This is a genomic window from Streptomyces sp. DI166 (assembly GCF_900091315.1).
GTDB classification, from domain to species: Bacteria; Actinomycetota; Actinomycetes; order Streptomycetales; family Streptomycetaceae; genus Streptomyces; species Streptomyces fuscus.
The window spans coordinates 1-57,293 of record NZ_FLSP01000035.1; the positions used below are offsets into that span (position 1 = coordinate 1).

Below are 57,293 nucleotides of genomic sequence, written 5' to 3' on the forward strand. Positions count from 1 at the left end.
GGTCCCGGCCGTGACCGGCGTCCCCGCGGCCCCACTTGCCCCTTGTCCCGAGGGCGAGCCCGTCGTGCGCCCCTGCTGTGCCGGGGATGCTCCGTCCGGGCTCCCTGTGCGCGGGGAGAGGGCACGGAAGGTCATGGTGCCCTCGTCGGTGGCGGCGTCCTGCGCGGCGGGGCCGGGGGTCGGGCGGCGGAAGACGAAGGTGTTGCCCGCGGCGGCCGGGGCGTCGGAGTCGTTGTCGGCCGGCGGGATGGTGGCGGTGCCGTCGGTGCTGCGGGTGCCGTCGTCGGCGCTCGCGGCGGCGGCGCGGGGATCGGGGGCCGGGGTACGGGGGTCCGGGGCGCCCCAGGAGACCCGGCGGTCCTGGTCGCCGCCGAAGCCGGTCTGGCGGGACCGGTCGGCGCCCCACGCGGACGCGGGCTCGGGACGGCTGCCGTGCTGGGCCTGTGCGGGGGCGGCGGGTTCGGCCGGGTCCTCGTCGAAGAAGTGCGGGCCGGTCTCCTCGACCGGCGGGACGGACGCGGCCTGCGCCGGGGCCGCGCCGGACGGCGGGGCGAGCGGCTCGCCGTCCGACGGCGCCGGGCGGCTGGTGCCCGGCACCCAGGCGGTGCCGTTCCAGTACCGGACATATCCAGGAATGGACGGGTCCGGGTAATACCCTTCGCGGGGCCTGTCGTCACCGGGGGCCGGGGTTGGGGCGCTCATGTCCGTCGTCCCGTATCTGCTCGGGGGTCATCTGAGGGCCTCCACATCTATCAGACGCGGGCAACCCCCACCGCCAGTCCCGCCGTACCCACCCCTTTCCGGGCAACCTCGCGCAAGGCCGCCACAGCCCCGGAAACCGCGTGCGGGGACACGTGCGGAAAAAAGTTTCCCGAACCCGCGTAATGCTCCGAGCCAAACCCGCTCTCCACTCGTACGGGCCCACAGCCGGACCCGTACGAACGTCGTCAGAGAGGACACCTCACACCATGTACCCCACCGTTGTGGAGCGGGAGCTGGAGCTCAAGCTGGTTCTGTCGCCCGAGCGCAGCATCGCCGTCCCGGCCCGGCTGAGCTACACCAGCGACGACCCCTTCGCCGTGCACATCACCTTCCACATCAACTCCGAACACCCCGTCAACTGGACCTTCGCCCGCGAGCTGCTGGTGGAGGGGGTGTTCCGGCCGTGCGGGCACGGGGACGTGCGGGTGTGGCCGACGAAGGTGGAGGGGCGCAGCGTGGTGCTGATGGCGCTCAGCTCGCCGGACGGGGACGCGCTGCTGGAAGCCCCGGCCGCGCAGGTGTCGGCCTGGCTGGAGCGCACGCTGCGGGTGGTCCCGCCGGGCACCGAGGCGGACCAGCTCGGAATCGACGACGGGCTGGCCGAGTTGCTGGCCCCGACCCCGGCCGACGACCTGTGGCTGCGCGATCCGTGGCCGTCGGACGAGTCGAAGGACGGCGAGTGAGCGGGGGCGGTTCGGTCGCGGGCGGTTCCATCGGGGGCGGCTCAGAAGAGCTTGCCCGGGTTGAGGATGCCGAGCGGGTCGAAGACCTGCTTGATGCCGCGCTGGAGTTCCACGCCCACGGGGCCGATCTCGCGGGCCAGCCACTCCTTCTTCAGGACGCCGACGCCGTGCTCGCCGGTGATGGTGCCGCCGAGTTCCAGACCGAGCGCCATGATCGCGTCGAAGGACTCGCGGGCGCGCCGGGACTCGTCCTCGTCGTTCGCGTCGAAGCAGACGGTGGGGTGGGTGTTGCCGTCACCCGCGTGGGCGACGACGCCGATGGTCAGCCGGTGCTTCTCGGCGATCCGCTCGACCCCGTCGAGCATGTCGCCGAGCCGGGAGCGCGGCACGCACACGTCGTCGATCATGGTCACGCCGCGCACGGCCTCCAGCGCCGTGAGCGACAGCCGCCGTGCCTGGAGCAGCAGTTCGGACTCGGCGGTGTCCTCGGCGGGCACCACCTGGGTGGCCCCGGCTGCCTCGCACAGCGCGCCGACCGCGGCCAGGTCCGGCGCCGGGTCCGGGGTGTCGAAGGCGGCCAGCAGCAGCGCCTCGGTGGTCTCCGGCAGGCCCATGTGCGCCATGTCGTTGACCGCCTTGACGGTCGTACGGTCCATCAGTTCCAGCAGGGACGGGACGTGACCGCCCTCCATGATCCGGCACACCGCGTCGCAGGCCGCGGCGGCGGAGGCGAACTCGGCGGCCAGCACCAGCTGGCGGGGCGGCTGCGGCTTGAGCGCGAGGACCGCCCGGACGACGATGCCGAGGGAGCCCTCGGAGCCGACGAACAGCCGGGTCAGGTCGTACCCGGCGACGCCCTTGGCGGTGCGGCGGCCGGTGGACATCAGGCGGCCGTCGGCGAGGACGACGTCCAGGCCGAGCACGTACTCGGCCGTCACCCCGTACTTCACGCAGCACAGGCCGCCCGAGGCGGTGCCGATGTTGCCGCCGATCGTGCACTGCTCCCAGCTGGAGGGGTCCGGCGGGTAGTACAGTCCGTGCTCGCCGACCGCGCGGGAGAGCGCGGCGTTGACGACGCCGGGCTCGACGACGGCGATGCGGTCGACCGGGTTGATCTCCAGGATGCGGTCCATCCTCACCAGCGACAGCACGATGCAGCCGTCGGTGGCGTTGGCGCCGCCGGACAGGCCCGTGCGGGCGCCCTGCGGGACGACCGGGACGCGCAGCTCGGTGGCGGTGCGCATGACGTGCTGGACCTGTTCGACCGTGCGCGGCATCACCACCGCGGCCGGGGCGCCGGCCGGGCAGAAGCTGGCCATGTCGTTGGCGTAGGAGGCCGTGACGTCGGGGTCGGTGAGGACCGCCTCGGCGGGCAGGCCGGTGAGCAGACGGTTCACGAGGTCGTGGCTCATGATCACAGCCTGACACCGGGGGCCATCGGTGTGAACCCCGCTACCGGGGGGCTTTGGGTGCGGGAATGCGGTCGTCGTACTGACGCACAGTGAGCGCCATGGACAACCAACAGGAAGGGCGCGAGGAGCGGCGCCCACGGATCGGCCGGCGGGCGCTGATCGGCGCGGTCGCGGGGTGTGCGGTGCTCGGCGGGTTGCTGGTGCTGGTGCCGTGGGGGCCGTCGGGGGGCGGGCCGCCCGCTCCGGCGCCGGGGGCGCAGGCGCTGGCCGCGGTGACCACGGGTGTGCCGGCCGCGCTGCCCGATCTGGCGGTGCTGATCGAGGAGCGGGAGAGCCATCTGCGCCGCAACCCGAAGGACGCGGAGTCCTGGGCGGTGCTGGGGGCGGCCTATGTGGAGCAGGGGCGGCGGACCGCGGACCCGGCGTACTTCCCGAAGGCGGAGCGGGTGCTGAGGACCTCGCTGAAGGTGCGCCCCAAGGGGAACGTGGAGGCCCTCGGCGGGCTCGCCACGCTGGCGAACGCACGGCGCGACTTCCCCGCCGCGCGCAAGTGGGCGGAGGCGGCGCGGGAACTGGCGCCGCGGCGCTGGACGACGTACCCGCCGCTCATCGACGCGTACACCGGCATGGGCCAGTACAAGGCGGCCAAGAAGAGCCTGGACCGGCTGCTGGAGCTGGGCTCGGGTCCGGCGGTGCTGGCGCGGGCCGGTGCCGTGTACCGGGACCACGGCTGGCGCGAGGACGCGGCGGCCTCCTTCTCCGACGCGGCGGCCTCGGCCCAGGCACCGGCGGAGCGGGCCGCGTATCTGGAGCGGGGCGGGCAGCTGGCCTGGGAGCGGGGCGACCGGGAGGCGGCGCTGCGCCACTTCCGGCAGGCGGTGCGCCTGGACCCCGACCAGCGGGCGGCGCTCGCCGGGCAGGGCCGGGCGCTGGCGGCACTGGGCCGGACCACGGAGGCGCTGAGCGCGTACCGCAGGGCGCTGGCCCGGCAGCCGCTGCCCCAGTACGCGCTGGAGCTGGGCGAGTTGTACGAGGCGCTGGGGCTGGGGCAGGCGGCGCGGGTCCAGTACGACCTGCTGCGCGAGCGGGTGCGCACGGCGGAGGCCGGCGGGGCCGACGAGGCGCTGGTGCTGGGCCTGTTCGAGGCGGACCACGGCGACCCTGACTCGGCGGTACGGCGGCTGCGGGCGGAGTGGGAACGCCAGCCGGGTATCGCGGTGGCGGACGCCCTGGGCTGGGCCCTGCACCAGGCCGGCCAGGACGAGGAGGCGCTGCGCTACGCCCGCATCGCCACGGACCGCACGAAGGGCGGCGCCGTGCGCAGCGCCCTGTACTCCTACCACCGCGGGATGATCGAGCGGGACCTGGAACGGAGCGGCCCCGCCCGCCGTCACCTGCAGGAGGCGCTGCGGATCAACCCGTACTTCTCCCCCCTGCACGCCCCGCGGGCCCACCGCGCGCTGAAGGAACTGGGCGAGCCCGCGGCGGAACCGCTGCCGGAGTTCGAGTAGCCGCGGACGCTACGCGCGGCGGGGCCACTCCGCCCGCGCGGGCCCCCGCTCGGGCACCCCGCACCGCCGGGACGGGTGCGCGGCCCGGCTCACCCCGGCGGGGGCGTGACTCGCCCGGAGATACCCGAGCCCGCCTGCTCCTGAGCGGCCCCCCGGGGCGTACGCGCCCCCGTCGCCCGACCACCGCCGAGCCGCCCCGGCCGCCCCGCCCCGCCGCGGCCCTTGCACACTCGGCTTCCCCGCCCGGCCGGACCGGCCCCCCCGGCGCGGGATCGCCCCTCGGCTAGAGGTTCCCGCGCCTCGCCTGCTCCCGCTCGATCGCCTCGAACAGGGCCTTGAAGTTGCCCTTGCCGAAGCCCATGGAGCCGTGGCGTTCGATGAGCTCGAAGAAGACCGTCGGGCGGTCCTGGACCGGCTTGGTGAAGATCTGGAGGAGGTAGCCGTCCTCGTCGCGGTCGGCGAGGATCTTCAGTTCGCGCAGGGTCTCCACGGGGACGCGGGTGTCGCCGACCCAGTCGCCGAGGGTGTCGTAGTAGGAGTCCGGGGTGTCGAGGAACCGCACCCCGGCCGCGCGCATGGTGCGTACGGTCTCCACGATGTCGTCGGTGTTCAGCGCGATGTGCTGGACACCGGCGCCGCCGTAGAACTCCAGGTACTCGTCGATCTGGGACTTCTTCTTGGCGACGGCGGGCTCGTTGATCGGGAACTTGACCTTGAGCGTGCCGTCGGCGACCACCTTGGACATCAGGGCGCTGTACTCGGTGGCGATGTCGTCGCCCACGAACTCCTTCATGTTCGTGAAGCCCATGACCTTGTTGTAGAAGCCCACCCACTCGTTCATGCGGCCCAGCTCGACGTTGCCGACGCAGTGGTCGATCGCCTGGAAGGTGCGCCGGGCGGGCGGTTCGACGATCGGGTCGGCGGCGACGTATCCGGGCAGGTAGGGGCCGTCGTAGCCGGAGCGGTCGACCAGGGTGTGCCGGGTCTCGCCGTAGGTGGCGATCGCGGCGAGGACGACCGTGCCGTGCTCGTCCTTCAGTTCGTACGGCTCGGCCACGGAGGTGGCGCCGTGCTCGACGGCGTAGGCGTACGCCCGGCGCGCGTCCGGGACCTCGATGGCGAGGTCGACGACGCCGTCGCCGTGCTCGGCCACGTGCCGGGCCAGGAAGCGGCCCCAGTCGGTGGCGGGCTTGATCACGGAGGTGAGCACGAAACGGGCGGAGCCGTTCTCCAGCACGTAGGAGGCGGTCTCGCGGCTGCCGTTCTCCGGTCCGGAGTAGGCGACCAGCCGCATGCCGAAGGCCGTGGAGTAGTAGTGCGCCGCCTGCTGGGCGTTGCCGACGGCGAAGACGACCGCGTCCATTCCCTTGACCGGGAAGGGGTCGGCCTGCCGGGCGGTGTCGGGAGTGTGGTCTGTGGTCTGTGTCATATCTGCAGGCTGGCTCTGCCCCACATAGTGCGCAATAGTGTGCCTTCCCATTGGGCAGGTTGCCCAGCACCATGCCCGTATGTACGGGCTTTCTGTACAGGTTGACCAGTGCCGGGAGGGCTCATGGCGATCGATCAACTGGACGGGCGCATCCTCGTGCTGCTGGCGCAGGAGCCGAGGATCGGGGTGCTGGAGATGTCGCGGCGGCTGGGCGTGGCGCGCGGTACCGCGCAGGCCCGCCTGGACCGTCTTCAGTCGAACGGAGTCATCCGCGGATTCGGTCCGCAGGTGGACCCGGCGGCCCTGGGCTACCCGGTCACCGCCTTCGCCACGCTCCAGATCCGGCAGGGCCAAGGGGCCGACGTACGGGCCCACTTGGCGACCGTTCCCGAGGTGCTGGAGCTGCACACGACCACCGGCAGCGGGGACATGCTGTGCCGCCTCGTGGCCCGCTCGAACGCCGATCTCCAACGGGTCATCGACCGGGTTGTCGGTTTTGATGGGATCGTCCGGGCCTCCACCGCCATCGTCATGGAGAACCCCGTTCCGCTGCGGATCATCCCGCTGGTGGAACAGGCGGCGGAGGACCAGCGCGACCAGTAGAAGACCGGCGGGGTGAGCGGATGAGCTTCTGGGAGTACCTGAGCACGCGCCACCAGCAGCTGCTCGCGGACGCCTGGCAGCACGCGAGCGCCGTCTTCCAGTGCACCCTCGTGGCCACCGTGCTCGGCGTACTGATCGGGGTGGCCACCTACCGCAGCGAATGGGCCGGGAACCTGGCCACGGCGACCACCGCGACCATCCTGACCATCCCCTCGCTCGCCATGATCGGCCTGCTGATCCCGCTGGTCGGCCTGGGCGTGCCGCCCACCGTGATCGCGCTGACCCTGTACGGGCTGCTGCCGGTCGTGCGCAACGCGATCGTCGGGCTGCGCGGGGTCGACCCGGCCCTGGTGGACGCGGCCACCGGCATCGGGATGTCCCGCCCGATGCGGCTGCTGCGGATCGAGCTGCCGCTGGCCTGGCCGCCGATCCTGACCGGCATCCGGATCGCCACCCAGATGCTGATGGGCATCGCGGCCATCGCCGCCTTCGCCTCCGGACCGGGCCTGGGCAACGAGATCTTCCGCGGGATCGCCTCCCTGGGCAGCGCCAACGCGCTCAACCAGGTCCTCGCGGGCACGCTCGGGATCATCGTCCTGGCCCTGCTCTTCGACGCCGCGTACGTCCTGCTGGGACGGCTGACCATTCCCAGGGGAATCCGTGTCTGAGTCTCCAGGGGGATCCGTGTCCGAGTCCGCCGCGCCCAGCACCTCCGGCACCTCCAGCACCTCCGGCGCCTCCATCGAGCTGGAGCACCTCACCAAGCGGTATCCGGGCAGCTCCGCCCCGGCCGTCGACAGCGTCTCCATGGAGATCCAGGCCGGCGAGACCGTCATCTTCGTCGGCCCGTCCGGCTGCGGGAAGTCCACCACCCTGAAGATGATCAACCGGCTGATCGAGCCGACCGGCGGCCGGATCCGCATCGGCGGCGAGGACGTCACCGACATCGACCCGGTCAAGCTGCGCCGCAAGGTCGGCTACGCCATCCAGTCGGCCGGTCTCTTCCCGCACATGACGGTCGCGCAGAACATCGCCCTGGTACCGAAGATGGTCGGCTGGTCCAAGTCCCGGATCGGCGACCGGGTGGAGGAGCTGCTGGACCTGGTCGGCCTGGACCCCGGCGAGTTCCACGGCCGCTATCCCCGCCAGCTCTCCGGCGGCCAGCAGCAACGCGTGGGCGTGGCGCGGGCGCTGGCCGCCGATCCCCCGGTGCTGCTGATGGACGAGCCGTTCGGCGCGGTCGACCCGATCACCCGCGACCACCTCCAGGACGAGCTGATCCGGCTCCAGCACGAACTGCACAAGACGATCGTCTTCGTCACCCACGACTTCGACGAGGCGATCAAGCTGGGCGACCGGATCGCCGTGCTGCGCGAACGCTCGCACATCGCCCAGTTCGACACCCCGGAGGCGATCCTCACCAACCCCGCCGACGACTTCGTCTCCGGCTTCGTCGGCGCGGGCGCGGCCCTGAAGCGGCTGAACCTGACCCGGGTGCGGGACGTGGGGATCACCGGCTGTCCGACGGTCACCGTCGACGACCCGCTCCAGGAGATCTTCAACAAGCTCCGCTCCAGCGGCACCAACGAGATCCTGCTGCTCGACAAGCGCCGCCGCCCCTACAAGTGGCTGCGCCGCGGCGACCTGATGCGCGCCAAGGGCTCGCTCGCCCGCGCGGGCACCCTGGTGCACGACACGGTGACCCGGGACGCCACCCTGCGCGACGCCCTGGAGGCGGTGCTGACCGACAACGCTGGCCGGGTCGCGGTCACCGGGCGGCGCGGCGAGTACGAGGGCGTCGTGGACATGGAGACATTGATGAACTCCGTGCACGAGTTGCTGGAGGCGGACCGGCTGGAAGCGCTGGAGGCCCAGCACGAGCTGGAGTCGGTACGGGCCGGGCAGACCCGCGCCGAACAGGAGGGCTTCGTCGGGGAGGCGAAGGCGTGACCGCCTCTCCCGAGCGGCAGCGCCCCGAGGGCGAGCACGAGGTCAAGGGGCTCGCCTTCCGTGACGAGGGCGAGGGCGAGCAGGAGGCGCCGCCTCCCCCGGCGGTGCACCGGCGCCGGCTGACCTGGCAGAAGCTGACCTTCCTGCCGTCGGTGCTGGTGGCCCTGCTGCTGGGGACCTGGCTGTGGTTCCAGCAGGCCGACCTGGACCCGATCACCGAGAACGCGCTCTCCGACGGCCAGGTCTCCAAGGCGCTGTGGCAGCACGTGGAGCTGACGGTGATCTCCACGTTCTTCGTGCTGATCATCGCCATCCCGCTGGGTGTCCTGCTGACCCGCAAGGCCTTCCGCAAGTTCACCCCGATCGCCATGACCGTCGCCAACATGGGCCAGGCCACCCCGGCGATCGGCCTGCTCGCCCTGCTGGTGATCTGGCTCGGCACCGGGATGAAGTCCGCCCTGATCGGCATCACCCTCTACGCCATTCTGCCGGTGCTGTCGAACACGATCACCGGTCTGAAGGCCAATGACCCCGCCCTGCTGGAGGCGGCCCGCGGGATCGGCATGTCCCCGCTCGGGGTGCTGGCCCGGGTCGAGATGCCGCTGGCGGTCCCGCTGATCCTGGCCGGTGTGCGCACCGCGCTCGTCCTGAACGTCGGTACGGCGACCCTGGCCACTTTCGGCGGCGGCGGGGGCCTCGGCGTCCTGATCACCACCGGGATCACCAACCAGCGGATGCCGGTGCTGATGCTCGGCTCGATCCTCACCGTGGCGCTCGCCCTGCTGGTGGACTGGCTGGCCTCGCTGGCGGAACTGCTGCTCAGGCCGCGCGGTCTGGAGGCGGCGACATGAGACGGGCCGCCTGCGTACTGCTGGCCGGGGCGCTGCTCACCGCCTGCGGACTGACCAGCGGCTCCCCCATGGTCGACGACGTCCGGCCGGGCTCGATCGGCAAGGGCGAGCCGCTCAAGGGCGCCGATCTCACCGTCACCTCCAAGGAGTTCAGCGAGCAGCTGATCCTCGGCGCGATCATGGGGATCGCCTTCCAGGCGGCCGGGGCCGAGGTGCTGGACCGCACCGGCATCCAGGGCTCGATCGGCTCGCGGGAGGCGGTGAAGCAGGGCACGGCGGACGCGGACTACGAGTACACGGGCACCGGGTGGATCAACTACCTCGGCAACACCGAGCCGCTGCCCGATCCGCGCGAGCAGTGGGAGGCGGTGCGGGACGCGGACCGGGAGAACGGGGTGACCTGGCTGGAGCCGTCCCCGCTGAACAACACCTACGCGCTGGCGATGAGCCGGGAGAACTACGAGAAGTACGGCACGAAGACGCTCTCGGACGTGGCGGAGCTGTCCCGCAAGGACCCCGGCGCGGTGACGCTGTGCGTGGAGAGCCAGTTCGCCAACCGCCTGGACGGGCTGCGGGGCATGGCCGAGGAGTACGGGATGGACATCCCGGCGAAGAACGTCACGCAGATGGACACCGGGATCATCTACACCCAGGCGGCGAAGGGCACCTGCACCTTCGGCGAGGTGTTCACCACCGACGGGCGCATCAAGTCGATGGACCTGGTGGTGATGGAGGACGACCGGAAGTTCTTCCCGAACTACAACGCCGCCCCGATGGTCAACACCGAGACGCTGAAGAAGTACCCCGAGATCGCGGAGATCCTGGCGCCCATCACCAAGCGGCTGAACAACAAGGTGGCGCAGGAGCTGAACGCACGGGTGGACGTGGACGGGGAGGACCCGCACGAGGTGGCGCTGGACTGGCTGAAGCAGGAGGGGTTCGTGAAGGAGGGCTGAGCCGGACCGGGACGGTCAGCAGCTCGGCACCTTGCCGGTGCCCTTCTCCAGCGCGATCAGGGAGTCCACGGCGCCCTTGAGGGTGGTGACCGGGATCAGGCGCAGCCCCTCGGGCAGCTCGGACTTGGCGTCGGAGCACTCCGCCTCCGGGACCAGGAACACGGTGGCGCCGTCCCGGCGGGCGGCCTGCGTCTTCAGGCCGACGCCGCCGACGGGCCCGACCTTGCCGTCGGCCTCGATGGTGCCCGTACCGGCGATGACCCGGCCGCCGGTGAGGTCGCCGCCGGAGCCGTCGCCGTCCAGTTTGTCGACGATGCCGAGGGAGAAGAGCAGACCGGCGCTGGGCCCGCCGACGTTGGCCAGCTCCAGGTCGACCTTGACCTTCGCGGGGTCCAGGTCGAGGTAGTTCAGTGCGGCCTCGGTGGCGGTGTCCTGGGACTGCTCCATCTGTTCGGTGTTGTGCTGCTCGATCTCCTTGGTGTCCTTGCCGCTGGGGTAGACGGCGTCCCGGGGCAGCACGGCGCGGTCGGTGCGGAACCAGGAGTCGATCACATCGCCGAGTCCCACACTGGCGTCCGGGCCGGTCGCCTCGATGGTGGTCATCCGCAGTTGCCCCTTGGTCTTACGGGTCTCGGCGCCGGTGATGGTGATCACCGGCTCGCCCTTGTTCTCCCCCAGGACGTTCGCCGTCATCCCGGGCTGCGTCAGCGAGAACGGCAGCGGCGCCAGTGCGGCCGTGGCGATCAGGGCCACGACCGGCACGGCGCAGACGGCTAGGGCCTTGGGGCGCGAGAGACGAGAGAGCACGGGGTCAATCTAACGTGGCGGCGATCCGGCCCGGCCCCGCGCGGTCAGCGCAGCGCCTCGGCGACCTCGCGGGCCGCGTCCACCACCCGCGGACCGACCCGCTCCGGTACGGCGTCGGCGAGCATCACCACGCCGACGCTGCCCTCGACACCGGTCACCCCGAGCAGGGGTGCGGCGGCGCCGCTGGCACCGGCTTCGAGTTCGCCGTGGGTCAGGGTGTAGCCGGGCTCCTCCAGGGGCTGGCGGCGGGCGGCGAGGATGGCCTTGCCGGCGGCGCCGCGCTCCAGCGGGTGCCGGAAACCGGCCCGGTAGGCCACGTGGTAGTCGGTCCAGGTCGGCTCCACCACGGCGACCGCGAGGGCCTCGGCGCCGTCGACCAGGGTCAGATGCGCGGTCGCGCCTATGTCCTCGGCCAGCGAGCGCAGCGCGGGCAGCGCGGCCTCGCGTACCAGGGGATGCACCTGGCGGCCCAGGCGCAGGACGCCGAGTCCCACCCGGGCCCGGCCGCCCAGGTCTCGCCGTACGAGTGCGTGCTGTTCCAGCGTGGCCAGCAACCGGTACACCACGGTCCGGTTCACGCCCAGTTTGTTGGATAGCTCGGTGACGGTCAGCCCGTGGTCCGTGTCGGCCAGCAGCTTGAGGACGCGCAGTCCCCGATCGAGCGTCTGAGAGGTCTCCGCGGTCACGACGCCCACTCCTTAGTGGTGAGGTCGGCAGCCCCCTCAGCGACAACTGCGTCACCGAGTCCCGTCGGTCGACGCGCTTCAGAGGCCGCCGATCGGCCGGCGGCCCGGCCTGTCCGGGCCGCGTCGCTTCACGGCTGCGCTCCGCGGCGGCGCTGCCACGGGGCGTGTGCGTAGCGGGACATTAGCGAAGGGGGTTCGCTCAGCGGAAGGCTCCGTCCAGAATCCGGGCACCGACGGGTAAGGCATGCCGGTGTTTGTCCACTGTTTGTCCATATCCGGCCATCGCCCCGTCACCGCATGCGCGTGGCCCACTCCTGGACTTTGGCGATGCGCTGGCGGAGCTGGCCCGCGGTGGCCTCGGCGCTCGGCGGGCCGCCGCACACCCGGCGCAGTTCGGTGTGGATCACGCCGTGCGGCTTGCCGCTCTGGTGGACGTAGGCGCTCACCATCGTGTTGAGCTTCTTGCGCAGCTCCATCATCTCCTTGTGGGAGACGACCGGGCGGCGCTCGGCGGGCAGCTCCAGCAGATCGGCCTCGGCATCCGGCTTCTTGCGGCTGTGCGCGATCTGCCGGGCCTGCCGCTTCTGCAGCAGCAGCTGCACCTGGTCGGGCTCCAGCAGTCCGGGGATGCCGAGGTAGTCCTGCTCCTCCTCGCTGCCGGGGTGGGCCTGCATACCGAACTCGGCGCCGTCGTAGAGGACACGGTCGAAGACGGCGTCGGACTCCAGCGCCTCGAAGGGCAGCATGTCCTGCTCGCCGGTGTCCTCGTCCTGCTCCTTGTTCGCCTCCTCCATCTCCTTCTCGGACTCGGCGTACGGGTCCTCCTCGCCCTCCTTCTTCGGCTTGTCGAGGGCGTGGTCGCGCTCGACCTCCATCTCGTTGGCGAAGGTGAGCAGGTCGGGGATGGTCGGCAGGAAGACGGAGGCGGTCTCGCCGCGGCGCCGGGAACGCACGAAGCGGCCGACGGCCTGGGCGAAGAAGAGCGGGGTGGAGATGGTGGTGGCGTAGACGCCGACCGCGAGGCGGGGCACGTCGACGCCCTCGGAGACCATGCGGACGGCGACCATCCAGCGGTCGTTGTTCTGGCTGAACTCGTCGATCCGCTTGGACGCGCCCGCGTCGTCGGACAGCACGAGGGTCGCCTTGGTGCCGGTGATCTCGCGGATCAGCTTGGCGTAGGCGCGGGCGGAGTCCTGGTCGGAGGCGATGACGAGGGCGCCCGCGTCGGGGATCGCCTTGCGGACCTCGGTCAGCCGCTGGTCGGCGGCGCGCAGCACGCTCGGCATCCACTCGCCGCGCGGGTCGAGGGCGGTGCGCCAGGCCTGGCTGACGGCGTCCTTGGTCATCGGTTCGCCGAGGCGGGCGGCGATCTCGTCACCGGCCTTGGTGCGCCAGCGCATGTTGCCGCTGTAGGAGAGGAAGATGACCGGCCGCACGACGTGGTCGGCGAGCGCGTGCCCGTAGCCGTAGGTGTAGTCGGCGGCCGAGCGGCGGATGCCGTGACTGTCCTCCTCGTACGTGACGAAGGGGATGGGGTTGGTGTCCGAGCGGAACGGCGTACCGGTCAGCGCGAGCCGCCGGGTGGCGGGCTCGAAGGCCTCCAGGCACGCCTCGCCCCAGGACTTGCTGTCACCGGCGTGGTGGATCTCGTCGAGGATGACGAGGGTCTTGCGCTGCTCGACGCGGTTGCGGTGCAGCATGGGGCGCACGCCGACGCCCGCGTAGGTGACGGCGACGCCGTGGTAGTCCTTGCCGAGCGGGCCCGCGCTGTACTCGGGGTCCAGCTTGATCCCTATCCGCGCGGCGGCCTCGGCCCACTGCTTCTTCAGGTGCTCGGTCGGCGCGACCACGGTCACCTGCTGCACGACATGGTGGTGCAGCAGCCATGAGGCGAGCGTCAGGGCGAAGGTCGTCTTGCCCGCGCCCGGGGTGGCCACGGCGAGGAAGTCACGCGGCTGCTCCTGGATGTACTTGTCCATCGCCCCCTGCTGCCAGGCGCGCAGCTTGCTGGCGGTACCCCACGGGGCACGGCCGGGGAAGGCGGGGGAAAGGTGGTGGGAGGAGGAGGCGGCGGTGGTAGTCACGGTCTCCGGTTCTCGACTGCGTACGACGACCGAGTCACCCTACCGGCGCCCGCCCGCGTCAACACGCGGACGGGGCCGCGTCACTCGGGGGTGGGACCGACGTCACATCAGCGCGCGAAGCGCGGCAACTGCGCTGCGATCTTGGTGACGTCGAGATCACCCTGGCAGACGTCCAGTACGAATTGCTCGGCCTCGTCCACGTCGAACTCCGCGTCCAGAGGATGCCCGTTGAGGTGCAGGAAAACCCAGGTGGCGTACCAGGCGATGCGCTTGTTCCCGTCCACGAGGGAGCGGTTGCGGGCCAAGGATTCCATCAGCGCGGCGGCCTTCTGCCATACGTCCGGGTACGCGTCCTGTCCGAACACGCTCGACTGCGGTCGGGCAAGCGCCGAGTCGAGCAACCCGTAATCGCGCACCTCGTCCGCTCCGAGCCGCTTCGCCAGATGCAGCAGCTCGGGCAGGGTGAGGTAGTGCATCAGGCGAGCCTCCGGTTCAGCTCAGCACTGGCCTTCAGCACATGCTCGGCGGCTTCGTTGAACAGGCGCGAGCGTTCGTTTATGGCCGCGATCACCGCGTCGTGGGCGAAGGCCTGCATGCTGCGGCCTTCCGCGGCGGCCCGCTCGCGCAGGGCGTTGAGCTCTTCTTCCGTGAAGCGCAGGTTCAGTCCAGCCATGCTTCGACGGTACTACGCGGTACCACTTGGTGTCACCGCGTTTCGGGAGTGAGCCGCCGCGTCACCCACACCCCCGCCAGCGCCACCGCCGCCATCGGCAGGAAGACCGCCGCGAAGGCCTCCGGGGTGGAGGCGGTGGCACTGGCGGTGTGGCTGAGGGTGCCGCCGCCCAGGGCGGCGAAGGCGGCGCCGACCAGGCTGAGGAGGACGACGTTGGAGAGGGCGTCGGAGATCTGGAGGGAGGCGGAGTTGGTGCCGGCCTCCTCCGGGGCGGACAGCTTCAGCAGGAGCACGCTGGCGGAGGAGATCACCAGGCCCATTCCGAAGCAGCCGACGGCCCAGGTCGCCGCCAGTGTCCACACCGGCACGGAGTCGATCAGCACGCTCGGCGCCGCCGCGATGGCCGCGGCCACCAGCACCATGCCCAGCGTGGTCAGCCGCTCCCGGTACGGCTCAAGGCGCGGCCGGGACTGCACCCAGGAGCCCACCGCCCAGGTCACGCCCCCGGCCGCGAGGGAGAACCCGGCGAGCGTCGGCGACAGCCCGCGCTGGGTGACCAGCATCAGCGGCACGAAGGACTCGGCGCCGATGAAGGTGCCCGAGGCGATCCCGCGCAGCAGCACCACGGAGGGCAGGCCGCGGGCGGCGCGGTAGGTGCCGCGCGGCAGGAGGCCGAGGACGGCCGGGACGAGCAGCGCGGCGCCCAGCACACCGGGCACCAGGGCCAGCGGGCGCAGGTCCTGGGCGGCGTACTGGAGGAGGCCCGCGCCGAGGGAGATACCGAGGGCGAGGCGGATGCGGCGCCGGTCGAAGGAGGTGTCCGCGCCGTCCACGGGTCCGGCCGCCCGGCGCCGTATCTGGGGCAGGGCGAGGGCGAGCGGGAGCAGCACCAGCACCGGGATGCCCAGGAACACCCACCGCCAGCCGAGGTGTTCGGTGACCGCCCCGGAGGCGAGCGGCCCGACCACGAACGGCACCACCCAGCTCGCGGCGAAGGCGGCCACGATGGCGGGCCGCAGCCGCTCCGGGTAGGCGCGCCCGATCACCACGTACAGCGCGACGATCACCAGCCCGCCGCCGAGGCCCTGCACCGCCCGGCCGAGCACGAACGCCCACATCGCGGTGGCCGTCCCCGCCAGCAGCAGCCCGGCGGCGAAGGCGCCGATCCCCGCGGTCACCGGACCGATCGGGCCGCGCCGGTCCGCCCACTGGCCCGCGAGCACCATCCCGAACAGGGAGGTGGTGAAGAAACCCGAGAACGCGAACGCGTACAACTCCACCCCGTCCAGCTCCCGCGCCGCGACCGGCATGGCCGTGCCCACGGCGGTCGCCTCGAAAGCGATCAGCAGCACGACGGAGACGATCCCGATGCTGAGCGCCCGGTAGGACCGGCCGAGCACGGTCTCGGCGGAGCCGGCGCCGACGGCGGGCTCGGTGTCGTGCGCGACGGCGGCGTCGCGAGAATCGGAGCGGGTCATGCGAGCCAGAGTAAGGTGCGCATCCGCTGACCACCCCTGTCAGGAGTCGGTCCCGGGAGCAGACCTTGGTCCTACGACCAGGGGTCCGTCACGCGTGCGCGGCGGTGTCCCGGTGCAGCAGCCACAGGGCGAAGGCGAGGACGGAGACGTCCGCGGTCAGGGCGTGCGGTATCGGGGCGGCCGGGGTCCAGGTGTGGAGGGTGCCCGTTTCGCCGTGCAGGAGCAGGACGTTGGGGGCGTCCAGGTGGCCGAGGACGATCAAACGGTCGGCGTCTGCGGGGAGTTCGGCCGTCGGGTCGCAGGCGTGGGACTCCGTCAGCGTCGGCAGGACCGTGTCCAAGTCCAGCCGGAACAGGGCGTGTTCCTCCGGCAGGCCCGTCTCGCGCAGGAAGCGGCGGGTGGGTTCGTGGGTGAGGGCTGCGGGGAAGTCGACGTCCTCGAAGCGCATCACGCTCCCCCGGCCGAACTCCTCGGCGAGCAGCCGGGGCGGCACGGACACGGCGAGCCCGGACGCCTCGCGCCGGTCCGGGTCGGGGCCCGCGACCAGTTCGAGCGTGGTGACCAGGCGCCCGCAGCACCGCGGTTCCGGCTCGGCGATCGTCCCGATCATGGTGTCCCCCCGTTCATGTCCCGACACCGCAGAACATTACGCCGCACCACTGACAACGCCCGCCGAGCGGCTCACGTGCCGTTCGTCACCACCGCGGCCTGCGGCCGGATCGGCAGCCGGTTCACCGGACGGCCCGTCGCGGCCCGCACAGCTGAGGCGACGGCCGCGGGCGAGGCCACCACCGGCACCGCGCTCACCGCCTTCGCGCCGAACGGCGCCACCACGTCCCGTTCCTCCACCAGCTTCACGATCCTGATGTCGGGGGCGTCCAGGGCCGTCGGGAGGGCGTACCCGGTCAGGTCGGGATGCCGTATCGAGCCGCGCGCCGTGCGCAGGTTCTCCGTCAGCGCGATACCGACGCCCTGCGTGACACCGGCCTCGATGCGCGCCGCGAGCTGGGCGGGGTTGAGCACCCGGCCCACGTCCTGGGCGACGGCCAGCTCCACCACGCGGATCGAGCCCAGCTCGATGTCGACGTCCACCACCGCGCGGATCGCGCAGAACGCCAGGCCCACGAAGGCGTCGCCCTGGCCGGACTCGTTCAGCGGCTCGGTGGGGTGCGGGCGGCACTGCGCGGTCGCCCACAGCTCCTTGCCGTCCATCGCCTCGGTGACCGTGGTCGACAGCACACCGTCGTACGAGGTGATCTTGCCGTCGGTGATCTGGAGCAGCTCGGTGGACATGCCGAACTTGTGCGCGAGCGGCTGGAGGAGCTGGGTGCGGACCATCTTCGCCGCGCGCTCCACCGCGCCGCCCGACACCCAGGTGTGCCGGCCCCGGCAGCTCGCGCCCGCCGGGGGCTGGTCGGTGTCGACGGGGGCCACATGGACCTCGTCGATGCCGAGGGTCTCCTGGACGATCTGGCGGGCCAGCGTGGTGAAGCCCTGACCGGTCTCCACCGCCGCGCACAGCACGGTCGCGACGCCGCCCTGCACCTTGACCGTCGCCGTGGACACCTCGTCGGCGCCCTCGGCGCCCAGCATGTGCACCATGCCGAGCCCGTAGCCCACGCCCCGGCGCACCGCGCCCGGTTCGCCCGCGCCCTCGGGGCCGCCGGGCAGCAGCCACTCGTCCTCCGGGGTGTCCTTGGGCAGCGGCGGCAGCGGGAAGTCCCGGACCGCCTGGAGGAGTTCGGCGACCGGCGCCGGGCAGGTCACGGTCTGCCCGGTGGGCAGCACGTCGCCGGTGGCCAGCACATTGCGCAGGCGCAGTTCGGCCGGGTCGACGCCGAGCTTCTTGGCCAGCTTGTCCATCTGCGCCTCGTAGGCGGCGGCGACCTGCATGGCGCCCTCGCCGCGTACGTGGCCGGAGGGCGGGTTGTTGGTGCGTACCGCCCAGCCCTCGATGAAGGCGTTCGGGACGACGTAGGGGCCGCAGGCGAAGGAGACGGCGGCGGCCAGGGCCTCGGCGGAGGTGTCCGCGTAGGCGCCCGCGTCCAGCAGGATCTGCGCCTCGACCTTCACCAGCTTGCCCTCGGCGTCCGCGTGGTGGCGGTAGCGCAGCAGGGTCGGGTGCCGGTGGGCGTGGCCGAGGAAGGACTCCTCGCGGGTGGCCGTCAGCTTCACCGGGCAGCCGGTGCGCAGGGCCAGCAGGCCGAGCGGGAGCTGGAAGCCGGGGTCCTCGCGGTCGGCGGTGGCACCGGGGACACCGGTGACGACGATCTTGACGCGGTCGGGGGCGAGGCCGAAGCAGGCGGCGGCCCGGTCGCGGTCGGCGTGCGGGTCGGTGGAGGCCAGGTACAGCTCGACTCCGCCGTCGGGGCGGGGCACGGCGAGTCCGGCCTCGGCACCGATGGGCGCCGGGTCCTGGCGGCCGATGCGGTACAGGCCCTCGACCACGATGTCGCCGGCCGCGTCGGGGTCGCCGTGGCGCAGCGGGATGTGCCGGATCAGGTTGCCGTCGGGGTGCAGCGGCTCGGCCTCGAAGGCCTGCTCGGGGTCGGTGACCGGGTCGAGCACCTCGTACTCGACCATGACGGCCGCCGCGGCCATCCGCGCGGTGTCGGGATGGTCGGCGGCGACGGCGGCGATGGGCTCGCCGTGGTGGCGCACGATCTCGGAGGCGAAGACCGGGCGGTCGGCCCTGCCGCGGCCGTGCAGCGGGGCGCCGGGGACGTCCTCGTGCGTGATCACCGCGCGCACGCCGGGCATCTCCCGCGCGTGGGTGGTGTCGATCGACACGATGCGCGCGTGCGGGTGCGGCGAGCGCAGCACGGCCGCCCACAGCAGGCCCTCGGCCCACAGGTCGGCGGCGTAGGGGAAGGTTCCCTCGGTCTTCGCGCGCGTGTCGGACGCCGGCAGCGACGCGCCGAGCCCGTGCGGAATCGCCTCGGGGGCGGGCGCCGCGTCCGCCGGAGTGGGCGCGGTGACGGCTTCATTACTCACGCCTGGCCTCCGTCCTGGCCGTACTGCTGGTGGTGCGGGGGCCGAAGGGCCGGGGCGAGGGCGGCTGCCCGCGCGGGAGCGAGTCGCGTGCTCACGCCTGGCCTCCGTCCTGGCCGTACTGCTGGTCGTGCGGGGTCCGAAGGGCCGGGGCGAGGGCGGCTGCCCTGCGCGCGCCCCGCCCGTGGCCGCACTGCCGATCGTGCGAGGCCTCAAGAGCCGCGGCGAAGACGGCTGCCCGCGCGGGAGCGAGTCGCTTGCTCACGCCTGGCCTCCGTCCTGGCCGTACTGCTGGTCGTGCGGGGGCTCGGGGGTGAGGGCGGAGGGGTGGACTCCGCCCGCGCCCGGGCCGGCCTGGTGCGGGATGCGGGCCTCGTCGGCGTCCGCCTCGGCCGCGCTGTGCGCCTCGCGTTCGGCGACGACCTCCTTGACCGCCTGGACGACACCCCGGTAGCCGGAGCAGCGGCACAGGTTGCCGCAGAGCGCTTGGCGGGTCTCCAGGTCGGTGGGGGCGGGGTTGCCCTCCAGCAGGTCGTGCACGGTCATCGCCATGCCGGGTACGCAGAAGCCGCACTGGACGGCGCCACAGCGGGCCAGGGCGCGCTGCACGTCGGAGGGCTGTCCGTCGACGGCGAGGCCCTCGACGGTGCGCACCTCGCTGCCCGCCGCGGTCACCGCGGGCACCAGGCAGGAGGCGACGAGCCGTCCGTCGACCTGGACGTTGCACGCCCCGCACTCGCCCTGCGAGCAGCCGTCCTTGGCGCCCGCGAGCCCGAGCCGCTCGCGCAGCACGTACAGCAGCGACTCGCCGATCCAGGCGTCCGTGACGGGCCGGTCGACGCCGTTGACCCGCAGGACGTAGGAGGCGAGGGGGTGTTCCTCACCGGGCAGCGAGGGAGCGGGCTCCTCCGGCGACTCCGAAGCGTCCTCGGCGGCGGCCTCGGTGACGTCCTCGGCGGCGGCCTGCGCGGCCTTCTCCGCCTCCTGGTCCCCCTCGGCGGCCCCGTCCGCCTCAGCGGCCTCCGCGGCCCTCCGCTCGGCCTCTGAGGGCCCCTCAGGAGTCTCCTGGGCCTCCGCCGGGGCGTCCGAACCGCCGTCGGCCGGGCCCTCCGGCTCCGCGGGCTTCTCCGGCGGACGCCCCCACGGCTCGCCGATCGCCTGCGCGGGCGGCGCCGGTTGATCCGACTCGCCGGGCCGACCAGCACCTTCCTGCTGCGTCGCCCAGGGCGCGGGCGCGCCGCCGGGCAGGGTCGGGGGCGGGGTGCCGCCACTCCACTGCTCGACCAGCGACGAGGTGGTGAACTCGCCCGATTCGTCCGGAAGGTCCCCCCCGGCGACGGGGATCGACCACTCTCCGGTGACATCGTGGCCGGGCGCGCTCGCGGAGCCCGCCGCGTCCTCGAAGGTCCACTGCCCGGTGGCGCCGGGGTTGTACGTGAACCGGTCGTTCCCGGTCTCCTCGCCCTGCGGGTTCGCGTTCGCGTCCGGCCACTGCACACCGCCCGACGGCATCGCCCAGGTGCCGGTGGCCGCCGGGTCGGTGCCCGCGGTGGTGGCGGGCGTGACCGTTATGGGCGGCGGCACATAGCCGTGACCGGGCGCGGCCAGCGGGCTGTCCGCGGAGGCCAGCAGCGCGTCCATGCCGCCCTCGGGAAGCTGCACGAAGGCGGTGGCGCCGTCGTCGTAGTCGCCCTGGGGCAGCGGGTCCCAGCGGCCGGCGCCCTGCGGGGCGGCCCTCCTGGTGCCGGTCGTCGGTCACGACAGCGCCCTCCCCAGTGCTCGTCGGGCCAGCGCGGCGACGGTGCGCCGCAGGTGCAGTACGGCGGGCGGGAGCGGCTCGACGGAGCCGTCCTCGGCCGGTACCGGGTCGGGAATGCAGGCCGCGGCGACGTACTCGCCGAAGGCGGTCAGCGCCTCCGGGACGATGGCGCGGTCGTTGTCCCAGTCGATGAGCTGCGCGACCCACTGCTCGGCGTCCAGGGGCCTGAGCGGCATCGGCGCTATGGCGCCGACGGCGCACCGCACACCCCGCCGCGCGGGGTCGAGGACCAGCGCGACGGAGGCCATGGAGCGCCCGGGTCCGGTGCGGCCGGTCGCCTTGAGGAAGACCTGGGGGGCGTGCAGCAGCGGCACGCGTACGTAGCCGATGAGTTCACCGGGCCGCAGCATCTCCACGCCCGCCAGCAGGTGCGACACCGGGATCTCCCGGCGGGCGCCGCCGGGCCCGGCGATGATCAGCGTGGCCTCCAGGGCGGCCAGCACCGGCAGCGCGTCGCCGGTGGGCGCCGCGGTGGCGATGTTGCCGCCGAGGGTGCCGGCGTTGCGGATCTGCGGCGGACCGGCGGCCCGCGCGGAGGCGGCGAGCGCGGGGATCAGTGCGGCGAAGTCGGGGCGGCCCATACGGGCATGGGTGAGCCCGGCGCCGAGCAGCGCGTGCCCGTCCTGGTACTGCCAGCCGCGGATCTCGCTGATCCGGCCGAGGCCCACCAGCGCGGCGGGCCTGAGCTGCCCGGAGTTGACGGCGGCCATCAGGTCCGTGCCCCCGGCGACCGGAACGGCCGCGGGCATGGCGGTGAGCGCCGCGACGGCCTCGTCCAGCGTCGCGGGCAGCGTGACGGCCTGCGCCGCCTGCGGTGCGTGCGTGGTCAAACCGGCTGCCCCTTCCCGCTGCCCCACCTGGTCCCACCTGTTGCTGCCGTACGGTACGTGCTGACAGGGCGGACGTGGCAACTCTGGCACATCTTCGCCGAGGCCGAACGCGGGGGTCCGCTAGGAGGCATTCGCCCACTTCACCGGGGAGATAGTCCGTTTTCGCACGGGTTCGCCGGTGCGCACGAATTTGCCACTCTTCGGTGATCTGCCGGGGTTTTTCCGTTACCTGTTCGGGGCGGCCCCTCCGGCGGTTACCTGTTCGGGGGCGGCCCCTCCAGCGGCCGTCCGAGCACACCGGGCCGCCGCTGCCAGGGGCGCGGTCCGGTGTGCGGGCGGTAGGCGACGCCGAGGGCGTCGAGGCGGGCGTAGTGGGCCACCATCCGCCGCTGGAAGCCGATGAACTCCCGTTCCCGTGGGGCGGGCAGGTGACTCCACGCCACTTCGGCGAAGGCCGAAAGTCGCGGGAACACCTGGTAGTCCACCCGCGCGGGGTCCTCCATCACCTCCGTCCACACATTGGCCTGGGTGCCCAGGACGTGCCGCGCCTCGGGTTCGGTCAACTCGGGTGGAACGGGCTCGAACCGATAGACGTCCTCAAGGGTGCGGACGTAGCCGATCGGCACCGGTTCGTCCTCGCCCGGCGCCTGCCGGTGGTCCAAGTAGACGTGCTGCTCGGGGCACATGACGACGTCGTGGCCGGCCCGCGCGGCGGCGATCCCGCCCGCGTACCCGCGCCAGGAGGAGACGGCCGCGCCCTTGGCGAGCCCGCCCTCCAGGATCTCGTCCCACCCGATGAGCCGCCGCCCGCGCGCGGAGAGCCACTTGTCGAAGTGGGCGATGAACCACGCCTGGAGTCCGTCCTCGTCCGCGAGCCCGAGTTCCTTGATGCGCGCCTGCGCCACCGGGGACTGCCGCCACTGCTCCTTCGGGCATTCGTCGCCGCCGACATGGACGAACTCCGACGGGAACAGCTCCAGGAGTTCCTCGAACACCCCCTCGTAGAAGCGCAGGGTGTTGTCAGTGGGGGCGAGTACGTTCGGAGAGATTCCCCAGGTGTCCCAGACGGTCAGGGAGGCGGTGTCGATGACGTCGGTGTTGCCGAGTTCCGGGTACGCGGCGATGGCGGCCTGCGAGTGTCCCGGGATGTCGATTTCGGGGACGACGGTGATATGCCGCTCGGCGGCGTAGGCGACGATCTCGCGGATGTCGTCCTGGGTGTAGTGACCGCCGTGCGGCTTCTCCTCCCACAGCGGTGAGGCGCGGTGGCCGAATTTCGTGCGCGACCGCCAGGATCCGGTCTCCGTGAGCCGCGGGTACTTCCTGATCTCGATCCGCCAGCCCTGGTCGTCGGTCAAGTGCAGGTGCAGGACGTTGAGTTTGTGCGCGGCCATCAGATCCAGGTAGCGCAGCACCCCGTCCTTGGGCATGAAGTGGCGGGCCACATCGAGCATCAGACCGCGCCAGCGGAATCGGGGCCGGTCCTCGACGGTGCCCAGCGGTACCGGCCATTCCCGGCGGCCGGGATCGACGGGCGCCCGCCGGAACGCCTCGGGGCCGAGCAGCTGACGCAGGGTCTGCGCGCCCCAGAACACCCCGGCCGGGTCGCCGCCGCGGACGCGGATGCCCTGCCCGGTCACGTCGAGCCGGTACGCCTCCGGCCCGAGCCCGGGGTCGAGCCCCAGCTCGATGCCGTGGTCACCGCGTCCTTCGGCGAGGAGCAGCCCGGTCGCGGCGCCCACCGTGGAGCGCAGCCAGTGCGCCACACGCTCGGTGCCGGGGCCGGCGTGCAGGACGGTCCCGGGGTCCAGGACAAATGCGCCCTGATCCACCGGCGACCACCACGCCCTCCCCGGAGCCGGGATCACTTCGTCGAAGCCCATGTCGTCAGTCCTTTACCGCTCCGCCCAGTCCCGAGACCAGGCGTCGCTGTACGAGTACGAAGAACACCAGCACCGGAATCGTCATCACCGTCGAGGCGGCCATCACGCCGCCCCAGTCCGGCTCGTCCGGCTTGTAGAAGACCAGCAGCGCCATCGGCAGTGTCGACTGCGAAGTGTCACTGATGATGAACGACTTGGCGAAGAGGAAGTCGTTCCAGGCGGAGATGAAGGAAAACACGCTCGTGGCCACCAGACCGGGCAGCACGAGCGGGAAAAGGATCTGCCACAGGAATCGCGTCCGGCTCGCTCCGTCGAGGTACGCGGCCTCCTCCAGGGACTCCGGAACCGCTTTCACGAAACCGCGCAGCATCCAGATCGCGAACGGCAGCGAGAAGGCGATGTGCGGCAGGATCAGCGAACCCAGCGTGTTGAGCTGACCGGCGTCCCGCATGAGGAAGAACAAGGGGATCGTGAGGGCTTCCACGGGCACCATCTGAGCCACCAGAAACATGATCAACAAGGTGGTCCGGAAGCGGAACCTGAATCGCGTCACGGCGGTCGCCGCGAGAAACGCGACAAGCGCCGAGGCGACCACCACCGTGCCCGCCACGACAAGGCTGTTGACGAAATACCGACCGAATTCCTGCTGCTCGAACACGCGCCGAAAGGAGTCCAGCGTGGGCGCCGTCGTCCAGGGCCGCGGCTCGGTCGACTCGATCTCCCCCGCGGGCTTGAAGGCACCGAGCACCATCCAGTACAGCGGGAAGGCGACCACCACCGCGATCAGCAGCGCCGTCGTCTCCGCGGCGAACCGCCACGGACGGGCCACCAGGCCGCGCAGAAGATTCACAGCTCCTCCCCCTGGCGCCGCAGCAGTCGCAGGTACGCAAGCGTCACGACGAGCAGGATCAGCAGCATCACCACGCCGATCGCCGAGCCGAGGCTGTACTGCGAGGACGCGAACGCCTTCTGGTAGGCGTAGACATTGAGCACCAGGTTCTGTCCGGCGATACCGCCGCCGTTGGTCATGACGTAGATCTGCGTGAAGACCTTGAAGTCCCAGATGACCGACTGGATGGTGACCACCACGAGGATGGGCCGCAGGATCGGCGCGAGCACCGACCGCCAGATCCGCCACTGCGAGGCGCCGTCCAGCGAGGCGGCCTCCAGCACCTCCGCGGGCACGGCCCGGATCCCGGCGTAGACGGTGACCATCACGAACGGGAAGGAGCACCAGACCACTTCGAGCAGCACCAGGAAGAAGGCGCTGAGCCGCCCGTACGTCCAGGAGTGGTCACCGAGGCCCAGCACCCGGTTGACCGGGCCGAAGTCGGGGTCGAAGAGGAACAGCCAGACCGTGGAGCCGGTGACGGCCGGGGTGGCCCAGGCCCCGAGCGCCGCCAGCATCAGCGCGAGCCGCGGCACGGCACGCACCCGGGTGAGCAGCACCGCGAGCGCGCAGCCGACGGCGAGCGTGGAGAGGACGCAGGCCGCGGCGAACAGCACCGTCGCCAGCAGCACCTCCCAGAACTGGGAGTCCCCGAACAGCTCGGCGTAGTTGCCGAATCCCTCGAAGGTGGTCGGCTCCCCTCCACTGACCTGGGCCTGGGTGTAGTGGAAGAGGGAGATCAGGCCGAGCTGGTAGATCGGGTAGGCGAGCAGTCCGCCGAGGACGACGAGCGCCGGGGCGAGATAGAGCCAGGGGGTCCAGGACTTGCCGTGGGTCACGGAGGTCATCCGAGGGTCGCGAAGGCGTCGTTCATCTTCTTCGCCGCGTCTTTCGATGCCGCTTCCACCGACTTCTTGCCGCTGACGATCTCCTGGAACATCGTCGGCAGCACCAGCGAGGAGTCGATCTGCGACCAGGCGGGCGAGGCCGGGACGAACTTGGTCCCCGCGCCGAGGGTCTCGACGAACGGCTTCACGAACGGCTCCTTGGCGGCCACCTCCTGGCGCACGTCGGAGAAGGTCGGCAGGAAGCCCATCGCGTCGAACATCGACGCCTGGGTCTTCTTGGACGCCAGCCGCTGCATCAGGTCGACGGCGAGCGTGCGGTGCGAGGTGCTCTTCAGCACACCAATGTTGTTGCCACCCGCGAACGCGGGGGCGATCCCGCCCTCCTTCACCCCGGGCAGCGGGACGACCGCGTACTTGCCCTTGACCTTGCCCGCCTCCACGGCCGCGTGGCTGAAGTCGCCGCCGATCGCCATGGCCGCCTTGCCGGAGGCGAACGCGGTCACGGTGTCGTTGCCGCCCATGCCGGCGCAGGTCTCGGCGGGACAGTTGTCGTCGCCGAAGAGCGAGGTGTAGGCCTTGATGCCCTTCTGCGCGGCGGGGCTGTCGATGGCGGAGGCGTACGAACCGCCCTTGCCGGTGGCGAGTTCGCCGCCGTGCGCCCAGACGAAGGGCATCGCGCCGTAGGTGTAGGCGCCGCCGACCGCGAGTCCGTACAGGCCGGGCTCGGCGGCCCGTATCTCCTTGGCGGCGGCGATCAGTTCGGCCTGGGTTCTGGGCACCTCGATGTCGTGCTTCTCGAAGAGGTCGGTGCGGTAGTACAGGGCGCGCACGCCGACGAAGTACGGGGCGCCGTAGACCTTGCCGTCCACGGTGACCGACTGCTTCGCGGTCGGGTCGGTGTCCTTGGCCTCGGACCAGGCGCCGAACTCCTCCGTGATGTCGAGCAGTCCGCCGTCCTTCACATAGCCGGCGGTGTCGGTGTTGCCGTACTCGATGAGGTCGGGGGCGCTCTTGGGGTCGTTGAAGGCGGCCTTGATGCGCTGGGCGCGGGTCTCGACGGGGATGTACTCGACGGTGACGTCGGTGTCCTCGTGGTCCTTCTCGAAGGCGGCGAGGACGGAGTCGACCACCTTCTCCTTGGGCTTGTTGCTGACCTCCTGGAAGAGCCAGACCCTGAGGGTGCCGGTCTGTTCGTCCTTGTCGGAGGCGGAGTTGTCGGACGTCTGGGGGGCGCAGGCGGTGGCGACCGTGACGGCGAGGAGCACGGCCAGTCGAGCGGGGAGCTTCATGGAGCATTCCTCCGTGCGTTGCAGCATGTGCAATGGCTGTTCTGCTCTGCACAACGGAGGCTAGGGACAACCCCAATGCACCCACAAGAGGTCTCAACCACTTCGTGACACACGAAGGCCCTCTGGGCGCACCGATGCGTGCGCCCAGAGGGCCTTCGTGAACGTCGGACGTAAGGGGATTACTTCTTGTCGCCGCCCTTGCCCTTGTCGTCGCCGCCGGAGCCCATGGACTCGTAGATCTCCTTGCACATGGGACACACGGGGTACTTCTTCGGATCGCGGCCGGGCACCCAGACCTTGCCGCACAGCGCCACGACGGGAGTCCCGTCGAGGGCGCTCGCCATGATCTTGTCCTTCTGGACGTAGTGGGCGAAGCGCTCGTGGTCGCCGTCGCCGTGGGACACCTGCGGCGTCGGCTCTACGAGGGTCCCCGTACCAGTCCCGCGCTCGGGCTCAAGAGTGCTCATAACAACCAGAGTACTGAAGCTCACACGTCTCAGTTGAGCGAAGGGTCGTCCGGATACGTGGCGACCATCGCCAGCTCACTGCGCTGGCGGCGCAGGACCTCCCGCCACAGTCTCTCCGGCTCCGGCGAGGAGACGTCCCCGGGCTCCGACTCCACCACGTACCAGGCCCCCTCCACCAGCTCGTCCTCCAGCTGGCCGGGCCCCCAGCCCGCGTACCCGGCGAAGATCCGCAGCGAGCCGAGCGCGGAGGCGAGCAGTTCGGGCGGCGCCTCCAGGTCCACCAGGCCGATCGCGCCGTGCACCCGGTGCCAGCCCAGCGGTGCGCTCTCGCCGCCCGCCCCGCCCGGGATGACGGCGACCCCCAGCGCGGAGTCCAGGGAGACCGGTCCGCCCTGGAAGACGACCCCCGGCTCACCCGTGAGATCCGCCCAGCCCTCCAGGATGTCGCCCACGTCCACCGGGGTCGGACGGTTCAGGACGACGCCGAGCGAGCCCTTCTCGTCGTGGTCGAGGAGGAGCACCACCGCACGGTCGAAGTTCGGGTCCGCCAGGGCGGGCGTGGCCACGAGCAGCCGCCCTGTGAGCGAGGACACCTCGGTCATGGCAGACATGATCCCGCATCTTGCCCCGGTGTGGGGAGGCAATCCGGTTAAGGGAGTGAACGCAGCTCAGCGCCGCACGGCACGCCCCCGGCGCACTCCCCTCACGGTGACTGGTCGTACCCGGTGAGGAACGGTTCGTGTTGTGACACAGCTATGACGTTTCTGGGCCGTCCTTGGGCTTACTGAAGGGGGGTGCGCGGCGATTACCCTGTTTCCTCGGCCCCTGCCCCACTCATCGGAACGCGAGATACATGACCGTCAACGACGATGTCCTGCTTGTCCACGGCGGAACCCCGCTGGAGGGCGAGATCCGTGTCCGCGGTGCGAAGAACCTCGTACCGAAGGCCATGGTCGCCGCACTGCTGGGCAGTGAGCCAAGCCGGCTGCGCAATGTTCCGGACATCCGTGACGTCCGGGTCGTGCGCGGGCTGCTCCAACTGCACGGAGTGACGGTCCGTCCGGGCGACGAGCCCGGCGAGCTGGTGATGGACCCCTCGCACGTGGAAAGCGCGAACGTCGCTGACATCGATGCCCACGCGGGATCCAGCCGTATCCCGATCCTGCTGTGCGGTCCGCTGCTGCACCGGCTCGGGCACGCGTTCATCCCGGGCCTCGGCGGCTGCGACATCGGCGGCCGGCCCATCGACTTCCACTTCGAGGTGCTGCGGCAGTTCGGCGCGACCATCGAGAAGCGCGCGGACGGCCAGTACCTGGAGGCCCCGCAGCGGCTGCGCGGCACGAAGATCCGGCTGCCCTACCCCTCGGTCGGCGCGACCGAGCAGGTGCTGCTGACCGCCGTCCTGGCGGAGGGCGTCACCGAGCTGTCCAACGCCGCGGTGGAGCCGGAGATCGAGGACCTGATCTGCGTGCTCCAGAAGATGGGCGCCATCATCGCGATGGACACCGACCGCACGATCCGGGTCACCGGTGTCGACAAGCTCGGCGGCTACACCCACCGTGCCCTCCCCGACCGCCTGGAGGCCGCCTCCTGGGCGTCCGCGGCGCTCGCCACCGAGGGCAACATCTACGTCCGCGGCGCCCAGCAGCGCTCGATGATGACGTTCCTGAACACCTACCGGAAGGTGGGCGGTGCCTTCGAGATCGACGACGAGGGCATCCGGTTCTGGCACCCCGGCGGCCAGTTGAAGTCCATCGCGCTGGAGACGGACGTGCACCCCGGCTTCCAGACCGACTGGCAGCAGCCGCTGGTGGTGGCGCTGACCCAGGCGACGGGCCTGTCCATCATCCACGAGACGGTCTACGAGTCCCGGCTCGGCTTCACCTCCGCGCTGAACCAGATGGGCGCCCACATCCAGCTCTACCGCGAGTGCCTGGGCGGCTCCGACTGCCGCTTCGGCCAGCGCAACTTCCTGCACTCCGCGGTGGTCTCGGGCCCCACCAAGCTCCAGGGCGCCGACCTCGTCATCCCCGATCTGCGCGGCGGCTTCTCCTACCTGATCGCGGCGCTGGCGGCCCAGGGCACCTCCCGCGTCCACGGCATCGACCTCATCAACCGCGGCTACGAGAACTTCATGGAGAAGCTCGTGGAACTGGGCGCGAAGGTCGAACTCCCGGGCAAGGCGCTGGGATAACAGCCCGTCAAAAAAACGCCGATGGGGCGGTCACCCGAACTCGGGTGACCGCCCCATACGCGTTTGGCTCAACCCCCTGAGGGGCGCGGGCCGTATCGATCTGCGGCTCCGCCGCGTGGACGCGACCAGCCACAAGGGGCCCGCGGACAGCGACGGCGTCCCGCCCCTACGGCGAGCAGTTCCCGGCGCTCAGAGCGGAGCGCTTACTTACCCTTGGCGGCTTCCTTGAGCTTGCTGCCCGCGGAGACCTTCACGCTGTAGCCGGCCGGGATCTGGATCGGGTCGCCGGTCTGCGGGTTGCGCGCGGTGCGAGCGGCACGGTGGGTGCGCTCGAAGGTCAGGAAGCCAGGGATGGTGACCTTCTCGTCGCCCTTGGCGACGATCTCGCCGACGGTCTCGGCGAACGCGGCCAGCACGGCGTCGGCGTCCTTGCGGGTCACCTCGGCGCGGTCGGCCAGCGCGGCCACCAGCTCACTGCGGTTCATGTTGTTACTCCCGTGTTCTTCTTGCCATTGAGGCGTGCCACGCGGCGGAGCCGCATATCGGGCACAGCGAAAGTCGATGCTGCCAGGGTCCTCGGACAGTCCCCGGACCCGGGTCCGGTCCGCCAGACGCTCGCGCCCAGAGACGCATCCTGCCCCTACCTGCGGCGGGAAAGCCAATCCGGCACCCGTCCGAGCCGTGAGAACACCCTTGGGGGTCACACGAAGGGCGGGCCCGAGCCTGGCCGTCACGATAAACGGCTCTCCCGGGCCCGCGGTTCCACGACGCGCCGCGACAAGGGCTTGCCGTGGCGATCGTCACGTCCGGTCAGACGCCCGAGTTGTGGTGCGCGGCCGCTCCGGCGGCCTTCGCGGCGTCCCGCACCGCGCCGGCCACCGCGCCCGCGACCTTGTCGTTGAAGACGCTCGGGATGATGTAGTTGGGGTTCAGCTCGTCCTCGGTCACCACATCCGCCAGCGCCTTCGCGGCCGCGAGCATCATGTCGGTGTTGACGGTGCGGGACTGCGCGTCCAGCAGACCGCGGAACACACCCGGGAACACCAGCACGTTGTTGATCTGGTTGGGGAAGTCCGAGCGCCCGGTGGCCACAACGGCCGCCGTCTGACGGGCGATTGCCGGGTCGACCTCGGGGTCCGGATTCGCGAGCGCGAACACGATCGCGCCCTCCGCCATGCCGGCCACGTCGGTGCCGTCGAGGACGTTCGGGGCGGAGACGCCGATGAAGACGTCGGCGCCGCGCACGGCCTCCTTCAGAGTGCCCGTCAGGTTCTCGGGGTTGGTGTTGTCGGCGATCCAGCGCAGCGCCGAGTCGGGGGCGGCGTCCACCAGGTCGGCGCGTCCGGCGTGCACCACGCCGTGGATGTCGGCGACGACGGCGTTCTTCACGCCCGCCGCGAGCAGCAGCTTCAGGATGGCCGTACCGGCCGCTCCGGCGCCGGACATGACGACCCGGATGCCGTCGATGGGCTTGCCGGTCACGCGCAGCGCGTTGGTGAGCGCGGCGAGCACGACGATGGCGGTGCCGTGCTGGTCGTCGTGGAAGACGGGGATGTCCAGGGCCTCGCGCAGCCGGGCCTCGATCTCGAAGCAGCGGGGGGCGGAGATGTCCTCCAGGTTGATGCCCGCGAAGCCGGGGGCGATGGCCTTGACGATCTCGACGATCGCGTCGGTGTCCTGGGTGTCCAGGCAGATCGGCCAGGCGTCGATACCGGCGAACCGCTTGAACAGGGCCGCCTTGCCCTCCATGACCGGCAGCGCGGCCTTGGGGCCGATGTTGCCGAGGCCGAGGACCGCTGAGCCGTCGGTGACGACCGCGACGGAGTTGCGCTTGATGGTCAGCCGGCGGGCGTCCTCGGGGTTCTCGGCGATGGCCATGCAGACCCGGGCGACACCCGGCGTGTAGACCATGGAGAGGTCGTCACGGTTGCGGATGGGATGCTTCGACGCCATCTCGATCTTGCCGCCGAGGTGCATCAGGAACGTACGGTCGGAGACCTTGCCGAGGGTGACGCCCTCGATGGTGCGCAGCTTGGCCACGATCTCGTCGGCGTGCGCGGTGGAGCTGGCCGCGATGGTGACGTCGATACGGAGCTTCTCGTGTCCGGACGCGGTGACGTCGAGGCCGGTGACCGAGCCTCCGGAGGACTCCACGGCGGTGGTGAGCTGCGAGACGGCGGTTCCGCTCGCGGGCACCTCCAGCCGGATGGTCATCGAGTAGGAGACGCTGGGCGCCGTTGCCATGGCGGACTTCCTCTGCTTTCACCGTGTCGCGAAATTGTGCCGTCCGATCGTCGCACCTACCGCCGAGTACGCGGTAGCCGCCCCGGATTGCGGACTTTTTGTTCACCGGGGCCGCACCGAAGCGTGCGACTTCGGAAAACATCTTCCACGATACGAGAAATGATCGGCCAGTGATGAGCCACCAAAAGAGGCCCACGTCACATCGTGACGTGGGCCTCTTCAGAGGTTGAGTGACACCGACCCGCCATGCTCGCCTCGCGGCAAGTGGTCGCTCGAAGCGACGAAGGTTGGGCCCGGGGGCTTGGATCGGGCCGGTGTCACAGCAAGGCTAACAAACGCTTCCCCGGGGCCATTCCCGAACCGGCGATCAGTCCCGCAGAAGATCCGGCACGCCGTCCGCGTCCGGCTCGTCCCGCTCGCCGGAGACCACGGTCAGCTGCTGGGTGGCCCGGGTCAGGGCGACGTAGAGGACACGCAGGCCGGCCGGGGACTCGTCGGCGATCTCCGCGGGCGAGACGACCACGGTGGCGTCGTACTCCAGGCCCTTGGCCTCCAGGGAGCCGAGGGCCACGGCCCGGTCGCCGAGCCCGGCGAGCCAGCGGGCGGCCTCCTCGCGGCGCTGCATGGCGACGACCACGCCCACCGTTCCGTCGACCTGCTCCAGCAGCCGCGCGGTCTCCTCCCGCACGGTCGTGCCGAGCGACTCCCCCACGACGCTGAAGCGCGGCCTGAGTCCGGTGGAGCGGACCGCCCTGGGGGACGTGGAGCCGGGCATGGCCAGCGCCAGCACCTTCGCGGCCAGCTCGGCGATCTCCGCCGGGTTGCGGTAGTTCACGGTGAGCTCGAAGCGGCGGCGCGGGCGGGTGCCGAGGGCCTCGTCGCGGGCCTCGGCCGCCTCGTCGGGGTCGGACCAGGAGGACTGGGCCGGGTCGCCCACCACCGTCCAGGTGGCGTGCCGGCCGCGGCGGCCGACCATGCGCCACTGCATCGGGGTGAGGTCCTGGGCCTCGTCGACGATGACGTGGGCGTACTCGACGCGTTCCTGGGCGAGCCGCTCGGCGCGCTCGCGCTGGCTCTCCTCGCGCACCGGCATCAGCTCCTCCAGGCCGGTGAGCTGGTCCAGCGGGTCCAGTTCGCGCTTCTTCCGCGGCCGGACCGGGGTGCCGAGGATCGCCTGGAGTTCGTCGAGCGCGGCGATGTCGTGCACCGAGTAGCCGTCGCGGCGCAGCGAGCGGGCGACCCGGCGGACCTCGCCGGGGTTGAGCACGCGCCGTGCCCAGCGGCCCAGGCGCCTCTCGTCGGCCATCGCCGCGAGCACGCCCTTCGGGGTCAGCTCCGGCCACCAGGCGTCGAGGAACTCGATGAAGGAGTCCTCGCCGGTGATGTCCTCGTCGAAGGAGGAGCGCAGCTCGGCGGCGAGTTCGGGGTCGGTGTGCCGGGCCGCGGCGCCGGACCGGTCCCACAGGGCGTCCAGGAGGAGCTTGCGGGCGCGCGGGCGCAGCAGGTTGACCGGTGCGGTGCCGCCGAGGGCGGTGCGGCGGATGGAGGCCAGTTCGTCGGCCTCCAGCTCCAGTCTTCGGCCGAAGGCGACCACCCGGAGCCGGTTCGGAGAATCGTTCAGCTCCAGCGCTCCGCGGGCGGCCTTCCGGAGCACCTTGAGCATCCGGTACGAGCCCTTGGCGCGGGCGGTGGCCGGGGAGTCGTAGAGCGTGGCCTCGGCGCCGTCGACCAGGGAGCCGAGCGCCCGGATGGCGACCTGGCCCTCCTCGCCGAGCGAGGGCAGCACGCCCTCGGTGTACGCCACCAGCAGCGGGGTCGGGGAGACGATCAGGATGCCGCCCGCGTAGCGGCGCCGGTCCTGGTAGAGCAGGTAGGCGGCGCGGTGCAGGGCGACGGCGGTCTTGCCGGTGCCGGGGCCGCCCTCGACGTGGGTGACGGAGGCGGCGGGGGCGCGGATGACCAGGTCCTGCTCGGCCTGGATGGAGGCGACGATGTCCCGCATGGAGTGGGTGCGGGCCCGTCCGAGGGCCGCCATCAGGGCGCCGTCGCCGATCACGGGCAGTTCGTCGCCGTCGAGGTACGCCTTCAGCTCGGGGCGCATCAGGTCGTCCTCGACGCCGAGCACCCGGCGCCCCTTGGAGCGGATGACCCGGCGCCGCACGACCCGGCCGGGGTCGACCGGGGTGGAGCGGTAGAAGGGCGCGGCGGCCGGCGCCCGCCAGTCGATGACCAGGGGGGAGTAGTCCTCGTCCAGGACGCCGATGCGGCCGATGTGCAGGGTCTCGGCGATGTCGGCGGTGTTGTCGGGGCGGATCACGCCCTCGGCGGGCTCGACGGCGGTGTAGGCGCCGTCCGGGCCCTTCTTGCCGTCCTTGCCGAGCAGCAGGTCGATCCGGCCGAAGAGGAAGTCCTCGTACTCGTTGTTCAGCCGGTTGAGGTGGACGCCCGCCCGGAAGACCTGCGCGTCCCGCTCGGCGAGGGCGCCGGGCGTGCCGACCTGGCCGCGCCTGGCCGCGTCGCGCATGAGGAACTCCGCCTCGTGGATCTTCTCGTCGAGGCGCCGGTACACCCGGTCCAGGTGTGCCTGTTCGATGCCGATCTCACGGTCCCGGACCGAGTCCGGGACCGCGCCGACCGCGGTTTCCTGTTGAGCCTGAGCGGCCACCGGGCCCCCTTCTGACGTGCTGGGCAGCCGTCAACCGTACGCGAAGGGGACCCCTGGAGGCTATGCGTCGGCCGGGCGTGGCCTCAGACGGCCACCTCGACCAGTCGCTGGCCGTCGAACGTCATGACCTCGAAGCGCTCGATCTCCTCGGGCGTGAACGCGGCCCCGCCGTGGACGTACAGCGGTTGCTTGGCCTGTTCGGTCTGGGCGTTCGGGATGCCGTAGCCCCACTTCGGGACCGACCACGAGGTGATGGTCTCCCGCTCGCCGTTCTTGCCGACGGCGATCAGGGAGCACTTCTGCGGACCGGTGACGTTCTTCAGCTCCAGCACCGCGTGGGTGCCCCACTGCTTGGCCTCCATCGCCACGGTCGCGGTGACCTTGGTGGAGGAGTCGCGGCCGGTGACCTTCTCGGACATGGTGGTGAAGGCCGCCTTGGCGGGGCTGGTGGACCCTGCCTGGCTGGAGGTGCCACCGCTGTCGTCGGTGGTGGCGATCGCGGCGACCGGGCCGCCGATGATCAGCGCCGCCGCGGCGGCCACGAGGTAGAAGCTGCGGCGTCGGGTCATCGCTCTGCGTTCGGCGACCTCGTCGACGAGGTTCTGCACGAGTCTCGGGCTCGGCTTCGCCGAGAGCGACTCCCCGATGGCGGGGGTGCCCGAGCCCGGCAGGTCCGCCAGGGCGGCCAGCATCGGCTCCATCCCGGCCAGCTCGTCGAGCTGCTGGGCGCACCACTCGCAGCCGGCGAGGTGCATCTCGAAAGCGGTTGCTTCGGCGTCGTCGAGAATCCCGAGGGCATAGGCGCCCACGGTCTCGTGCTCACTGGCGCCCGAAGAGCCCTGCGTCCCCTGCATGGGGCCAGACATACCCGGACCGCCTGCTCCGTACCCCCCGTATGTGTTCATCACGCCGTCACCCCCCGCTCCTCCAGCGCCAGCTTCATCGACCGCAGGGCGTAGAACACCCGTGAGCGCACGGTGCCGCTGGGTATACCCAGGGTTTCCGCCGCCTCATTGACCGTACGCCCCTTGAAATACGTCTCGACGAGCACCTCGCGGTGGGCGGGGGTCAGGTCGTCGAGCGCGTCCGACAGCGTCATCAACCACAGCGCCTTGTCGATCTCGTCCTCCGCGGGGATGACCTCCAGCGGCGACGGATCGACCTCCTGCGGCCGGGCCTGCCGGCTGCGGTGGCCGTCGATGACGATGCGGCGTGCGACCGTCACCAGCCAGGGGCGTACCGATCCGGTCGCTCGATTGAGCTGGCCGGCGTTCTTCCAGGCACGGATGAGCGTCTCCTGCACGACGTCCTCGGCGCGCTGCCGGTCACCGGCGACCAGGCGGAGGACATACGCGAGCAGGGGTCCGGCGTGCTCCCGGTACAGGGCACGCATCAGCTCCTCGTCAGGTTCCACCGAGGGCTGGGACATGCGATGTCGGGCCCTCGATCCACGTTCATTGGCCACGGCCGCATCCTTGCGCACGCCCACCTCCGGTGTCCCCGTTTCAATCTGGGCTCCCCCAGCCGGTCGCTCCTCCACCCGTACGGACCGGGGCCGTTGTGTGTTCAAACCGAGACGACAGTTTTCTTCTGAGTGACATGACGGAGGGGACACGGAGGCACATTCCCCCCTCAATGTCTTTACATTTTCGCCATCACGGAACGATCAACTCCGTTGGTACGGACCAATGATGGGTAAACGAGATGTAATCGAAATCACGTCGATCGCCGCGACGCGTAAGGGACATAAGGGACCGTCAGGCGCGGGCGAGCGCGGCGCGCCGGCGATGCCGGGCAACCCTTTCGCGGTTCCCGCACACCTCACTGCTGCACCAGCGCCGCCGGCGCCCCCGCGAGGCGTCGAGGTACACGATGGGGCAGTTGTCCCCTTCGCACTGTCTGAGCCCGGCCCGCGCGAACGGATCGGTCAGCAGCTCCACCGCGTCCCGGGCGACCGCGGCGAGCAGCGCGGCCCGCTCCGGCGGCCCCTCCAACTCCCGTACCAGCGTGCCGTCGTGCACCCGGACCGCGCGCGGCGCGGGCGGCGCGGTGTGCGCGGCGTCGTTGACCCGGGCGAGTGCGGGGGCGTACGAGGCCCAGTTCCTGACCTCGGGGAACAGGGCGCCGCGGATCAACAGGTCGATACGGCCGCGCAGTTCGCGGAAGTCCACCAGCCAGGCCGCGTCGGCGTGGGCGAGCGGGGTGCCGGGCGGCACCAGCCCGGACCCGGTGATCCAGGCACGCAACACCTCGACCGAGCGCAGCCGTTCGACGGGATGACTGGTCGCCAGCAGATCGAGACAGCTCCGTCCGGTGTCGAAGCGCAGCTCGTACGAGACCGTGGCCGTACCCAGTGCCATGTGCCTGTCACCGCCTAGGCGTCACCCCGGGGCGGCCCGGACGAACCGTCCCCTCTCACAGTGCCTGCCCACGGGCCCACCGGAAACCCCTCGTAGGGCAGGACGGTTCCGGAGTGCGGGGGCCGCGAGCCCCTCCCAGCCCGTCCGGCGTTTGAGGACGAGGCCGTTCAGGCCGAAAGCGGGGATCTGGGGGCGCAGCCCCCAGGGACGGCACGGGAAGGGGCGGCGGGGGCGAGCAACGAGGGTCGCAAGCCTGAGGCAACGAGTGCCTCGGACCCGGACGGAGTACCTACGCGTCCGCGTACTTGGAGTCCGCCGCCGGGTCCAGGGCCAGGCGGTAGCCGCGTTTGACCACCGTCTGGATCAGTTTGGGGGTGCCGAGGGCCGAGCGCAGACGGGCCATGGCCGTCTCCACGGCGTGTTCGTCCCGGCCCGCGCCGGGCAGGGCGCGCAGGAGGTCGGCGCGGGCCACGACCCAGCCGGGGCGGCGGGAGAGGGCACGCAGGAGGGACATGCCGGCCGGGGGGACCGGGCGGAGGGCGCCGTCTACCAGGACCGCGTGGCCCCGGATCTCGACCCGGTGGCCGGCCACCGGCAAGGAACGCGCCCGGGCGGGGAGTTCCTGGCACAGGAGCTGCACCAGGGGGCCGAGGCGGAAGCGTTCGGGCTGGACCGTGTCGATACCGCGGGCCTGGAGAGGGAGAGCGGTTACCGGGCCGACGCAGGCCGGGAGGACGTCGTGGTTGAGGGCTTCGAGGAGTTCGGGGAGCAGACCGCGCTCCTCCGCCCGGGTCAGCAGTGAGGCCGCCGCCGGGGCGCTGGTGAACGTCACCGCGTCCAGGCCCCGCGAGACCGTCGCGTCCAGCAGCCGGTCCACCGGGCTCAGGTCCTCCGGCGGCATCCACCGGTACACCGGCACCCCCACCAGCTCCGCTCCCCCGGCCCGCAGCGCGTCCATGAACCCCGGCAGCGGCTCACCGTGCAGCTGGACCGCGATCCGGCGGCCCTCGATGCCCTCCTCCAGCAGCCGGTCCAGCACCTCGGCCATCGACTCCGACGACGGCGACCAGTCCTCGGTCAGCCCGGCGGCCCGGATCGCGCCCTTCACCTTCGGACCCCGCGCGAGCAGCTCCACCCCGCGCAGCCGGTCCAGCAGCTCCTCCCCGAGACCCCACCCGTCGGCGGCCTCGATCCAGCCCCGGAAGCCGATCGCGGTCGTCGCGACCACCACGTCCGGCGCCTGGTCCACGATCTCCTTGGTGGCCGCGAGCAGTTCACCGTCGTCGGAGAGCGGCACGATGCGCAGGGCGGGTGCGTGCAGGACGGCGGCGCCGCGCCGCTGCAGCAGCGCCCCCAGTTCATCGGCGCGGCGCGCGGCGGTCACCCCTACGGTGAACCCCGCGAGCGGCCCGTGCTGCCCTTGGCCGGGCTTGTGCTGATCGTCGTACATAGTCTCGTCCCGCACTCAAGTCGTCACATGTCGGGTCGCCCCCGCATGCCCGGGTTGGTCCCGCCATGCCGATCGAGCCTGTCAACGGTGCGTGACAGGCTCGGATCGGCTTCATGTCGGCAGTGTTACGTCACACGCCTCACACCTCGGCATAGCTGAGCTGCGGCTTCGCCTCCGAAGCGGCCTCCGGGGCCTCGTTCCGGACAGTCGGGCGGCGAAGGTATACGGCCCAAGTGACCACGAAGCAGACGCCGTAGACGATCAGGAAGGCGACGAAGGCGCCGGTGCCGGAGCCCACCGAGAGGAAGGACTGACGGAAGGCCAGGTTGATGCCGAGCCCGCCGAGCGCACCGATCGCGCCGATGATCCCCATCGAGGCGCCCGACAGCCGGCGCCCGTACGCGGCGGCCTCCTCGCCCGTGAGCCCCTTGGACAGCGCCTTGGCGTGGAAGATGCCCGGGATCATCTTGTACGTGGAGCCGTTGCCGAGGCCGGTCAGCACGAACAGGGCGATGAAGGCGACGGTGAACAGCGGCAGCGACTCGCGCATCGAGGCCACGATGATCACCGAGGTGGCGGCGGCCATGCCGACGAAGTTCCACAGCGTGATCTTCCCACCGCCGAACCGGTCGGCGAGCGCACCGCCCACGGGCCGGATCAGCGAGCCCAGCAGCGGGCCGATGAAGGTGACGTACGCGGCCTGCAGCGGCGTACGGCCGAACTGGGTCTGGAGCACCAGGCCGAAGGCGAAGCTGTAGCCGATGAACGAGCCGAACGTCCCGATGTAGAGGAAGGACATGATCCAGGTGTGCCCCTCCTTCACCGCGTCCCAGGCGGCGCCGGTGTCGTTCTTCACGGACGAGATGTTGTCCATGTACACCGCGGCGAGGACCGCGGCGACGACGATGAGGGGGATGTAGATCCCGAGCAGCACCCGGGGTCCGCCGCTGGCGCCGATCACCGCGAGGCCGATGAGCTGCACGACGGGCACACCGATGTTGCCGCCGCCGGCGTTCAGGCCGAGCGCCCAGCCCTTCTTGCGCAGCGGGAAGAAGGCGTTGATGTTGGTCATGCTGGAGGCGAAGTTGCCGCCGCCGACACCGGCGAGCATCGCGCACAGCAGGAACGTGGTGTACGACGTCCCCGGCTCCATCACCACGAACGCGGCGATGGTCGGCGCGAGCAGCATCGTCGCCGAGACGACCGTCCAGTTCCGGCCGCCGAAGAGGGCCACCGCGAAGGTGTAGGGGATCCGGACGACGGCGCCGACCAGGGTCGCCATGGAGACGATGGTGAACTTGTCTGCCGGGGTGAGGCCGTACTCCGGTCCCATGAAGAGCACCATGACGGACCACAGGGTCCAGATGGAGAACCCGATGTGCTCGGAGAGGACGGAGAAGAGCAGGTTGCGGCGGGCGATCTTCTCGCCCTTCTCGGCCCAGAAGGTCTCGTCCTCCGGATCCCAGTGATCGATCCAACGTCCTCCCCTGCTCGCGGCGGGGGCAGTGCTAGGGGCTGTCATAACGCCTCCACGGGGCTCCGGGCTCAGGTCGTACTCCAGGGAGTGGCTGATCCCGAAGGTAGGGAGGGCGCGTTACCTCGCTGTGGCACCGGGTGACCGCAAAGGAACTTTGCTCTCACCTTGGAGGGAGGGGGGATGAGAGGTGCCCGGGGCGGGAGGCGGTCGGCTCAGTGGCTGGGCGGCTGCCAGTGGGGGTTCTGCTGGGGGTAGGACTGGGGCGGCGCGTAGGGCTGCGGCGGGGAGTACGGCTGCTGCGGGGGGTAGGGCTGCTGCGGGGCCGGAGGCGTGCCGTAGGGACCGGCGGCCGGGGCGCCCGCGCCGTAGGGGCCCTGGGCGTACGGGGCCGCCTGCCCCGGTACGTACACCCCGGCCGGGAGGTAGCGCAACCGTCCGGTGGCGTCGTTGACCGGCTGGAACCCTGCGGCCTGGAGCCGCGCGGCGAACTTGGCGTTGCGCCTGCGGTTGACCACGAACCCGGTGCCGAGCGCGCCCATCAGCAGGACGAACAGCACCCCGGCGATGATCCACGCGATGTCGCCCTGCGCGGAGCGCATGGCCACGGCGACACAGCCGAGGGTGCCGCCGAGCGCCCCGAGCAGCATCCGCTTCTCGGCGTTCTTGCCGGTGAGGTCGAAGTTGATCCGCGCCTTGAGCAGTTCGAAGGCGTCCGGGACGAGCGGCGGCAGGGAGACGCCGTCACCGGCGTTGGGGTACTGCGCCCAGTTCTGCGCGGCACGGGCGCGGGCCTGCGGGCTGTGGTCGGGCACGATCAGCATCACCAGCGCGCTGTTGTGCCCGCCGCCCTGGCGGACGTCAGCGTACTCGTACCCGAACTGCTGGGCGATGAAGGCGAGTCGGGCGAGCTTCTTCACCGAGGCCATGGGGCTGCTGAGCTCGACCGGCTCCCCGCTCGCCATCAGCCGCAGCATCTTCCGCACCTGCCGCTTGCTCATCGCCACCCTCTCCCCCGACACGACGTGGTGCCAGTGTTCCATGAGGGACGGGAACTGGTTGTGGGGGCTTGATGGAGGAACGCGTACGGGCACCTGGCACCCGGTGGACGTGTCACCGGGTGCCTACCTGACCACGCGCCGCCCGGAGCTGGTCCGGGCGTACGCGAAGGCGCTGGGCGACCTGCTCCACACCTGACCGGCACCGCCCCCTTCCGCTCGCGCCACCCCTCGATATCCTCTAACCCACCCACCGGAACGGGAGAGTCCATGTCCGCCGAGTTCAGGACCGAGCAGCCGAAGGCGCGGCGGTCGGCTGTCGGAAATGTACTGTTCGCCGGGGCCGTGGCCGTGGCGCTGGCGGCGATGGTGGGCGGGGCGTTCGCGGCGGTCGCCGGGCTGCTGGAGCCGTTGTCGGGCCTCGCGCCCGAGGACGGGGAGCACGCGCTCGTCGTCGGCTGCGTCGGGCTCGGCGGGGTCGTCGGGCTCGGGGTGCCGGTGATCCTGTTCGGAACGGGGTCACGGTCGGGGGTCGGGGACGCCGGGCGCAGGATCCTCGGCCTGGTCGTGTTCGCCGTCTACCTGCTCGTCGTGGCCGTGATCGCCGCCCAGCTCGGGTACGCCCTCCCCCGCGACCTCACCACCACTGTCGCCGTCTTCGCCGTCGGCTTCAGCTGGATGCCGCTGGTGATGGTGCCCTGGGAGCGGCTCGGCCTGGGCCGGTTCGTGCCCAGGGCCGTCTCACCCAAGGCGGAGTGAGTCCGCCAACTCGTCGGCCACCTTGGCCAGTTCCTCGCCGAGCCCGAGTGACGTCCACAGCAGCCGGCACTCCAGCGCCGTCGCGTGCCGGACGGGCAGGACGTAGTGGGCGACGCCCTCGACGACCACACCGCGGTCGGACTCCGGGTCCGTGGGCTCCTGGCGGTGGACGCGCAGGGCCGGTCCCAGCGGGAGTTCGACCTCCGTCAGCCCCAACACCCCGCCGAAGTAGGGCCCTTCGGCCAGCCCCGCCTCCGCGCGGAAGGCGGCCAGGCTCAAGGACTCGGGCGGCACCCGCAGTTCGCGGACGCTGTACGAGGCGATGATCGCGTCGTTGCGCGGCGCCAGCACGGACGCGCACAGCGCGCCCTGCCGCACGGCGGCACCCCAGTACCAGAGCAGGTCCTCGGCGAAGGCCGTACGCAGCCGTTCGTCCGTCTCACCACCCAGGTGCTCCGCGGCCAGGCCCAGCGCCCACTCCTCCGGGTCCTCGCACCGCAGGTCGAGCACCAGCCAGTTGTGCGCGGCGGGCAGATCGACCCGGCACTCCCGCCAGTCGGTGGGTGGCGTCATGTCGGTACTCACACTCCCGCCAGCGACGCGTCGGGCCCGGTGACGTCGATCTCCGGGTCGCCGCCGAACAGCCCGACGAAGCTCTTGGTGTCGGACCCGGCACCGGTACCGGTGGCGCCGAGGGAGAGCGAGTTGTACGCGATGGCCTGCTTGAAGGCGTCCGGGGTACCGATGAAATTGAGATCGGCGGGGTCGATGTTCTTGATCCGGGCGAGTTCGTCGACCATGCCCGGACCGGCGTACATGCTCGCCAGACCGCGTACACCGGCGGTCTGGTAGGCGTCCCGCGCGGCGGAGAAGTTGTCGCCCACCTTGAACAGGTCCCGCCAGTTCGAGCGGATGGTGCCGAGGTCGTCGGCGAAGGAGCGGGGCAGCCCCCGGAAGGCGGCGCCGAGCGACACGTCCGGCAGGGCGGCACCGGGCCGCGCCCCGGCCCGGGCGCCGACCATGGACTCCACGAGCGCCCGGCGCGCGGCCGAGTTGAGGTTGGGGTTCCAGGCCCGTACGTACTGCGTGGCCGCCGTCCACACCCGGCTGCGCCCCACGGTGGCGGCCAGCTTGGCGCCGGCGGAGAAGACACGCCCGATACCGAAGGTGGCGAGCCCGAGCACGTCCATGGCGACATCGCCCCAGGAGCCGTCGCCGTTGACGGCGAGCAGCACATGGCAGACCAGGGAGACGGCTGTCGCGATGAGCGCGATGGTGCCGAGCACACCGGCGAGGGCCTGCCCGATGATGGGTATCCAGCCGACGACGAGGGCGAGCAGCCCGCACACGGCGGCGATGGCCCCCGCGATGTCAGCCACGATTTTCAACGTGTCCCGGAGGTCGTCCAGCCAGGAGTCGTTGAGTCCGTCGCCCTCGGTCGTGTCGTGGATCTTCTTGGCGGCCTTGTCGCCCGCCTTCTTGTGCCGCGTCTTCACCGCGTCGAGCTGGGAGCGCAGCCCGTCGAGGTCGCCCTGGAGGTCCTTGGCGGCCTTGTCGAGCTTCTTCTGCCCGGCCTCGTCGGTCCCCTCGGGCGGGTTCTCGGCCCGCGACTTGGCACTGCTGAGATCGCCGGCCTTGGTCTCGGCCTGGGTGAGCAGCTTGTCGGCGTCCTGCTGCACCGACTCCAGCGTGGTGCAGTACTCCTTGATCGCGGCGCCCGCGTCGGCGTACCGGTCGTGCGCCTTGCTGACGGTCTTCGCGGTGTCGTTGGCCTTCTCCGCGAAGGCGCGGCCGGCCTCAGAGTCCCAGCTCTCCAGGTTGCCGATACGGCGCAGGGCGGCCGCGGTGTCGGTGATGGTCTTGGCGGTGGCGGTGAAGCGCCGGGCCAGCGCCTGCATGTCGTGCAGATCGCCGGGGACCGGGTCACCGCTCTCCCCGAGCACTTCCCAGCGGTGGGCGGCGGGACGGGTCACTTGGCCTTCCCCTTGCCTTTGCCGATGAGGGCGTTGTAGAGCGCGGTGTCCAGCTCGGTATAGGCCTTGCCGGACTCATGGGCGAGCGTGCCGAGCCCCTTGATCTCCTCGATCATCTTCTTGCGGTTGTCGTCCCAGCCGTCGGAGAACTCCTGGAGCCGTTCGTACAGCGTCCCGTGCCCAACCGTCTTGCGGTCGTACTGGTCCATCAGCTTGTCGAGCCCTTCGAGCTCGGTGGCGACGGTACGCAACCCGGTGCCTGCGGTGCGCAGATCGTCGGTGGAGACCTTGAGTTTCTTGCTCACTGTGCACTCCCCTCGGTCGGCTGGTGCCAGCGCAAAGTTCCGGCCACGGCGTCGAAGAGCTGCACCATGGCGTCGGCGATGGGCTCCAGAGGGGTGCTGAAGGTCAGATGCAGCACCTCCTCCCGGTCCGGTACCGGCACGAAGTACTCCACGATCGTGTCGTCGAACTCGGTTCCCAGCTTCCGCGACTGCTTGGGCCGCTCCGTGCGCCGCAACCGAGCGGCGGGCCCGGCGGCGGGGAGCCGGACGGGCTCCACCTCCCCGGACCCGGCGAGCGCGACGACGGCGTCAAGACTGTCAAAGGCCCGCTGGAGGCGGGTGACGAGCAAGGAGGCGGACAACGGAATCCCCGCAGCCTCCAGGAAGGACAGGTACAACACCACCCCGCCCTGCTCAACCCCCGCCTCCGCGGCCCCGAGCAACTGCTCCTCGGCCTTCCGCTTCAGCACGGGCTGATCGTCCACCCCCGCGAACTGCCGCTTGATGAGGGCGGCAACGGAAGCCTCCCGCCGCTCCTGGGGCAGCAACGGGATCCGATACCAGTCCTCGGGCGTGACCAGCCCGAAGACAGGTGCACGCGTTTCGGTCATGTCCGACTCCCGGTGGCGCGAATCGATCGGCGGGGGCGGGCCTACGGTAGCGGGTGCCTCAACCGCACCACCGGGCTCCCCCGTGACTCACACCGTTCGGCCACAAACGCGGGTCTGGCCCTGTTTGCCACCGTGCCATTTATCGCTCCGCCGGTCACCGCGGATCTTGTCGGGCCACCGTGTACGCGGTGGGGCCAGTGAGCCCAGTCCCTGTGCCGTCGAGCATGTCCAGGATTTCGAAGCCGGCGCCCTCCGCGTAGCGTTCGAGCTCTCGGGGGAACAGGACGCGTCTGCGGATCTCGTCTCGGGCCTCGTCGCCCGAGGGGAGCACCCAGTGCCGGTGCATGGTGTTGATCTGGGTCCGCAGGTCCCACGTGTGGCGGATGGTGACGGTCGCGGGTCCCGTCGGGGTGTCGACGGTGGCGGTGGTCGGCTCGGTCCGGGTGATCGGGGCGACGGGGGAACACAGCACGAGCAGCGCTCCCGGCCGGGCGTGGGCGGCGAAGGTGGCGAAGACCTGGCTGATCGCCTCGTTGTCGTGCACGTAGGCGAGGCTATTGCCGATGCAGGTCACCACGTCCATGCGGCTTCCGAGTCGTGTGGTGCGCATGTCGCCAGTGCGGATGTCCAGCTCAGGCCGGGCTTGGTGGGCGTAGTCGACCATGCCGGGCTGGAGGTCCACGCCGATGCACTCGAAGCGCTTGGCCAGGATCTCCAGGTCGCGGCCGGTACCGCATCCGAAGTCGACCAGGGTCCGGGCGTCCGGCCGGTGCAGCTCGATCAGGGTCTGGCACATTTCGGCGCTCGTGCTGTCGGACTGGACCACGTCGTAGAGTGCCGGATCGCGGTACAGGAGGTTGGTGGCTTCCACGTGCTCGGCTTCCGTGTCGGGGCTGGTCACATGAGGCTTCGCAGTCCGACCTCCAGGGCGAGCGCATCGCACAGCAGGTCGGGGACGACCGGCGCGGCGTCGGCGTCCCGCCGCGCCTTGGCGAGAGCCTTCCCGTCAACGTAGCCGAGGTCCACCAGGATGGACTCTTTCAGCATGTCATCCAGTACGGGCAAGCCGTAGGAACGCAGGCCCTTTTCCAGAACGGCCAGGAAGTTCTCCGGTTCGGCCGGCGCAGCCACCCACTCGGGTACCCCGGCCCGTCTGATCCGGTCGCGGAACAGCGCCTTGCCGCGCTTGTGCTCGTGCGGCAGTTGCTCCATGAACCGCACGATCCGTGGGTGGGCGAGCGGGCTCACTGGCCAGATTGCGGCCCGGAGGAATCCGGGGTTGTGCATCCCGAACGCCATCAGGGTCGGTACGGGCAGTGCCGGGATGGGTGCCAGCTGCTCGTTCACCTCGGCGAGTGCTCGGGCTGCCTTGACTCCGAGCCACGGTACGGGTTCGGGTGTCGGCAGTTCGGCCTGTGTCCTGGAGTGGTGGGCGTTGATCTCGTCGCCGCCGCTGCCGGTGAACATGACTTCGCACCGCCGGGCGGCTGCCTGCTCGCGCACGACATCGAACGCCTCCTGATAGAAGGCTCCCGCCGGGTCGTGCGGCTTGCACAGATCGCGCACGCCTCCAGCGCAGAAGGGTGGGTGCTGCATGGCGGGGGTGGCCGTGTCTCGGAAGCCGCAGTGCTCCACAAAGACCCGACGCCGCTCGCGCTGTTGCCTGCCGGTGCTTCCTCCCACCAGCAGGCCGAAGCTGTACACCTCGGGGAAGCGGGCCGCCTTGATGGCCAGGGCGACGTTCCCGGAGTCCGCACCGCCGGACAGTTCGACGCCCACGCATCCGGTTGCCGTCGCCGCCTGACGGATCACGTCGGTCAGCAGGTCGTCGGGCTGCCCGTTCCACACGATCGCTCCTCCGCGGCTGCGGATACCGTGGAAGGGGTGATCGACCTGGGGAGGCTGGATATGGACCCGTCCCGCCGCAGTGTCCTGGGAGCCGGCCTGTTCCCCGTGGCCGTCACCATTCCCGGCTGGCCTGATGTTGTCGGGCGTGCCGATGCCGTCCAGTCCGGCCGCACGACTCGCATCGGCATGAACGAAGTGGACATGGTCATCGCCATGACCGAGCGGGTGTCGGAACTGGACGACGAGTTCGGCGGCCGTCACGCACGCCCCATGGCAGCCTCCTTCATGGTCAACACCGTGGCCTCCTACCTGCGCGCGGACGCGTCTGAGGACGTACGCAAGGCGATGCTGTCCGCCGCCTCGGACCTGCTCTACCTGACCGGCTACATGGCCGTGGACGAAGGGCTGCACGGTCTCGCACAGCGCTACTACGTCAAGGCTCTGGAGCTGGCAGGCGCTGCCGAGGACCACCTGACGTACTGCACCACCCTGCGGGGCATGAGCATCCAGGCAGTCGATCTCGACCACGGGGCGAAGGCCATGGAACTGGCCGACGCCGCTGCCGCCGCCTCCCCGCAAGCCGGCCCTCGGATGCTGGCCTTCCTTGTCGGCCAGCAGGCGCACGCCGCCGCGCAGACCGGCGACCGTACGGGTGCGCTGCGCTACATCCGGGAGGCCGAGGCGGCCATGGACCGTGCCGAGTCACGCGGCAAGGCGTTCGGCTCGTATGACCCCTCTTCACTCAACTACCATGTCAGCCAGGTGCGTTACGAACTCGGCGACAAAGCCGGAGCCGTCGAAGCCATGCACCAAGCGGACCGGCTCCGCCCCAGCGCGTACCAGCGCACACGAGTACACCGTCGCGGACTGTTGGCAGAGCGGCAGTTGGAACTCGGCCACCTGGAAGCGGCGTGTGCCACCTGGCACCTGGCCCTCGACGACTACCCCAAGGTGCAGTCCGGCCGCGCCGACGAACGCGTGAAGGCGATGTTCGGTCTCCTGCGCCCTCATCTGAAGTACGCGACGGCCCGTGATCTCTACGACCGAGCACGGACGATCGCGCCACCGTCGCTGGTCGCCTGACCCCGTCGCACCGTCAAGCTCAGCCACAGAAAGTCAGCCACGACGGCGGGCGCGCCAAAAAATCACCCGCCAGGTGCGCTTCCAGCAACCACGCACTGCCCATAACCCAGCCCACCGCCACGATGGTCAGGCCGATCATCGACCAGACCAGAAAGAACATCCAGATCAGGAGGTGGAGTCCAGCACCCCAACCGCCAAACCCGGGCTGCCCTGTCACACCCCGGCCGACTGATCGTGCACGTGGGCCACGCAACGATCCTCAGCACACGCTCCATCAGAGGCCAACAGAACTCCGGCGCGAGCTGGCTCGATCCCGCACACGAATTTGGCACAGGCAGGGCCACTGACCCGCCGCACTTACTGAGGACGGAATATCACGGTGCCCGGCAGGGCCGTTCTCATCGGTCTCGCCGAGCCCGGTGATCGGATTGCGGTCGGCTGAAGTGCCGTACCTGTCTCCGCCCGACTCATCGTCAATCCCCGATCGGCGGCGACATGCCCACGTGCGGCTCCGACTCCAGCGTGACACCATCCACGCCCTGAGCCACACCCTCGGCGGCCAGGACGACGGCCCTGCCACAGCCATCGTCCGCTGACGTCGCCGTCAGCGTTTCCGTCAAAGACCGCAAGGGTCCCGCCGAAGGATCTCTTCGGCGGGACCCCTAACCTCGCGCTTTCACCAGGCGGAGTGTCCGAGGCTTGATCAAATAAGCGGAGAGTGCTCCTGACCTGCAACGATGGGACTTGTCTAGGGTCCATGTCGTAGCAAGGAAAGAAGCACTCTCCAGGTGAAGAAGCGTATCGGGTCCTACCCGCGTGTCCGCACCGAGGGCAGCGGACGGGCGGTGGTCTCGCAGGCCGGGAGCGTGCTGCTGGTCGAGACCGTCCGCAAGTCCGGCCTTGACCAGGCGATATCCGCGGCGCTGACGCCGTGGCGGAAGGCCCGGGCGGTGCACGATCCGGGCAAGATCCTGCTGGACGTGGCCCTGGCGGTCGCGCTGGGCGGGGACTGCCTTGCCGATGTCGGCGTGCTGCGGGCCGAGCCGGCCGTGTTCGGGCCGGTGGCCTCCGACCCGACGGTCTCCCGCCTCGTCGACACCCTCGCCGGCTCCGGGGAGAAGGCCCTGCGGGCGATCCGTTCCGCGCGGGCCCAAGCCCGCCAACGTGTCTGGCGGCTGGCCGGCCGGGCGGCGCCCGACGCGGACGGGACGGTGACCGTCGACCTCGACGGGGTGCTGGTCATCGCGCACTCCGACAAGGAGGACGCGGCCCCGACCTGGAAGCGGAGCTACGGCCATCACCCGCTGATGGCGTTCGTCGACCACGGGCCGGGCGGCACCGGGGAGCCGGTCGCGGCCCTGCTCAGGCCGGGCAACGCGGGATCGAACACCGCCGCCGACCACGTCACCACCGCCCAACTCGCCCTGGCTCAGCTGCCGGCCGAGTTCCGGCGCGGCCGGCGAACGCTGATCCGCACGGATTCCGCGGGCGGCACCCACGACTTCGTGGCCTGGCTGGCCCGGCGGGGGCGGTGGCTGTCCTACTCGGTCGGCATGGTGATCACCGAGCAGGTCCACCAGCATGTCCTGAAGGTTCCGGCCTCGGCCTGGACGCCGGCCGTCGAGGCGGACGGCGAGGTCCGGGACGGGGCCTGGGTCGCCGAGCTCACCGGCGACGTCCTGGACGGCTGGCCCAAGGGCATGCGGCTGATTGTCAGGAAGGAACGTCCGCATCCCGGGGCCCAGTTGAGACTCACGGACGCGGACGGCATGCGGCTGACCTGTTTCGCGACCGACACCGCCGACCGGCCGATCGCCGAGCTCGAGCTGCGTCACCGGTTGCGGGCGAGGGCCGAGGACCGGATCCGGGCCGCCCGGGCCACCGGCCTGCGGAACCTGCCCCTGCACCGCACCGCCCAGAACAAGGTCTGGCTCGAGATCGTCCAGATCGCACTCGACCTGCTGGCCTGGATGCCCATGCTCGCCCTGACCGGCGAAGCCCGGCTCTGGGAGCCCCGCCGTCTGCGGCTCCGGCTGTTCAGCGCTGCAGGGCAGCTCGTCACGACCGGCCGGCGGCGGATCCTCCGCCTGGCCCGGCACTGGCCCTGGACCCACCAGATCACCGCCGCACTCGAACGGCTCGCACTCCTGCCGAACCCCGGCTGACCAGCGGATTCTCCGTCCCTACGACAGCACCTCACCACCGGAGCAGTGGAACCCGGCGCCACCCCGAGACGACACTCGGGCCCTCGGCCTGCCCCACCTCAGCCCACAGCACGAAAACGGGCCACCGACTCCGTCGGCGGCCCGTCACGAAACTTCGAGGCTAATAGCCATGATCAGCATATTCCACCTCACGTACGTACGTAAACGTATTGCGGGCGTCCGGCTGCGTTACCGTCAAGGGGTATTTGAAGCCCGCCGGGTCAGAAATTCATCGAGCAGTTCGAACATTCGATCAACCAAGACCGAATCCTCAGGTTCGCCGCACTCATTCCTCGGCTCAGCGGCTGAAATCTGACGGACCAGCTCCCACCAGACCAAGTTCGCGCCACGCCCCAGTCTTTCAGCAAGCCATTCGCGAAAGCCGCTGAGAAGATCCCCATCCCGAATCGCGTCACAGCCGTTAACGAAGGCCACGAATTCACGGTAGGAGCCATTCAGCCCGTAGGCTCCTGGCCTACCGTGCACTCTTTTCAGGAGATTGGAAAACTCCATAGCTGCCCCCTAATCTAGCGGTGTGAAGTCCAGGTCATCACCGTACTCAAACTGGCGACGATAATCATCCAGCGCCTCTCCTTCTGGACCTGTCCATGCGTCGTAGACGCGACCATCTTTCACGACCACATCATGATGCCCCCAGAAGGAATTCTGTCCACGGTACTTTCCGAGTGACGGAGCTCCATACCGATCGGTAATCCTCATTCTTTGACCACCGATGCTCCGCTGAATCGAGCGCGCCACATCTTCACATCCAGAGCTTCCGGAAATCGAGCAGACGTCAGATGCTTTCCCCTTCGGCCAATACATCTCCGGGCACGGATCAGAATTGTGAACGAGAACTGGCGTCTCCCCCGCCAGCACATAGTACGTGTGCAGGTCATCAACCGTGAGGTTGTAGGTGGTGGCGTGCCGAGTGAATGAACGGTTGCCGGTGACGATGACCGTTTCGCCCTCGTCGGTGAGCAGCGTCATCCCCGCAGTGAGCGATCCAGCCTCGATCCAGTCGTCTTCGGAAGGCGACCAGAACGGGTGCTCAAAGGTAGCCGTGAGCTTCTCGATGCCATCTTCCGTGGCGATGGACAGTTCGTTGAAGTGCTTGTCGTCCTCGGTGATGATGAGGCGGGTGACTTCGCGAGGTCCGGTCTCGCCGGTTTCGGGGTCGGTGGCTTGGACCTTGTCCCCAATCTTGACATCCTCAATGTCCTTGGTGGTGCCGTCAGACATCAGGACGTCGGTACCAGCCAGGAAGCACTTAGTACAGCCGACCGCCTCGTCGACCTTTCTCGCCTTCTTCAGTTTCAAGAGCTTGAAAGGCTTGGCCCACGGAAGGTCCGTCGCGGCCCAGCCGCAGTGGGAATTGAAGCCGATTTTGTTGAAGCACGCCTTCCACTCGTCGGTGTCCGGCAGCACCAGGTTCTTGATCAATGACCAAGTTCCGATTCGCTGCTTGGGCTCCGGCTGAGGCTCATAACCGCTGCGGCAGTTCCCAACCAATATCGAGCAGGCTGTCTGGGTAGTGGACGTCTCTCCCTGAGTATCCGGGGTGACAGTGTCATTGGTCTTCTTCGGCTTGAATCCGCTCGGATTGTCAGGGTCGACCGGAGCCTTCTGAATGATTTCGCCGGACCCATCACCCTTGGGAACTCCCTTGCCGCACGCGTCCGCGAAGCAGAGGCCGGTGGGGTCGGAGTGCGTGACCGGGCTGTTGTTGGAGTAGGCGTAACCGTTGATCTGCAGCGGATCGGTAAGCACCATCACCGGATCCGCCGAAATGAACCGTCCCGCCGCCTGGTCGTACTCCCGCGCGCCGATGTGCGTCAGGCCCGTGGAGTCGTCGATGCCGACGCCCAGGTAGCTGCGCTTGTTCGGCCAGTTGGTCGGCTTGGTGCCGCGGGTCTCGCCGTACGGCTTGAAGGCGCGGCGGGTGATCGACTGGCCGCTCGCCACCTCCACCGAGGTGTTGGCGGTGCCCAGGTGGTCGGCGATCAGGACGCTGAGCTTGTGGCCGGTCGTCGCACCGTTCGTCGTGGTGCGGACGACCGTGGGGGCACCAGGGTGGGCGTACGAGCGGGACGCCTGGGTGATGCTGCCCGTCGCGTTGGTCGTTACCTCCGTTTCGCCCAGGTAGAGGGTCGAGCCGGAAGGTGAGTGCTCCAGGAGGCGGTTGCCGTCGGCGTCGTAGACGTAGGTCGTCTTGGCACCGTCGTCCGTGATGGAGTCGAGCTTGTTGTCCGGCGACCACTCAAGGTGCTGCGTGGTGTTGGGCAGGTCGCGCACCTTGGTGTTGCCGGTCGCGTCGTTCTCGTACGAGCTGCCCTTGCCGGACGGGTTCGAGCTGATCCACGCCATGGTGTGCGGCTGGATCTTGTACGACGGGGTGGTGCCGTTGCCGGCGACCGTCTTGCCGTAGCCGTAGGTGAACGTGGTGTCCTTCGTGGCGTCGGCCGGGTCGTGCTCGATCAGCTTCGCCCGGTTGGCAAGCCAGTCGAAGGTGAAGGACTGCCAGTAGGCGGTGGAGCCGGTGGAGACCGTCCCGGCATCGGGCGCCGCCGCCGCGAGCGTGGACGTCAGGGTGGCGTCAGGGCTCGTGTGATCCGTCGACGCGTCCGGCGCCTCGGCCACCGGGCCGGACGAGGGCGCGTAGTTGGTGCGGTGGCCCCACGTCGTACCGTCGGCCGACTTGCATCCCGTGCCGCTGCCGTTCGGGGTGATGCTCGACGTCCAGGCATGGACCAGCTCGCCCATCACGTCATAGGTGAAGCACTGGTTGTCCCAGGTGTTGTCACCGAACTTGCGGGCGTTGGACGTGATCGAGCCGGAGACGTCGTAGGAGTAGTAGCTGTCCGCGATGCGGTGCGGGCCGGCAGTCTCGCGGTCCGAGACCGTGCGCTGGAGGCGTCCCGTATAGGGGTCGACGAAGTTCGTCGTCCAGACGCGGTACGGCTGGGCGGCCGAAACCGCGCGCAGTACCTCACCGTACGGCGAGTAGGTGACGTCGGACGTGTACCACTGCGCGCCCGAGGTGGACTCGGGGAGGCCGTCGCTGTTGTAGCGGGTGACGACCTTCTCGCTCGCCAGGCCGCCCACTGCGGGCAACGTGGCCGACAGGGGCTTGCCCGTCGGGGTGTACGTGTACGTGTACGCGTACGTGCCGGACAGGCCCGCCGTCATGGAGTTGGCGGGGATGACCGTCTCGCTGCCCTTGACGTTGTAGTCGGAGTCGTAGCCCGTGACACGGTTGATGTAGTCGCCCGTGTCGGTGTGCCGGACCGACGCGAGGGGCTGGCCGATGCCGCCCGGCGCCGTGTCGTAGGTGTACTCCTTCTCAGGGGTCGCGGTGGCCGAACCCCGGCGCACCTTCACGATCCGTCCGAGGAGGTCGTACTCGGTGAACGTCTCCTGCTCACGCGCGTTCTTCACCCGGTTCGGGCGGTCGGCGTCGTCGTACCAGGTGTCCGTCCGGCCGATGTCGGGGTCGGTGGTCGAGGTGACCCGGCCCCGCGCGTCGTACGTGTACGTCCACTTGTTGCCCGCGGGATCGGTGACCGTGTCGAGGTGGCCCCGCGCGTCGTAGTCGTACGTCGTCGTACGCCCCTCCGTCGCGGACGACGACTCCTTGGAGTAGTGCTTGATGGAGGTGACCCGCCCGAGCGCGTCGAAGTAGGTGCGCGTCGTCGGCGTCGTCGAGCCGGGCGGATTCACCCAGGTGCTCGTGTCGCTGTAGCTCGTGTAGGTCGCGTACTTGTAGTGGCCGCCCTGGTAGACCGACGCCCGGTGCTCACGCTCCAGGCCGTCGTAGCGGAACTTGGTCCACGTGGGGATCAGGCTCTCCGTCTTGGGGACGAACAGTTCCTGGCTCGGCTCGCCCTTCGCCAGGTACGCGCCGGTCTTCTCGTAGACCAGACCGTGGTCGTTGTAGCTGGTGTCCGTGATGATCCGGCCCGGACCGTGTGCCTCGGTCTGCGTCTGGACCTCACGGGCCAGGCCGTCGTAGACCGTGACCTGGCGGGCATAACCGCCGTCGTCCTCAAGGGTCTCGGTGGTGACCGCGGCAGGCCGGTTGACCTTGCTCGTGGCGACCGCCGAGTGGTACGTGAACTTCACATTGGGGGACTTGCCGTCGGAGCGCGACGGGGCCCAGCCCTTCACCAGTCGGCCGAGCGCGTCGTACTCGGTGCGCGTCACACGGTTGTTGGGGTCCGTCACCGTCAGGGGCAGGGCCCTGCCCGGGTCGTACGTCGTCGTGGTCGTGTGGCCCAGTGCGTTGATCGTCTTCGTGGAGGTGACGGGGCCACCGGAGTCACCCGGTGTGTACTGAGTCTCCGTGGTGCCGACGCCCGGTGCGGTCACCTTGCGGGTACGGCCCAGGGGGTCGTACGTCACCGTCATGACCTGGGAGTACGACGTGCCCGTGCCGTCGGTCTGGGCTGCCGAGGTGAGTCGGCCCTTGGTCGGGGAGGCACCGTATGCCTGGCCGTCGTAGGAGTTGCGGACCGCCGATATGAGCTGGGTGGCCGGGTCGGCGTCGGCGTGGTTGGCGCAGGACGTACCGGTGGTGCGCTGTTCCTTCGGCAGGCCGATCAGCCAGTCCGAGGTGTTGTGCACGTACGACGTCTTCGTGCACGTCCGGTCGTACAGATCCTCCCCGCTGCTGCCGGGCTTGACCACCGCGGTCTCCACCTGGATCGGGAGGCCGTAGGTGTCGTCCACCTCCGTGAGGGTGCGCACGGCGCGCCAACTGCTGCCGTTCCGCTGGATCTTGTCCGTCCGGTCGATGCCGACGCGGTGCGCGAGCAGCGGGTCGGCATCGGTGCCGTCCTCGTTCTCACGGGCACGGGAAGCGGTCTGCTTGGACCACGGGAAGTTCAGGGTCCACTCACGGGCGGCGCCCAGTGAGTCGTCGTAGGCGATGGTTTCCGCGACCGTGCCCGCGTACTCGGGCTTGTCGTCCGCCGCCAGCGTGTACTTGCCGGTGGAGTCCTTCACCTCTCCGCCGGTGCCCAGGAAGTATCTGGTCACCGAGCGCGACTGGGGGTTCAGCTCACCCGGCTGGGGCACGGTCTTGCTGCCCTTGTAGGTGGTCACCTCCCGGTACCCGCGCCAGTCGCTGTACGTCCGGAGCGAGGGCCGGGTGAACTCGTCGTCGCTCTTGGCCCAGGCCGCCCCGGAGTACTTGTACTTCGTGGTGATCGGCTCCCCGCGGGAGGTGACCTTGTCGATCTGCGTCACCGACGCGACGACGTACTTGTTGAACCAGGCCTTGGCCGGCTTCTTCTCGTCCCCGTCCGGGGACCAGCGGACCGGGAAGCAGGTGCCGTTGTTCTTTCCCTTGTCGGTCGCGGGCTCGGTCGCGCAGCCGCCCTGGTACTCCACGTCGATGTCACCGCCCAGCTCCGTGGAGACGGTGCCGATGCGCGGACGGGTGAAGCCGGGGCGCTGATCACTTGAGCCCCTGCTGACCAGGTTGGGCAGTTGCTGGTCCAGCAGCCGGGTGCGCAGGGGGGAGCTGGTACCGACCGTGTACGGGGTGAAGCTGATGCCGTCCTTGGACTGGAGGGTGCCCTCGGTGTCACCCGGTCCGTAGCCGGTGCGGGTGATGGAGTTGAGCCACAGGCCGGGGGACGTGTCGTACCAGTCCGCCGGGAAGGACTGGTGCAGGGTGTACTTGTCGACGAGGCCCAGTCCGGACTGGCCGGCGCGTGCGGCCTTCGTGGTCACGGTGTCCAGGCGCATCTGCGTCCAGAAGGACGGGAAGGCCGGGCACAGCTTGGACGTGGACTTGCAGTTGAGGTTTCCGGGGGTGTCCCACCAGGGCCGGTAGGCGCCCGGGTCGTCCGTCTTGGCGAAGTTGGCGCCCTCGCAGGCGCTCTCCGACTTCAGGCAGCGCTGCTTGACACCGAACGTGACGGTCGCGGACGGCTTGGTCAGGTCCGCGGTGCGCATGCCGTACTCGATGGACGTCGGGTACGCGTAGCGGTCGTACTTCTCGGGCGACTTGAACTTCTCGCGGACGGCGTAGTAGTTCGTCTCCTGCTTCCAGTTGACCACCATGGCGTTGCCGTTGACGTCGACGACCTTGTCCATGCCCCAGCGCCAGGCCTGCTGCTTGCCCGAGCCGCAGCGCGAGTCGGCGAAGGAACCGGCGTGGCAGGGTTCACCGGGGTGGTTGCCGAAGACGGGGACGGTGGAGACGGAGTTCGTGTCGGCGTGGCCACCGCCCACACTGTTCTGGCCGTAGTAGTACTTCGTGCCGTCCCGTGTGGTGACCAGCCAGTACTCGCCGTTGTTGTCGCCGTTGCTGCCGCCGGTGCGGTGCTCCACGCGCGTGCCGTCGTCCTGCTGCGGACGATAGATCTCCGTGGCCGTCTCGGGGTTGCCGCCCTCGTCGACCCGGACCAGCTCCACGGTCCTGCCGTTCAGGGACATCACGGCGTTGGCCGACACCCAGCACAGGTCGGAGGTCTTGTTGGCCTTCGCGGTGTTGTTGGGCGTACCCGAGTCGAGCGTCTTGCGATCGTCCTGGCAGGGGCGGTAGCGCCGTTCGATGTACCCCGGGTCGTAGCTCCAGCCCTCGCCGATCCACGACGCCTGCGGGGAGGAGACGCCGGTACGGCCGTCGACCGTCTGGGAGTTGTAGCCGAAGGTGATGGCCGGGGTGGGGCCCGCGGGCGGAGGGGGCACGGTCAGGGGGTACGACCACGTGAAGCCGCCGGACGAGCCGCCGGCCTCCCACTTTCCGTCCGAGGCGAGCGGCGTCGCCTTGAACGTGCCGCCCGCGCCGCCGCCCGAGTCGACCGCACCGACCACGGCGGTGGAACCGGAGGCCGCCGCCGTGGTGGCCGATGTCGAAGTCCGGTACGCCGCCTGGACGACACCGGAACCGCCACGGCCCGTCGAGCTAGCCGCTGCCGGTGTCACATCCTCCTGCGCCGCAGGGTCCACCGTCGCCGCGACGGACTCGGCGGCCTCGTCGTTGACGGTCTCCAGTTCCTCGTACGCCTGGCAGGCCTCGTCGTCCGGCGTGTCCAGGTAGCAGTCGGGGAACTGAACCAGCCGCAGACGGGACGCCCAGTCGGCCCCGTAGAGGCTCTTGAACTTGGAGTAGTCCAGCTTGACCGACACGGGCACGGAACCGGTTTCCGGGCCCCGAACCACCATGACCGTGCCGTCGATGCCTTCGCTGACCGCCGACGTGCGATCGGGAATGGTGACCTGCCAAGTGCCCGTGGGGGCAGGCTCGTCGGCGGCTTGGCCGAGGCTGACCGGCAGGTTCCCGACCGGGGTCTCCTCTGCGGCGGCAACCCTGGTGGACAGCGAGGCCTGGCTCGCCGTGGAACCGAAGTCGACCGTGCCCGTCACGTTGGACGGCGGGGTCACCGTGCCGGGCGGCGCCTGGACCTGCTCCTTGGGAATGTCCGCACGGAGGGACTGCAAATGCCGGCTGAACGGCTCGCCCTCAAGGGGTTTCTCCTGGTCCAGCTCCTCCAGCGTCAGCGTCTCGCGACCGACCTCGGCCTGGGCGGGATCGGGCGGCAGCGCCAAGGACTGGGCGGGAAGCAGTCCCACCAGCAGTGCGGCGGCCAGGGTGGGCACGGCTGCACGCGAGACACTTCGACGGGCATGCGGAAGTCGGCCGAACACGGCGAGGTCCCCCCGGACCACTCGGAGCGGGACCGGTAACGGACCACGCGGGATGACGTTTCAGATCACGGGGATTCTGTGACTGGACTGTGAAGAAGCGCCAGACTCAACCCGATCATGTGATCAATGCCACTGTGCGTAACGAGATGTTACGCAATGAATACGGTGAACCGTGAGGACTGCCGTTATAGAACCGCGCATGCCGTTTTTTGTCGGGCAAGGGGCACACAGGCGCCATTCACTGCATATTGATTGGGAAAGCGACCCAATTTGAGGGATTTTCCAGCGGTTTCAGCAGTCGCCGTGACTGACGGACTATGCATCCCGGATGTCGTCGAGTCGGACTTCGGCGGGGTGAACCTCGCCCTCCACCCCGCATTCACGTAGATCGCACAGGATGACGACAGCTCCTTCATGGGTCATCATCGGGTCGCCTCGCCATGCCCTTGCCACGGCCGGCCGACAGTCTCGGCGACGGCGCACCCTGGCCTGTCGCCGGTCCACAGGGGGAGGGGGAACTCGCCCAATGTCGCGCAACTGGCGCCGCAGACCCGGCCGTCGGGCCACTGCTGTGCTGATCGCCACT

General features: G+C 70.4%; 50 protein-coding genes and 1 pseudogene (1 of these 51 running past the window's edge). 13 read left to right on the plus strand and 38 right to left on the minus strand.

Features of this window, described 5'->3' with window-relative positions:
* On the minus strand, positions 1-702 hold a 702-nt coding region (locus GA0115233_RS18530; protein ID WP_141689535.1), incomplete at its 3' end, for a DUF2510 domain-containing protein.
* A gap of 266 nt (positions 703-968) precedes the next feature.
* Between GA0115233_RS18530 and GA0115233_RS18535 the strand changes: the two genes are divergently transcribed.
* Positions 969-1,445, plus strand: coding sequence for an SsgA family sporulation/cell division regulator (locus GA0115233_RS18535; RefSeq protein WP_093721360.1), 477 nt, complete (start codon positions 969-971; stop codon positions 1,443-1,445).
* A 41-nt stretch (positions 1,446-1,486) separates the two neighbouring features.
* On the opposite strand, the gene GA0115233_RS18540 is transcribed toward GA0115233_RS18535, so the two are convergent.
* Positions 1,487-2,857 carry an FAD-binding oxidoreductase gene (locus tag GA0115233_RS18540; protein WP_093721412.1) on the minus strand — a complete coding sequence of 457 codons (1,371 nt, stop codon included), beginning with the start codon at positions 2,855-2,857 and terminating at the stop codon, positions 1,487-1,489.
* A gap of 98 nt (positions 2,858-2,955) precedes the next feature.
* Here GA0115233_RS18540 and GA0115233_RS18545 point away from each other — a divergent pair, with 98 nt between their 5' ends.
* On the plus strand, positions 2,956-4,368 hold the full coding sequence (locus GA0115233_RS18545) for a tetratricopeptide repeat protein (protein WP_093721361.1): 1,413 nt from the start codon (positions 2,956-2,958) through the stop codon (positions 4,366-4,368).
* A gap of 283 nt (positions 4,369-4,651) precedes the next feature.
* On the opposite strand, the gene hppD is transcribed toward GA0115233_RS18545, so the two are convergent.
* Positions 4,652-5,797 carry a 4-hydroxyphenylpyruvate dioxygenase gene (hppD, locus tag GA0115233_RS18550; protein WP_093721362.1) on the minus strand — a complete coding sequence of 382 codons (1,146 nt, stop codon included), beginning with the start codon at positions 5,795-5,797 and terminating at the stop codon, positions 4,652-4,654.
* Between the two features lie 123 nt (positions 5,798-5,920).
* On the opposite strand from hppD, the gene GA0115233_RS18555 reads away from it, so the two are divergent.
* The 5 genes from GA0115233_RS18555 to GA0115233_RS18575 are packed head-to-tail and all read left to right on the plus strand — an operon-like array spanning position 5,921 to position 10,157.
* On the plus strand, positions 5,921-6,400 hold the full coding sequence (locus GA0115233_RS18555; RefSeq protein WP_093721363.1) for an Lrp/AsnC family transcriptional regulator: 480 nt from the start codon (positions 5,921-5,923) through the stop codon (positions 6,398-6,400).
* Positions 6,401-6,420: 20 nt separating this feature from the next.
* Entirely contained in the window at positions 6,421-7,068 is a 648-nt protein-coding gene (locus GA0115233_RS18560; RefSeq protein ID WP_093721364.1) for an ABC transporter permease, read from the plus strand.
* Between the two features lie 16 nt (positions 7,069-7,084).
* A complete protein-coding gene (locus GA0115233_RS18565; protein WP_093721365.1) occupies positions 7,085-8,350 on the plus strand; it encodes a betaine/proline/choline family ABC transporter ATP-binding protein in 1,266 nt (421 codons plus the stop codon).
* Positions 8,347-9,201, plus strand: coding sequence for an ABC transporter permease (locus tag GA0115233_RS18570; RefSeq protein ID WP_093721366.1), 855 nt, complete (start codon positions 8,347-8,349; stop codon positions 9,199-9,201). Before GA0115233_RS18565 ends, GA0115233_RS18570 begins: the two co-directional genes overlap by 4 nt.
* On the plus strand, positions 9,198-10,157 hold the full coding sequence (locus GA0115233_RS18575; protein WP_093721367.1) for a glycine betaine ABC transporter substrate-binding protein: 960 nt from the start codon (positions 9,198-9,200) through the stop codon (positions 10,155-10,157). Before GA0115233_RS18570 ends, GA0115233_RS18575 begins: the two co-directional genes overlap by 4 nt.
* A 15-nt stretch (positions 10,158-10,172) precedes the next feature.
* Here the strand turns inward: GA0115233_RS18575 and GA0115233_RS18580 are convergent, their stop codons facing one another.
* The 17 genes and pseudogenes from GA0115233_RS18580 to GA0115233_RS18655 form a co-directional block, all read right to left on the minus strand.
* On the minus strand, positions 10,173-10,964 hold the full coding sequence (locus GA0115233_RS18580; RefSeq protein ID WP_093721368.1) for a S16 family serine protease: 792 nt from the start codon (positions 10,962-10,964) through the stop codon (positions 10,173-10,175).
* A gap of 44 nt (positions 10,965-11,008) precedes the next feature.
* Positions 11,009-11,650: an IclR family transcriptional regulator gene (locus GA0115233_RS18585; protein WP_093721413.1), complete on the minus strand. Its 642-nt coding sequence runs from the start codon at positions 11,648-11,650 to the stop codon at positions 11,009-11,011.
* 290 nt (positions 11,651-11,940) lie between these two features.
* Entirely contained in the window at positions 11,941-13,734 is a 1,794-nt protein-coding gene (locus tag GA0115233_RS18590; RefSeq protein WP_093721369.1) for a DEAD/DEAH box helicase, read from the minus strand.
* 107 nt (positions 13,735-13,841) lie between these two features.
* Positions 13,842-14,210 (minus strand): type II toxin-antitoxin system death-on-curing family toxin, encoded by a 369-nt coding sequence (locus GA0115233_RS18595; protein WP_093721370.1) that lies wholly within the window; start codon positions 14,208-14,210, stop codon positions 13,842-13,844.
* Positions 14,210-14,407, minus strand: a complete 198-nt coding sequence (locus tag GA0115233_RS18600) for a hypothetical protein (RefSeq protein WP_093721371.1) — start codon at positions 14,405-14,407, stop codon at positions 14,210-14,212. Before GA0115233_RS18600 ends, GA0115233_RS18595 begins: the two co-directional genes overlap by 1 nt.
* A gap of 32 nt (positions 14,408-14,439) precedes the next feature.
* Positions 14,440-15,885, minus strand: coding sequence for an MFS transporter (locus tag GA0115233_RS18605; RefSeq protein WP_093721372.1), 1,446 nt, complete (start codon positions 15,883-15,885; stop codon positions 14,440-14,442).
* Between the two features lie 88 nt (positions 15,886-15,973).
* A complete protein-coding gene (locus GA0115233_RS18610; RefSeq protein WP_093721373.1) occupies positions 15,974-16,495 on the minus strand; it encodes an SUKH-4 family immunity protein in 522 nt (173 codons plus the stop codon).
* A gap of 71 nt (positions 16,496-16,566) precedes the next feature.
* Positions 16,567-18,879: a xanthine dehydrogenase family protein molybdopterin-binding subunit gene (locus GA0115233_RS18615; RefSeq protein WP_093721374.1), complete on the minus strand. Its 2,313-nt coding sequence runs from the start codon at positions 18,877-18,879 to the stop codon at positions 16,567-16,569.
* Between the two features lie 91 nt (positions 18,880-18,970).
* Positions 18,971-19,141, minus strand: coding sequence for a hypothetical protein (locus GA0115233_RS41090; protein WP_176711845.1), 171 nt, complete (start codon positions 19,139-19,141; stop codon positions 18,971-18,973).
* Positions 19,138-20,635: pseudogene (locus GA0115233_RS18620) on the minus strand (2Fe-2S iron-sulfur cluster-binding protein). Before GA0115233_RS18620 ends, GA0115233_RS41090 begins: the two are co-directional and overlap by 4 nt.
* A complete protein-coding gene (locus GA0115233_RS18625) occupies positions 20,632-21,525 on the minus strand; it encodes an FAD binding domain-containing protein (protein ID WP_093721375.1) in 894 nt (297 codons plus the stop codon). The pseudogene GA0115233_RS18620 and the gene GA0115233_RS18625 overlap by 4 nt, the downstream one beginning before the upstream one ends.
* Positions 21,526-21,779: 254 nt before the next feature.
* Positions 21,780-23,408, minus strand: coding sequence for a beta-N-acetylhexosaminidase (locus GA0115233_RS18630; protein ID WP_093721376.1), 1,629 nt, complete (start codon positions 23,406-23,408; stop codon positions 21,780-21,782).
* A gap of 4 nt (positions 23,409-23,412) precedes the next feature.
* Entirely contained in the window at positions 23,413-24,258 is an 846-nt protein-coding gene (locus tag GA0115233_RS18635) for a carbohydrate ABC transporter permease (RefSeq protein ID WP_093721377.1), read from the minus strand.
* Positions 24,255-25,145, minus strand: coding sequence for a carbohydrate ABC transporter permease (locus GA0115233_RS18640; protein WP_093721378.1), 891 nt, complete (start codon positions 25,143-25,145; stop codon positions 24,255-24,257). Before GA0115233_RS18640 ends, GA0115233_RS18635 begins: the two co-directional genes overlap by 4 nt.
* On the minus strand, positions 25,142-26,434 hold the full coding sequence (locus GA0115233_RS18645; RefSeq protein WP_093721379.1) for an extracellular solute-binding protein: 1,293 nt from the start codon (positions 26,432-26,434) through the stop codon (positions 25,142-25,144). Before GA0115233_RS18645 ends, GA0115233_RS18640 begins: the two co-directional genes overlap by 4 nt.
* 179 nt (positions 26,435-26,613) lie before the next feature.
* Positions 26,614-26,901, minus strand: a complete 288-nt coding sequence (locus GA0115233_RS18650; RefSeq protein ID WP_053665779.1) for a DUF3039 domain-containing protein — start codon at positions 26,899-26,901, stop codon at positions 26,614-26,616.
* Positions 26,902-26,930: 29 nt separating this feature from the next.
* A complete protein-coding gene (locus GA0115233_RS18655) occupies positions 26,931-27,503 on the minus strand; it encodes a YqgE/AlgH family protein (protein ID WP_176711850.1) in 573 nt (190 codons plus the stop codon).
* Between the two features lie 251 nt (positions 27,504-27,754).
* Here GA0115233_RS18655 and murA point away from each other — a divergent pair, with 251 nt between their 5' ends.
* Positions 27,755-29,095, plus strand: a complete 1,341-nt coding sequence (gene murA / locus GA0115233_RS18660; RefSeq protein WP_093721381.1) for a UDP-N-acetylglucosamine 1-carboxyvinyltransferase — start codon at positions 27,755-27,757, stop codon at positions 29,093-29,095.
* A 203-nt stretch (positions 29,096-29,298) separates the two neighbouring features.
* Here the strand turns inward: murA and GA0115233_RS18665 are convergent, their stop codons facing one another.
* From GA0115233_RS18665 to GA0115233_RS18710, 9 genes are all read right to left on the minus strand, one after another.
* Positions 29,299-29,580 carry an HU family DNA-binding protein gene (locus GA0115233_RS18665; RefSeq protein WP_007382399.1) on the minus strand — a complete coding sequence of 94 codons (282 nt, stop codon included), beginning with the start codon at positions 29,578-29,580 and terminating at the stop codon, positions 29,299-29,301.
* A 325-nt stretch (positions 29,581-29,905) separates the two neighbouring features.
* The gene (locus GA0115233_RS18670; RefSeq protein WP_093721382.1) at positions 29,906-31,339 is read right to left on the minus strand and encodes an NAD-dependent malic enzyme; all 1,434 of its coding nucleotides are present in this window, start codon (positions 31,337-31,339) and stop codon (positions 29,906-29,908) included.
* Positions 31,340-31,706: 367 nt separating this feature from the next.
* Entirely contained in the window at positions 31,707-34,004 is a 2,298-nt protein-coding gene (locus tag GA0115233_RS18675; RefSeq protein WP_093721383.1) for a HelD family protein, read from the minus strand.
* 83 nt (positions 34,005-34,087) lie between these two features.
* Positions 34,088-34,858 carry an anti-sigma factor family protein gene (locus GA0115233_RS18680; protein ID WP_176711846.1) on the minus strand — a complete coding sequence of 257 codons (771 nt, stop codon included), beginning with the start codon at positions 34,856-34,858 and terminating at the stop codon, positions 34,088-34,090.
* A gap of 50 nt (positions 34,859-34,908) precedes the next feature.
* Positions 34,909-35,493 carry a sigma-70 family RNA polymerase sigma factor gene (locus tag GA0115233_RS18685; RefSeq protein ID WP_078598885.1) on the minus strand — a complete coding sequence of 195 codons (585 nt, stop codon included), beginning with the start codon at positions 35,491-35,493 and terminating at the stop codon, positions 34,909-34,911.
* 268 nt (positions 35,494-35,761) lie between these two features.
* Positions 35,762-36,364: a CGNR zinc finger domain-containing protein gene (locus tag GA0115233_RS18690; RefSeq protein ID WP_093721385.1), complete on the minus strand. Its 603-nt coding sequence runs from the start codon at positions 36,362-36,364 to the stop codon at positions 35,762-35,764.
* 289 nt (positions 36,365-36,653) lie between these two features.
* Positions 36,654-37,814: a uroporphyrinogen-III synthase gene (locus tag GA0115233_RS18700; protein ID WP_093721387.1), complete on the minus strand. Its 1,161-nt coding sequence runs from the start codon at positions 37,812-37,814 to the stop codon at positions 36,654-36,656.
* A 139-nt stretch (positions 37,815-37,953) separates the two neighbouring features.
* Positions 37,954-39,336 (minus strand): MFS transporter, encoded by a 1,383-nt coding sequence (locus GA0115233_RS18705; protein WP_093721388.1) that lies wholly within the window; start codon positions 39,334-39,336, stop codon positions 37,954-37,956.
* Between the two features lie 167 nt (positions 39,337-39,503).
* Positions 39,504-40,289 carry a hypothetical protein gene (locus tag GA0115233_RS18710; RefSeq protein WP_093721389.1) on the minus strand — a complete coding sequence of 262 codons (786 nt, stop codon included), beginning with the start codon at positions 40,287-40,289 and terminating at the stop codon, positions 39,504-39,506.
* A gap of 40 nt (positions 40,290-40,329) precedes the next feature.
* On the opposite strand from GA0115233_RS18710, the gene GA0115233_RS41095 reads away from it, so the two are divergent.
* Positions 40,330-40,485, plus strand: coding sequence for a hypothetical protein (locus tag GA0115233_RS41095; protein WP_176711847.1), 156 nt, complete (start codon positions 40,330-40,332; stop codon positions 40,483-40,485).
* Positions 40,486-40,556: 71 nt separating this feature from the next.
* The gene (locus GA0115233_RS18715; protein WP_093721390.1) at positions 40,557-41,045 is read left to right on the plus strand and encodes a hypothetical protein; all 489 of its coding nucleotides are present in this window, start codon (positions 40,557-40,559) and stop codon (positions 41,043-41,045) included.
* Here GA0115233_RS18715 and GA0115233_RS18720 read toward each other — a convergent pair.
* The 6 genes from GA0115233_RS18720 to GA0115233_RS18745 form a co-directional block, all read right to left on the minus strand.
* Positions 41,028-41,618, minus strand: coding sequence for a hypothetical protein (locus GA0115233_RS18720; protein WP_093721391.1), 591 nt, complete (start codon positions 41,616-41,618; stop codon positions 41,028-41,030). The two genes, GA0115233_RS18715 and GA0115233_RS18720, sit on opposite strands and share 18 nt — an antisense overlap.
* 8 nt (positions 41,619-41,626) lie before the next feature.
* Positions 41,627-43,018 carry a WXG100 family type VII secretion target gene (locus GA0115233_RS18725; RefSeq protein WP_093721392.1) on the minus strand — a complete coding sequence of 464 codons (1,392 nt, stop codon included), beginning with the start codon at positions 43,016-43,018 and terminating at the stop codon, positions 41,627-41,629.
* On the minus strand, positions 43,015-43,323 hold the full coding sequence (locus GA0115233_RS18730) for a hypothetical protein (RefSeq protein WP_093721393.1): 309 nt from the start codon (positions 43,321-43,323) through the stop codon (positions 43,015-43,017). The genes GA0115233_RS18725 and GA0115233_RS18730 overlap by 4 nt, the downstream gene beginning before the upstream one ends.
* Complete coding sequence (locus GA0115233_RS18735; RefSeq protein WP_093721394.1) at positions 43,320-43,913, minus strand: hypothetical protein; 594 nt, start codon at positions 43,911-43,913, stop codon at positions 43,320-43,322. The genes GA0115233_RS18730 and GA0115233_RS18735 overlap by 4 nt, the downstream gene beginning before the upstream one ends.
* A gap of 154 nt (positions 43,914-44,067) precedes the next feature.
* Positions 44,068-44,814, minus strand: coding sequence for a class I SAM-dependent methyltransferase (locus GA0115233_RS18740; protein ID WP_176711848.1), 747 nt, complete (start codon positions 44,812-44,814; stop codon positions 44,068-44,070).
* Entirely contained in the window at positions 44,811-46,022 is a 1,212-nt protein-coding gene (locus GA0115233_RS18745; protein ID WP_369691370.1) for an asparagine synthase-related protein, read from the minus strand. Before GA0115233_RS18745 ends, GA0115233_RS18740 begins: the two co-directional genes overlap by 4 nt.
* Here GA0115233_RS18745 and GA0115233_RS18750 point away from each other — a divergent pair.
* The gene (locus GA0115233_RS18750; RefSeq protein ID WP_369691371.1) at positions 45,975-46,844 is read left to right on the plus strand and encodes a transcriptional regulator; all 870 of its coding nucleotides are present in this window, start codon (positions 45,975-45,977) and stop codon (positions 46,842-46,844) included. The genes GA0115233_RS18745 and GA0115233_RS18750 overlap by 48 nt on opposite strands.
* A gap of 19 nt (positions 46,845-46,863) precedes the next feature.
* On the opposite strand, the gene GA0115233_RS41100 is transcribed toward GA0115233_RS18750, so the two are convergent.
* Entirely contained in the window at positions 46,864-47,004 is a 141-nt protein-coding gene (locus GA0115233_RS41100; protein ID WP_176711849.1) for a hypothetical protein, read from the minus strand.
* Between the two features lie 628 nt (positions 47,005-47,632).
* Here GA0115233_RS41100 and GA0115233_RS18755 point away from each other — a divergent pair.
* Positions 47,633-49,009 carry an IS1380 family transposase gene (locus tag GA0115233_RS18755; protein WP_093721396.1) on the plus strand — a complete coding sequence of 459 codons (1,377 nt, stop codon included), beginning with the start codon at positions 47,633-47,635 and terminating at the stop codon, positions 49,007-49,009.
* A gap of 234 nt (positions 49,010-49,243) precedes the next feature.
* Here the strand turns inward: GA0115233_RS18755 and GA0115233_RS40650 are convergent, their stop codons facing one another.
* A complete protein-coding gene (locus tag GA0115233_RS40650; protein WP_141689536.1) occupies positions 49,244-49,483 on the minus strand; it encodes a hypothetical protein in 240 nt (79 codons plus the stop codon).
* Positions 49,484-49,570: 87 nt separating this feature from the next.
* A complete protein-coding gene (locus GA0115233_RS18760) occupies positions 49,571-56,659 on the minus strand; it encodes a polymorphic toxin-type HINT domain-containing protein (protein WP_093721397.1) in 7,089 nt (2,362 codons plus the stop codon).
* A gap of 574 nt (positions 56,660-57,233) precedes the next feature.
* Between GA0115233_RS18760 and GA0115233_RS18765 the strand changes: the two genes are divergently transcribed.
* On the plus strand, positions 57,234-57,293 hold the beginning of the coding sequence (locus tag GA0115233_RS18765) for a DNRLRE domain-containing protein (RefSeq protein WP_093721398.1). 3,411 nt of this gene lie beyond the right edge of the window; the window shows 60 of its 3,471 coding nt (coding positions 1-60); the start codon lies at positions 57,234-57,236; the stop codon falls past the right edge of the window.

What these genes read in the sequence shown, in the direction of transcription:
- GA0115233_RS18750 (WP_369691371.1), top strand. Translation starts at nt 45,975, where the DNA reads ATGACCGAGCGGGTGTCGGAACTGGACGACGAGTTCGGCGGCCGTCAC.
- GA0115233_RS18575 (WP_093721367.1), top strand. Translation starts at nt 9,198, where the DNA reads ATGAGACGGGCCGCCTGCGTACTGCTGGCCGGGGCGCTGCTCACCGCC.
- GA0115233_RS18735 (WP_093721394.1), bottom strand. Translation starts at nt 43,913, where the DNA reads ATGACCGAAACGCGTGCACCTGTCTTCGGGCTGGTCACGCCCGAGGAC.
- GA0115233_RS41100 (WP_176711849.1), bottom strand. Translation starts at nt 47,004, where the DNA reads ATGTTCTTTCTGGTCTGGTCGATGATCGGCCTGACCATCGTGGCGGTG.
- GA0115233_RS18700 (WP_093721387.1), bottom strand. Translation starts at nt 37,814, where the DNA reads ATGTACGACGATCAGCACAAGCCCGGCCAAGGGCAGCACGGGCCGCTC.
- GA0115233_RS18715 (WP_093721390.1), top strand. Translation starts at nt 40,557, where the DNA reads ATGTCCGCCGAGTTCAGGACCGAGCAGCCGAAGGCGCGGCGGTCGGCT.
- GA0115233_RS41095 (WP_176711847.1), top strand. Translation starts at nt 40,330, where the DNA reads ATGAGGGACGGGAACTGGTTGTGGGGGCTTGATGGAGGAACGCGTACG.
- GA0115233_RS18665 (WP_007382399.1), bottom strand. Translation starts at nt 29,580, where the DNA reads ATGAACCGCAGTGAGCTGGTGGCCGCGCTGGCCGACCGCGCCGAGGTG.
- GA0115233_RS18560 (WP_093721364.1), top strand. Translation starts at nt 6,421, where the DNA reads ATGAGCTTCTGGGAGTACCTGAGCACGCGCCACCAGCAGCTGCTCGCG.
- GA0115233_RS18655 (WP_176711850.1), bottom strand. Translation starts at nt 27,503, where the DNA reads ATGACCGAGGTGTCCTCGCTCACAGGGCGGCTGCTCGTGGCCACGCCC.
- GA0115233_RS18545 (WP_093721361.1), top strand. Translation starts at nt 2,956, where the DNA reads ATGGACAACCAACAGGAAGGGCGCGAGGAGCGGCGCCCACGGATCGGC.
- hppD (WP_093721362.1), bottom strand. Translation starts at nt 5,797, where the DNA reads ATGACACAGACCACAGACCACACTCCCGACACCGCCCGGCAGGCCGAC.
- GA0115233_RS18555 (WP_093721363.1), top strand. Translation starts at nt 5,921, where the DNA reads ATGGCGATCGATCAACTGGACGGGCGCATCCTCGTGCTGCTGGCGCAG.
- GA0115233_RS18605 (WP_093721372.1), bottom strand. Translation starts at nt 15,885, where the DNA reads ATGACCCGCTCCGATTCTCGCGACGCCGCCGTCGCGCACGACACCGAG.
- GA0115233_RS18650 (WP_053665779.1), bottom strand. Translation starts at nt 26,901, where the DNA reads ATGAGCACTCTTGAGCCCGAGCGCGGGACTGGTACGGGGACCCTCGTA.
- murA (WP_093721381.1), top strand. Translation starts at nt 27,755, where the DNA reads ATGACCGTCAACGACGATGTCCTGCTTGTCCACGGCGGAACCCCGCTG.
- GA0115233_RS18705 (WP_093721388.1), bottom strand. Translation starts at nt 39,336, where the DNA reads ATGACAGCCCCTAGCACTGCCCCCGCCGCGAGCAGGGGAGGACGTTGG.
- GA0115233_RS18645 (WP_093721379.1), bottom strand. Translation starts at nt 26,434, where the DNA reads ATGAAGCTCCCCGCTCGACTGGCCGTGCTCCTCGCCGTCACGGTCGCC.
- GA0115233_RS18600 (WP_093721371.1), bottom strand. Translation starts at nt 14,407, where the DNA reads ATGGCTGGACTGAACCTGCGCTTCACGGAAGAAGAGCTCAACGCCCTG.
- GA0115233_RS18710 (WP_093721389.1), bottom strand. Translation starts at nt 40,289, where the DNA reads ATGAGCAAGCGGCAGGTGCGGAAGATGCTGCGGCTGATGGCGAGCGGG.
- GA0115233_RS18630 (WP_093721376.1), bottom strand. Translation starts at nt 23,408, where the DNA reads ATGGGCTTCGACGAAGTGATCCCGGCTCCGGGGAGGGCGTGGTGGTCG.
- GA0115233_RS18610 (WP_093721373.1), bottom strand. Translation starts at nt 16,495, where the DNA reads ATGATCGGGACGATCGCCGAGCCGGAACCGCGGTGCTGCGGGCGCCTG.
- GA0115233_RS18595 (WP_093721370.1), bottom strand. Translation starts at nt 14,210, where the DNA reads ATGCACTACCTCACCCTGCCCGAGCTGCTGCATCTGGCGAAGCGGCTC.
- GA0115233_RS18535 (WP_093721360.1), top strand. Translation starts at nt 969, where the DNA reads ATGTACCCCACCGTTGTGGAGCGGGAGCTGGAGCTCAAGCTGGTTCTG.
- GA0115233_RS18670 (WP_093721382.1), bottom strand. Translation starts at nt 31,339, where the DNA reads ATGGCAACGGCGCCCAGCGTCTCCTACTCGATGACCATCCGGCTGGAG.
- GA0115233_RS18680 (WP_176711846.1), bottom strand. Translation starts at nt 34,858, where the DNA reads ATGCAGGGGACGCAGGGCTCTTCGGGCGCCAGTGAGCACGAGACCGTG.
- GA0115233_RS18540 (WP_093721412.1), bottom strand. Translation starts at nt 2,857, where the DNA reads ATGAGCCACGACCTCGTGAACCGTCTGCTCACCGGCCTGCCCGCCGAG.
- GA0115233_RS18720 (WP_093721391.1), bottom strand. Translation starts at nt 41,618, where the DNA reads ATGACGCCACCCACCGACTGGCGGGAGTGCCGGGTCGATCTGCCCGCC.
- GA0115233_RS18690 (WP_093721385.1), bottom strand. Translation starts at nt 36,364, where the DNA reads ATGGCACTGGGTACGGCCACGGTCTCGTACGAGCTGCGCTTCGACACC.
- GA0115233_RS18640 (WP_093721378.1), bottom strand. Translation starts at nt 25,145, where the DNA reads ATGACCTCCGTGACCCACGGCAAGTCCTGGACCCCCTGGCTCTATCTC.